This window comes from Curvibacter sp. PAE-UM (assembly GCF_001432305.1).
Lineage (GTDB): Bacteria > Pseudomonadota > Gammaproteobacteria > Burkholderiales > Burkholderiaceae_C > Hylemonella.
Map to the genome: position 1 here is coordinate 308,213 of NZ_KQ483358.1, position 55,988 is coordinate 364,200.

At 64.6% G+C, this 55,988-nt stretch carries 53 protein-coding genes, 1 tRNA gene and 1 pseudogene (1 of these 55 cut by a window edge); 20 read left to right on the plus strand and 35 right to left on the minus strand.

The annotated features are described in order from the left end of the window. Positions 1-6: 6 nt before the first annotated feature. From AO057_RS01490 to AO057_RS01510, 5 genes are all read right to left on the minus strand, one after another. Positions 7-1,344, minus strand: a complete 1,338-nt coding sequence (locus AO057_RS01490; protein WP_057673960.1) for an ABC transporter substrate-binding protein — start codon at positions 1,342-1,344, stop codon at positions 7-9. Positions 1,345-1,408: 64 nt separating this feature from the next. Further along, complete coding sequence (locus AO057_RS01495; RefSeq protein WP_057673961.1) at positions 1,409-2,485, minus strand: branched-chain amino acid ABC transporter permease; 1,077 nt, start codon at positions 2,483-2,485, stop codon at positions 1,409-1,411. Positions 2,486-2,555: 70 nt separating this feature from the next. After that, on the minus strand, positions 2,556-3,485 hold the full coding sequence (locus tag AO057_RS01500) for a branched-chain amino acid ABC transporter permease (RefSeq protein WP_057673962.1): 930 nt from the start codon (positions 3,483-3,485) through the stop codon (positions 2,556-2,558). Positions 3,486-3,580: 95 nt separating this feature from the next. Then, positions 3,581-4,366 (minus strand): ABC transporter ATP-binding protein, encoded by a 786-nt coding sequence (locus tag AO057_RS01505; RefSeq protein WP_057673963.1) that lies wholly within the window; start codon positions 4,364-4,366, stop codon positions 3,581-3,583. Positions 4,367-4,382: 16 nt separating this feature from the next. After that, entirely contained in the window at positions 4,383-6,332 is a 1,950-nt protein-coding gene (locus AO057_RS01510; RefSeq protein WP_057673964.1) for an AMP-dependent synthetase/ligase, read from the minus strand. Positions 6,333-6,482: 150 nt separating this feature from the next. On the opposite strand from AO057_RS01510, the gene AO057_RS01515 reads away from it, so the two are divergent. Continuing rightward, complete coding sequence (locus AO057_RS01515; RefSeq protein ID WP_057673965.1) at positions 6,483-7,193, plus strand: Crp/Fnr family transcriptional regulator; 711 nt, start codon at positions 6,483-6,485, stop codon at positions 7,191-7,193. Here the strand turns inward: AO057_RS01515 and AO057_RS01520 are convergent. From AO057_RS01520 to AO057_RS01530, 3 genes are all read right to left on the minus strand, one after another. Next, on the minus strand, positions 7,176-9,281 hold the full coding sequence (locus AO057_RS01520) for a TonB-dependent receptor family protein (protein ID WP_082605368.1): 2,106 nt from the start codon (positions 9,279-9,281) through the stop codon (positions 7,176-7,178). The two genes, AO057_RS01515 and AO057_RS01520, sit on opposite strands and share 18 nt — an antisense overlap. Beyond that, positions 9,278-9,592 carry a c-type cytochrome gene (locus tag AO057_RS01525; RefSeq protein ID WP_057673967.1) on the minus strand — a complete coding sequence of 105 codons (315 nt, stop codon included), beginning with the start codon at positions 9,590-9,592 and terminating at the stop codon, positions 9,278-9,280. The genes AO057_RS01520 and AO057_RS01525 overlap by 4 nt, the downstream gene beginning before the upstream one ends. A 100-nt stretch (positions 9,593-9,692) precedes the next feature. Continuing rightward, complete coding sequence (locus AO057_RS01530) at positions 9,693-10,967, minus strand: PQQ-dependent sugar dehydrogenase (RefSeq protein WP_156404614.1); 1,275 nt, start codon at positions 10,965-10,967, stop codon at positions 9,693-9,695. Positions 10,968-11,277: 310 nt separating this feature from the next. Here AO057_RS01530 and AO057_RS01535 point away from each other — a divergent pair, with 310 nt between their 5' ends. The 9 genes from AO057_RS01535 (at position 11,278) to AO057_RS01575 (ending at position 20,991) form a co-directional block, all read left to right on the plus strand. After that, positions 11,278-12,585, plus strand: a complete 1,308-nt coding sequence (locus tag AO057_RS01535) for a PQQ-dependent sugar dehydrogenase (protein WP_057673969.1) — start codon at positions 11,278-11,280, stop codon at positions 12,583-12,585. Positions 12,586-12,655: 70 nt separating this feature from the next. Beyond that, complete coding sequence (locus AO057_RS01540) at positions 12,656-13,222, plus strand: c-type cytochrome (protein ID WP_156404446.1); 567 nt, start codon at positions 12,656-12,658, stop codon at positions 13,220-13,222. A gap of 37 nt (positions 13,223-13,259) precedes the next feature. Then, on the plus strand, positions 13,260-14,162 hold the full coding sequence (locus tag AO057_RS01545; protein WP_082605369.1) for a pseudouridine synthase: 903 nt from the start codon (positions 13,260-13,262) through the stop codon (positions 14,160-14,162). Between the two features lie 87 nt (positions 14,163-14,249). Then, the gene (htpG, locus tag AO057_RS01550; protein WP_057673970.1) at positions 14,250-16,181 is read left to right on the plus strand and encodes a molecular chaperone HtpG; all 1,932 of its coding nucleotides are present in this window, start codon (positions 14,250-14,252) and stop codon (positions 16,179-16,181) included. A 220-nt stretch (positions 16,182-16,401) separates the two neighbouring features. After that, on the plus strand, positions 16,402-17,166 hold the full coding sequence (locus tag AO057_RS01555) for an ABC transporter ATP-binding protein (RefSeq protein ID WP_057673971.1): 765 nt from the start codon (positions 16,402-16,404) through the stop codon (positions 17,164-17,166). After that, a complete protein-coding gene (locus AO057_RS01560) occupies positions 17,163-17,867 on the plus strand; it encodes an ABC transporter ATP-binding protein (protein ID WP_057673972.1) in 705 nt (234 codons plus the stop codon). Before AO057_RS01555 ends, AO057_RS01560 begins: the two co-directional genes overlap by 4 nt. Positions 17,868-17,896: 29 nt before the next feature. Beyond that, positions 17,897-19,114: an ABC transporter substrate-binding protein gene (locus AO057_RS01565; RefSeq protein WP_057673973.1), complete on the plus strand. Its 1,218-nt coding sequence runs from the start codon at positions 17,897-17,899 to the stop codon at positions 19,112-19,114. 69 nt (positions 19,115-19,183) lie between these two features. Continuing rightward, positions 19,184-20,071, plus strand: coding sequence for a branched-chain amino acid ABC transporter permease (locus AO057_RS01570; RefSeq protein WP_057677134.1), 888 nt, complete (start codon positions 19,184-19,186; stop codon positions 20,069-20,071). Further along, complete coding sequence (locus AO057_RS01575; RefSeq protein WP_057673974.1) at positions 20,071-20,991, plus strand: branched-chain amino acid ABC transporter permease; 921 nt, start codon at positions 20,071-20,073, stop codon at positions 20,989-20,991. The genes AO057_RS01570 and AO057_RS01575 overlap by 1 nt, the downstream gene beginning before the upstream one ends. 103 nt (positions 20,992-21,094) lie before the next feature. Here the strand turns inward: AO057_RS01575 and AO057_RS01580 are convergent, their stop codons facing one another. Together AO057_RS01580 and AO057_RS17660 are read right to left on the minus strand one after the other, a co-directional pair. Next, positions 21,095-21,502: a tautomerase family protein gene (locus AO057_RS01580; protein WP_057673975.1), complete on the minus strand. Its 408-nt coding sequence runs from the start codon at positions 21,500-21,502 to the stop codon at positions 21,095-21,097. Positions 21,503-21,906: 404 nt separating this feature from the next. Then, on the minus strand, positions 21,907-22,374 hold the full coding sequence (locus AO057_RS17660; protein ID WP_156404447.1) for a hypothetical protein: 468 nt from the start codon (positions 22,372-22,374) through the stop codon (positions 21,907-21,909). Between the two features lie 367 nt (positions 22,375-22,741). On the opposite strand from AO057_RS17660, the gene AO057_RS17350 reads away from it, so the two are divergent. Next, positions 22,742-24,391 carry an ATP-binding protein gene (locus AO057_RS17350; RefSeq protein WP_082605370.1) on the plus strand — a complete coding sequence of 550 codons (1,650 nt, stop codon included), beginning with the start codon at positions 22,742-22,744 and terminating at the stop codon, positions 24,389-24,391. 133 nt (positions 24,392-24,524) lie between these two features. Here the strand turns inward: AO057_RS17350 and AO057_RS01605 are convergent, their stop codons facing one another. The 5 genes from AO057_RS01605 to AO057_RS01625 all read right to left on the minus strand — a co-directional run bounded on the left by AO057_RS01605 (position 24,525) and on the right by AO057_RS01625 (position 29,671). Next, positions 24,525-25,910 (minus strand): alpha/beta fold hydrolase, encoded by a 1,386-nt coding sequence (locus AO057_RS01605; protein ID WP_057673980.1) that lies wholly within the window; start codon positions 25,908-25,910, stop codon positions 24,525-24,527. A 40-nt stretch (positions 25,911-25,950) separates the two neighbouring features. Beyond that, the gene (locus AO057_RS01610) at positions 25,951-26,646 is read right to left on the minus strand and encodes a molybdate ABC transporter substrate-binding protein (protein ID WP_057673981.1); all 696 of its coding nucleotides are present in this window, start codon (positions 26,644-26,646) and stop codon (positions 25,951-25,953) included. 34 nt (positions 26,647-26,680) lie between these two features. Next, the gene (locus AO057_RS01615) at positions 26,681-27,646 is read right to left on the minus strand and encodes a tripartite tricarboxylate transporter substrate binding protein (protein ID WP_057673982.1); all 966 of its coding nucleotides are present in this window, start codon (positions 27,644-27,646) and stop codon (positions 26,681-26,683) included. Between the two features lie 163 nt (positions 27,647-27,809). After that, the gene (locus tag AO057_RS01620) at positions 27,810-28,499 is read right to left on the minus strand and encodes a hypothetical protein (protein ID WP_240480713.1); all 690 of its coding nucleotides are present in this window, start codon (positions 28,497-28,499) and stop codon (positions 27,810-27,812) included. A gap of 143 nt (positions 28,500-28,642) precedes the next feature. Continuing rightward, on the minus strand, positions 28,643-29,671 hold the full coding sequence (locus AO057_RS01625; protein ID WP_057673984.1) for a serine/threonine protein kinase: 1,029 nt from the start codon (positions 29,669-29,671) through the stop codon (positions 28,643-28,645). An 89-nt stretch (positions 29,672-29,760) separates the two neighbouring features. Between AO057_RS01625 and AO057_RS01630 the strand changes: the two genes are divergently transcribed. Then, entirely contained in the window at positions 29,761-31,017 is a 1,257-nt protein-coding gene (locus AO057_RS01630) for an HD-GYP domain-containing protein (RefSeq protein WP_057673985.1), read from the plus strand. Here the strand turns inward: AO057_RS01630 and AO057_RS01635 are convergent. Both AO057_RS01635 and AO057_RS01640 read right to left on the minus strand, forming a co-directional pair. After that, entirely contained in the window at positions 31,007-32,455 is a 1,449-nt protein-coding gene (locus tag AO057_RS01635) for a serine/threonine protein kinase (RefSeq protein WP_057673986.1), read from the minus strand. The genes AO057_RS01630 and AO057_RS01635 overlap by 11 nt on opposite strands. Continuing rightward, the gene (locus tag AO057_RS01640; RefSeq protein ID WP_057673987.1) at positions 32,452-33,204 is read right to left on the minus strand and encodes a metallophosphoesterase family protein; all 753 of its coding nucleotides are present in this window, start codon (positions 33,202-33,204) and stop codon (positions 32,452-32,454) included. The genes AO057_RS01635 and AO057_RS01640 overlap by 4 nt, the downstream gene beginning before the upstream one ends. A gap of 140 nt (positions 33,205-33,344) precedes the next feature. Between AO057_RS01640 and AO057_RS01645 the strand changes: the two genes are divergently transcribed. The 4 genes from AO057_RS01645 to AO057_RS01660 all read left to right on the plus strand — a co-directional run bounded on the left by AO057_RS01645 (position 33,345) and on the right by AO057_RS01660 (position 37,356). Continuing rightward, on the plus strand, positions 33,345-34,934 hold the full coding sequence (locus tag AO057_RS01645) for a GMC family oxidoreductase (protein ID WP_057673988.1): 1,590 nt from the start codon (positions 33,345-33,347) through the stop codon (positions 34,932-34,934). Between the two features lie 140 nt (positions 34,935-35,074). Continuing rightward, entirely contained in the window at positions 35,075-35,284 is a 210-nt protein-coding gene (locus AO057_RS01650; RefSeq protein WP_057673989.1) for a hypothetical protein, read from the plus strand. 39 nt (positions 35,285-35,323) lie between these two features. Then, complete coding sequence (locus AO057_RS01655; protein WP_057673990.1) at positions 35,324-36,301, plus strand: SLAC1 family transporter; 978 nt, start codon at positions 35,324-35,326, stop codon at positions 36,299-36,301. Next, positions 36,298-37,356, plus strand: coding sequence for a DUF6352 family protein (locus AO057_RS01660; RefSeq protein ID WP_057673991.1), 1,059 nt, complete (start codon positions 36,298-36,300; stop codon positions 37,354-37,356). The genes AO057_RS01655 and AO057_RS01660 overlap by 4 nt, the downstream gene beginning before the upstream one ends. 3 nt (positions 37,357-37,359) lie before the next feature. On the opposite strand, the gene icmF is transcribed toward AO057_RS01660, so the two are convergent. The 4 genes from icmF to AO057_RS01680 form a co-directional block, all read right to left on the minus strand. Then, positions 37,360-40,653: a fused isobutyryl-CoA mutase/GTPase IcmF gene (gene icmF / locus AO057_RS01665; RefSeq protein ID WP_057673992.1), complete on the minus strand. Its 3,294-nt coding sequence runs from the start codon at positions 40,651-40,653 to the stop codon at positions 37,360-37,362. Between the two features lie 113 nt (positions 40,654-40,766). Beyond that, positions 40,767-42,662, minus strand: a complete 1,896-nt coding sequence (locus AO057_RS01670) for a TRAP transporter large permease (RefSeq protein ID WP_057673993.1) — start codon at positions 42,660-42,662, stop codon at positions 40,767-40,769. Continuing rightward, entirely contained in the window at positions 42,659-43,279 is a 621-nt protein-coding gene (locus AO057_RS01675; protein ID WP_057673994.1) for a TRAP transporter small permease subunit, read from the minus strand. The genes AO057_RS01670 and AO057_RS01675 overlap by 4 nt, the downstream gene beginning before the upstream one ends. Before the next feature lie 112 nt (positions 43,280-43,391). After that, entirely contained in the window at positions 43,392-44,513 is a 1,122-nt protein-coding gene (locus tag AO057_RS01680; protein WP_057673995.1) for a TRAP transporter substrate-binding protein, read from the minus strand. 217 nt (positions 44,514-44,730) lie between these two features. On the opposite strand from AO057_RS01680, the gene AO057_RS01685 reads away from it, so the two are divergent. The 4 genes and pseudogenes from AO057_RS01685 to AO057_RS01695 all read left to right on the plus strand — a co-directional run bounded on the left by AO057_RS01685 (position 44,731) and on the right by AO057_RS01695 (position 47,580). Beyond that, on the plus strand, positions 44,731-45,516 hold the full coding sequence (locus AO057_RS01685; protein WP_057677135.1) for a fumarylacetoacetate hydrolase family protein: 786 nt from the start codon (positions 44,731-44,733) through the stop codon (positions 45,514-45,516). A gap of 113 nt (positions 45,517-45,629) precedes the next feature. Beyond that, positions 45,630-46,142: pseudogene (locus AO057_RS18165) on the plus strand (MBL fold metallo-hydrolase); the annotation flags it as partial. 204 nt (positions 46,143-46,346) lie between these two features. Continuing rightward, positions 46,347-46,754, plus strand: coding sequence for a rhodanese-like domain-containing protein (locus tag AO057_RS18170; RefSeq protein WP_240480809.1), 408 nt, complete (start codon positions 46,347-46,349; stop codon positions 46,752-46,754). A 49-nt stretch (positions 46,755-46,803) separates the two neighbouring features. After that, complete coding sequence (locus AO057_RS01695) at positions 46,804-47,580, plus strand: type III pantothenate kinase (protein ID WP_057673997.1); 777 nt, start codon at positions 46,804-46,806, stop codon at positions 47,578-47,580. 7 nt (positions 47,581-47,587) lie between these two features. On the opposite strand, the gene AO057_RS01700 is transcribed toward AO057_RS01695, so the two are convergent. From AO057_RS01700 to rpsE, 14 genes are all read right to left on the minus strand, one after another. Next, entirely contained in the window at positions 47,588-48,781 is a 1,194-nt protein-coding gene (locus tag AO057_RS01700) for a M20 aminoacylase family protein (protein ID WP_057673998.1), read from the minus strand. 60 nt (positions 48,782-48,841) lie between these two features. Then, on the minus strand, positions 48,842-49,972 hold the full coding sequence (locus tag AO057_RS01705) for an ABC transporter substrate-binding protein (RefSeq protein WP_057673999.1): 1,131 nt from the start codon (positions 49,970-49,972) through the stop codon (positions 48,842-48,844). A gap of 111 nt (positions 49,973-50,083) precedes the next feature. Beyond that, positions 50,084-50,160: transfer RNA gene (locus tag AO057_RS01710), tRNA-Met, on the minus strand. 18 nt (positions 50,161-50,178) lie between these two features. Next, positions 50,179-50,568: a 50S ribosomal protein L17 gene (rplQ, locus tag AO057_RS01715; RefSeq protein ID WP_057674000.1), complete on the minus strand. Its 390-nt coding sequence runs from the start codon at positions 50,566-50,568 to the stop codon at positions 50,179-50,181. A gap of 128 nt (positions 50,569-50,696) precedes the next feature. Continuing rightward, positions 50,697-51,686 carry a DNA-directed RNA polymerase subunit alpha gene (rpoA, locus tag AO057_RS01720; RefSeq protein WP_057674001.1) on the minus strand — a complete coding sequence of 330 codons (990 nt, stop codon included), beginning with the start codon at positions 51,684-51,686 and terminating at the stop codon, positions 50,697-50,699. Positions 51,687-51,816: 130 nt separating this feature from the next. Then, complete coding sequence (gene rpsD / locus AO057_RS01725) at positions 51,817-52,440, minus strand: 30S ribosomal protein S4 (RefSeq protein ID WP_057674002.1); 624 nt, start codon at positions 52,438-52,440, stop codon at positions 51,817-51,819. A 94-nt stretch (positions 52,441-52,534) separates the two neighbouring features. After that, a complete protein-coding gene (gene rpsK, locus AO057_RS01730; RefSeq protein WP_057674003.1) occupies positions 52,535-52,939 on the minus strand; it encodes a 30S ribosomal protein S11 in 405 nt (134 codons plus the stop codon). A 20-nt stretch (positions 52,940-52,959) separates the two neighbouring features. Further along, the gene (rpsM, locus tag AO057_RS01735; protein WP_057674004.1) at positions 52,960-53,325 is read right to left on the minus strand and encodes a 30S ribosomal protein S13; all 366 of its coding nucleotides are present in this window, start codon (positions 53,323-53,325) and stop codon (positions 52,960-52,962) included. 24 nt (positions 53,326-53,349) lie between these two features. After that, complete coding sequence (rpmJ, locus tag AO057_RS01740) at positions 53,350-53,463, minus strand: 50S ribosomal protein L36 (RefSeq protein ID WP_011481465.1); 114 nt, start codon at positions 53,461-53,463, stop codon at positions 53,350-53,352. A gap of 55 nt (positions 53,464-53,518) precedes the next feature. Beyond that, positions 53,519-53,737 (minus strand): translation initiation factor IF-1, encoded by a 219-nt coding sequence (gene infA / locus AO057_RS01745; protein WP_006297869.1) that lies wholly within the window; start codon positions 53,735-53,737, stop codon positions 53,519-53,521. 5 nt (positions 53,738-53,742) lie between these two features. Next, positions 53,743-55,062, minus strand: a complete 1,320-nt coding sequence (gene secY, locus AO057_RS01750) for a preprotein translocase subunit SecY (RefSeq protein ID WP_057674005.1) — start codon at positions 55,060-55,062, stop codon at positions 53,743-53,745. A gap of 24 nt (positions 55,063-55,086) precedes the next feature. Next, entirely contained in the window at positions 55,087-55,518 is a 432-nt protein-coding gene (rplO, locus tag AO057_RS01755) for a 50S ribosomal protein L15 (RefSeq protein ID WP_057677136.1), read from the minus strand. Positions 55,519-55,528: 10 nt separating this feature from the next. After that, positions 55,529-55,711 (minus strand): 50S ribosomal protein L30, encoded by a 183-nt coding sequence (rpmD, locus tag AO057_RS01760; protein WP_057674006.1) that lies wholly within the window; start codon positions 55,709-55,711, stop codon positions 55,529-55,531. Between the two features lie 15 nt (positions 55,712-55,726). Further along, on the minus strand, positions 55,727-55,988 hold the 3' end of the coding sequence (gene rpsE, locus AO057_RS01765) for a 30S ribosomal protein S5 (protein ID WP_057674007.1). It continues 266 nt past the right edge of the window; the window shows 262 of its 528 coding nt (coding positions 267-528); its start codon lies beyond the right edge, outside the window; its stop codon occupies positions 55,727-55,729.

Genomic DNA, 55,988 nt, shown 5'->3' on the forward strand with positions numbered 1-55,988 from the left:
AGCCGATCAAGACTGGCAGTCAGCGCCGGTGCGGCGCGTCAGCTTCTTCTCGGCCGCGTACTTGTCGGCTGCGTTCTTCACCATGGGCTTGAGGATCTGCTCGTCAGCCTGGTACCAGTCGGAACTCCAGACGAACTTGCTGCCATCCCAGGTGTGCACGCGGGCCCAGGAAGCGCCCATATGGTCCTGGCAGCTGGTGGAGATGGGGCGCATCACACCCTTGAAGCCCAGCGCGTCAAGCTTGGCCTGCGTCAGGTTCAGGTTCTCGTAACCCCAGCGTGCCTGCTCGCCGGTCACAATCTTGCCCTTGCCGTAACGTTCCTGCGCGGCGCGCACACCTTCGACGGCAAACATCGCTGCCTGCAGGCCGCGCATGTACAGCACCTGGCCCACTTCTTCCTTCGGCCCGGTGCCCTGGCCCTTGGCGTGCACCTTCTCCAGCACTTCCTTGGCCACGGCGGCATTCGGCTCGGCGCCGTGCTGCATCATGATGGCGTTGTAGCCCTTGGCGCCCTGGCCCACGTCCTTGACGTCGGGCTCGGCACCGGCCCACCACACGCCGTACATCTTCTCGCGCGGGTAGCCGGTGGCCTGGGCCTCCTTGAGCGCGGTGGAGTTCATCACGCCCCAGCCCCAGTTGAGCACGTAGTCGGGACGGTTCTGGCGGATCTGCAGCCAGGTGGCCTTCTGCTCCACGCCCGGGTGGGTCACGGGCAGGAGGCTGAGCTGGAAGCCGTGCATGGCGGCGCGCTCCTGCAGCAGCGGGATGGGCTCCTTGCCGAAGGGGCTGTCGTGGTAGACCAGCGCGATCTTCTTGCCCTTGAGCTTGTCGTAGCCGCCTTCCTTCTTGGCGATGTGCTGGATCAGCGTGTCAGCCGCCACCCAGTACGTGCCCGACAGCGGGAAGTTCCACTTGAAGACCATGCCGTCGGCCGACTCGCTGCGGCCGTAGCCGGCGGTGATCAGCGGGATCTTGTCGCCCGGGGCCTTCTCGGTCAGCGCGAAGGTGATGCCGGTGGACAGGGGCTGGAACACGGTGGCGCCGCCGTTCTTGCCCTTCAGGCGCTCGTAGCACTCGACGCCGCGGTCGGTGGCGTAGCCGGTCTCGCATTCCTCGAAGGAGACCTTCACGCCGTTGATGCCGCCGCGCGCGTTGACCAGCTTGAGGTAGTCGACGTAGCCGTTGGCAAAGGGCACGCCGTTGGGCGCGTAGGCGCCGGTGCGGTAGACCAGCACCGGGAAAAACTGTTCCTTGGCCTGCGCGAACGCGGCCGTGGAACAAAGCGCACCGGTGACGGCGGCGGCCGTCAGCGAGGCGGCGAGGGCGAGTTGACGAAGCTTCATGGTTTGTCTCCTGTAGGTAGATGGAATGGTTGAAGCACGCGGGGGGAAAATCAGAAAAACGGCGTCAGTGCGGGAAGGGCCACAGGCGCAGCTTCTGCTTGCCTATGCTCCAGAGCTTGGCCAGGCCGTGCGGCTCGACGATCAGGAACCAGACGATCAGGGCGCCGAAGACCATGAATTCGGTATGCGAGATGGCCGCCGTGGAAATCTCCACGCCGACCAGACTGCCCAGCGCCGGCAGCAGCTGGTTGAGCACGATGGGCAGCACCACGATGAAAGCCGCGCCGAAGAAGCTGCCCATGATGGAGCCCAGGCCGCCGATGATGACCATGAACAGCAGCTGGAAGGAACGGTCCACCGAGAAGGCCGCCGGCTCCCAGGCGCCCAGGTGCACAAAGCCCCAGAGCGCGCCGGCCACGCCGATGATGAAGGAGCTCACGGCAAAGGCGCTGAGCTTGGCGTACATGGGGCGGATGCCGATCACGGCCGCGGCCACGTCCATGTCGCGGATGGCCATCCACTCGCGGCCGATGGCGCTGCGCACCAGGTTCTTGGCCAGCAGCGCGAACAGCACCAGCAACGCCAGACAGAACAGGTACTTCTGCAGCGGCGACTCCACTGGCAGGCCGAAGACCTGCAGGTTGGACACCGAGACCGAGCCCGAAGGGTTGCCGTGGGTGAACCAGCTGATGCGCAGGAAAGCCCAGTCGCAGAAGAACTGCGCGGCCAGCGTGGCCACCGCCAGGTACAGGCCCTTGACCCGCAGGCTGGGGATGCCGAAGAAGATGCCCACCAGCGTGGCGAAGAAACCGCCCGACAGCAGCGCCACGAGCAGCGGCATGCCCTCGATGCGCACCCAGGTGTTGTAGGCCGCATAGGCTCCCACCGCCATGAAAGCACCCGAACCCAGCGAGATCTGGCCGCAGTAGCCGACCAGGATGTTCACGCCCACCGCGGCCAGCGCCAGGATGAGGAAGGGGATGAAGATGGCGCGGAACAGGTATTCATCGGCCAGCATGGGCACGCCGATGAAGGCAAAGGCAATCAGCGCCAGGATGGCCCAGCGGTCCTGCGCGATCGCAAAGATCTGCTGGTCCGCCGCGTAGGTGGTCTTGAACTGGCCGTTTTCTCTATAGAACATATTCGCTACCGGTCGGTGATCTTTTAAGGACGACTCGCTGCTGTTGAATTTCCGGAGGGCATCGGTCGCGTTACACGCGATCGATGATCTTCTCCCCGAACAGCCCCTGCGGCCGGAACAGCAGGAACACCAGCGCCAGCATGTAGGCAAACCAGATCTCGATGCCGCCGCCGACAAAGGGGCCGAGATACACCTCGGACAGCTTCTCGCCCACGCCGATGATCAGGCCGCCGATGATGGCGCCGGGCACCGAGGTCAGGCCGCCCAGGATGATCACGGGCAGCGCGCGCAGGGCGACGGTCGCCAGCGAGAACTGCACGCCCAGTTTGGAGCCCCAGATCATCCCGGCCACCAGGGCCACCACACCGGCCACGCACCAGACGATGACCCAGATGCGGTTGAGCGGAATGCCGATGGACTGCGCGGCCTGGTGGTCGTCGGCCACGGCACGCAGCGCGCGCCCGGTGGCCGTCTTCTGGAAAAACACCGACAGGCCGGCCACCAGCACCGCGGCAATCGCCGCGGCGATCAGGTCTTCCTGGTTGATCAGGATGCCGCCGGGGAACACCGATTCGAACGCGAAGATCGGCTCCTTGGGCATGCCGATGTCGATCTTGTAGATGTCGCTGCCGAACAGGGTCTGGCCCAGGCCTTCCATGAAATAGGTGATGCCCAGTGTCGCCATCAGCAGCGTGGCGGCTTCCTGGTTGACCAGGTGGCGCAGCACCAGGCGCTCCACCAGCCAGGCCACCACGAACATGACGGCGCCGGCCAGCACGAAGGCCACCGTGTTGGCCAGCCAGCGGCTTTCAATGCCGGTCCACTGCGGGATCCATTCGGCAAAACGCGCCATGGCCAGGGCCGCGAACAGCACCATGGCGCCCTGCGCGAAGTTGAACACGCCCGAGGCCTTGAAGATCAGCACGAAGCCCAGCGCCACCAGCGAATACAGCATGCCGGCCATCAGGCCGTTCAACAAAGTTTCCAGGAAAAATGCCATGGTGTGTTCCTCAGCCGCCGCAGGGCCGCCCCAAGGCGGCTGAAGCCCCCTCGGGGGGCAGCGAATTACATGAAATGAAGAGCGTGGGGGTCATGTCAGTGCCCCGTGCCCAGGTAGGCCCGGATCACTTCCTCGTTGTTGCGCACGGCGTCGGGGGTGCCGTCGCCGATCTTCTTGCCGTAGTCCAGCACCACCACGCGGTCGCTGATGTCCATCACCACGCCCATGTCGTGCTCGATCAGCACCACGGTCGTGCCGAACTCGTCGTTGATGTCGAGCACGAAACGGCACATGTCCTGCTTCTCTTCCACGTTCATGCCGGCCATGGGCTCGTCCAGCAGCAGCACCTGCGGCTCCATGGCCAGGGCGCGGCCCAGGTCCACGCGCTTTTGCAGGCCGTAGGGCAGCTGGCCCACCGGCGTCTTGCGGTGCGCCTGGATCTCCAGGAAGTCGATGATGTGCTCGACGAACTCGCGGTGGCGGATCTCCTCGCGCTGGGCCGGGCCGATGCGCAGGGCCTGCAGCAGGATGTTGCTGCGGATCTTGAGGTTGCGCCCGGTCATGATGTTGTCCAGCACGCTCATGCCCTTGAACAGGGCCAGGTTCTGGAAGGTGCGCGCCACGCCCATCTCGGCCACCTGGCGGCTGTTCATGTGGTCGAAGGTCTGGCCGCGGAAGGTGATGGTGCCGTGCTGCGGCGTGTACACCCCGTTGATGCAGTTGAGCATGGAGCTCTTGCCCGCGCCGTTGGGGCCGATGATGGCGCGGATCTCGTGCTCGCGCACGTCGAAGGAAATGTCGGTCAGCGCCTTCACGCCGCCGAAGGCCAGCGAGATGTTTTTCACATCCAGGATCACGTCGCCCAGTTTTCTTTGCGTCATTTGGTCTTCACTCTTCTCAGGCGACCTTGGCCGCGCCCGGGTAGCGCTTGGCGTCACGGATGGGCAGCGTGGCCGAGACGGTGCCGCTGCGGCCGTCCTCGAACTTCACCTGCGTTTCGATGAACTGCTCGCTGCGCCCGGCGTACAGCGCCTCGATCAGCACCGCGTATTTGTCGCCGATGAAACCCCGGCGCACCTTGCGCGTGCGGGTCAGCTCGTCGTCGTCGGGGTCCAGCTCCTTGTGCAGCACCAGGAAACGTGCGATCTGCGTGTCGGCCATGCCGGCCTCGGCCGCCAGGTCGACGTTGACCTGCTGCACGCAGTCGGCCAGCATGTCCAGCACCGTCGGCTTGCTGGCCAGGTCCACGTAGCCGCTGTAGGGCAGGCCCTGGCGTTCGGCCCAGTTGCCCACCGCCTCGAAGTCGATGTTGATGAAGGCACAGACCTGACCGCGGCCGTGGCCGAAGCACACGGCCTCCTTGATCTGCGGGAAGAACTTGAGCTTGTTCTCGATGTAGTTGGGCGCAAAGATGGCGCCGCTGGCCATCTTGCCCACGTCCTTGGCCCGGTCGATGATGATCAGATGGCCGTCGGGGTCGATCACACCGGCGTCACCGGTGTGGAAATAACCCTCGGCATCCATCACCTCGGCGGTGGCGTCGGGCCGCTTGTAGTACTCCTTGAGCACCGAGACACCGCGCACCAGCACCTCGCCGCTGTCGGCAATCTTGATCTCGATGCCCGGCGCCGCCTCGCCCACGCTGTTGAGCTTGACGCGGCCGTTCTTCTGGATGCAGACATAGGCGCAGGTCTCGGTCTGGCCGTAGAGCTGCTTGAGGTTGATACCGATGGAGCGGTAGAAACGGAACAGGTCCGGCCCGATGGCCGCGCCCGCCGTGTAGGCCACGCGGATGCGGCTCAGGCCCAGCACATTGCGCAGCGGGCCGTAGACCAGCGCATTGCCCAGCGCGTAGAGCAGGCGGTCCGTGGACGACACCTTGTGCCCGTCCAGGATCTCGGCGCCGCAGCGCCGCGCCACGTCCATGAACTTTTTGTAGAGCCAGCGCTTCGGCGCGGCCGCGTCCTCCATGCGGATGGAGACGGAGGTCAGCATGCTCTCGAACACCCGCGGCGGTGCAAAGTAATAACTCGGCCCGATCTCGCGCAGATCGATGCTCACCGTCTCGGCCGACTCGGGGCAGTTGGTGGTGAACCCCGCCACCAGCCACTGGGCAATGGAGAAGAGGTGGTCACCCACCCAGGCCGGCGGCAGGTAGGAAATGATGTTGTCCTCGGGCACCAGGCCATCCACCAGCACGCCGCCCCGGGCCGCCTCGATGAAGCTCTGGTGCGTCTGGCACACACCCTTGGGCCGGCCCGTCGTGCCCGAGGTGTAGAGGATGACCGACACGTCGGAGGGCTGGCCCGATTCGACCGAGTTCCGGTAGAAGTCCGGGTGCTGCCGTTCGTACTGGCGCCCCAGCTCGAACAGGCGCTCGATGCTGATCAGCCCCTCGTGCTGGTAGTTGCGCAGGCCGCGCGGGTCATCGAAAACGATGTGCTGCAGCAGGCCACCAGCCGCGTCCTTGAGGGTCTCGCGCAACTCCAGCAGCTTGTCGACCTGCTCCTGGTTTTCGGCGAAGGCGAAATGGATTTCCGCGTCTTCCAGCACAAAGGCCATCTCGCTGGCGATGGCGTCCTGGTACATGGGCACGGGCACCCCGCGCAGGCTTTGCGCCGCAATGAAGGCCTGGTACAGGTGCGGCCGGTTGTCACCCACGATGGCCAGGTTCTGCCCGGGCTGGAACCCCAGCGCGGCCAGGCCGCAGCTCATGAGGCGCACGTCCTCGGCGGCGCGCGCCCAGCTCCAGGTCTGCCAGATGCCGTATTCCTTCTCGCGCATGGCAGGGGCCTGGGGCCGCTGCGCCGCATGCTGCATCAGAAGTCTGGGAAAAGTCGTCTGCATCCCGTTTCCTTGTCTACTCGCCTGAGGTCACTCTGGACCCCGCTTGCAGCCATGGTAGGGAGCGATTTGACGTCATGTTGTCATTGCGACGACAATTCAGGGGAATCCCTAGCTGGTACTTTCCCGCCCTGTCTCTCTCTGTCCTTGTCCATGACAACCGAACCTAGCCTGCACCAGCGCCGACGCGCGCCCACCGCGGCCGAACTGGCAGGCATCCCCTGGCTGAGGCAGCTCAGCCCCGAGGAGTACGCCATCGCCGTGGCCGAGCTGCAGATCAGCGAGGCACAACCCGGTGATCTGGTCTGCCGCATCGGTCGCCCGGTGACCTACTGGTTCGGCGTGGTCGACGGCCTGCTCAAGATGAGCGGAGAAAACGCCGAGGGCCAGGCCATGACCTTTGCCGGCCTGCCGCCGGGCGGCTGGTTCGGCGAAGGCACGGTGCTCAAGCGCGAGAGCTACCGCTACAACGTGCAGACCCTGCGCAAGAGCCTGGTGGCCGGCCTGCCCGTGGACAGCTTCCACCGCCTGCTGGACCATTCCATCGGTTTCAACCGTTTCGTCATGAACCAGCTCAACGAACGCCTGGGCCAGTTCATCGCGGCGCGCGAGATCGACCGGATGAACAGCCCCGACCTGCGCGTGGCGCGCAGCCTGGCCGCGCTGTTCAACCCGGTGCTCTACCCCGGCGTGGGCGAGGTGCTGCGCATCACGCAGCAGGAACTGGCCTATCTGGTGGGCCTGTCACGCCAGCGCGTCAACGAGGCGCTGGCCAATCTGCAGGAGCGCGGCCAGATCCGGATCGAGTACGGCGGCCTGCGCGTGCTCGACCTGGAAGGCCTGCGCTCACAGCGGCACGCTTAGGCGCACACCGAGGGTCCAGTTGAACCCGGGGGCCGGCTCGTAGAACTGGCTGGCCGCCTGGTTGACGATGACCGAGCCCACGTAGCGCTGGTCCGTCACGTTGTCCAGCCGCCCATAGGCCGTCAGGCTGCCCTTGCCGGCCACCGGCCAGCCCTGGCTGGCCTTGAGGTTGAGCGTGGTGTAACCCTCGGCCGAAGCGGTGTTGCTGTCGTTGGCGTAGAGCTTGCCGGCGCTCACCACCTCCGCGCCGGCCTGCGTGCCCAGCCCCGGCTTGCGGCCCGCGTTGTCCAGGGCCTGCGCCGACCACAGCAGCTCGGTGAACAGGAAATGCTGCGGGATGCCCGGCAGGCGGTTGCCGGAATTCACGGCCACCCCGTTGGTGACGAAGGTCTCCGAGAACTGCGCCTCGATCGCCGACGCCGACAGCGTGCCCCGCCAGTTCGGGCTCAGCAGGGTGCGCCCGGCCAGTTCCCAGCCCGTGCGCGTCGTGCCCGGCGCATTCTTGTAGGCCGTGCTGCCGCCGCTGCTCACCGCCACCACGATCTCGTCCGTGGTGGTGATCCGGTAGACCGTGAAGTCCACGCGCGAGCGCGCCTCGGGCGCCCACTTCGCACCCAGCTCGTAGTGCTGGCTGCGCGCGGCGTTGATGTTGGGGTTGAAGTTCGGCGCGCCGGTGCCGGTGTAGGCCACCTCCACCAGCGTGGGCGTCTCGAAACCGCGCCCGTAGTTGGCGTAGAGGTTGAGCGTGTCCAGCGTGTGCCAGGTCAGGCCCAGCACCGGGTTGGCCGCGCTGTAGCTCACGTCGCCCGAGCCGTTGCCATTGCCCAGGAAGTAGTCCTCGCTGGCGATGCGCACCGAACTCGCGCGCAGGCCGGCCGTGGCGGACAGGCGATCGGCCGCCAGCACCGTGGCCTGGGCAAAGGCATCGCTGTTCTGCGCGCTGTTGTCCTCGTTGCGCGTCGGCGCGCCTGTTTTCTCGCCGCCACTCACGCCGCCGGACTGGCGGCGTTCCTTGGAATAGTCGTACTCGTAGCCGGCCACCCAGTTCACCGGGCGGCTGCCCCAGCGCGCCTGGGCGTTGTACTGCAAGCCGGCGCCGTAGTAGTCGCGGTTCAGGCCCACCCAGTTGGTGGGCAGGTACTGCAGGTTGTCACGCTTGCCGTAGTACAGGCGCGCCGTCACCGAGCGGCTGGCGTCCAGCGCATGCGTCACGGAAGTGCCGGCCTGGCTCTGGCTGGTGATCTTGCGCAGGCGGGCGCTTTGGGCGCTGGTGCCGGCCTGCGTGGCGTCCTTCGCCAGCTGCGCCGCCGTCAGGCCCACCGGGTCCTGGGCCAGCGGCATGTCGAAGTGGTTGAACACCAGGTTCACGCGGGTGTGCGCGTCCGGCCCGAAGCTCACCTTGCTGTTGAACTGCTTGCGCTCGGTCGTGCTGTGGTCGCGAAAGCCGTTGGTGTCGAAGGTGCTGTAGTCAGCCACCAGGCCCACGCCGCCCACGCGGCCGGCCACCTGCCAGTCGGTACGGCGCATGTCGTAGGAGCCCGTGTAGAACTGCGCGCCGAACTCCGGCACCTCGGGCGCTTCGCGCGTGAAGGCCTGGATCACGCCGCCGGCGGAGTTGCCGTACATCAGCGCCAGCGGGCCGCGCAGCACCTCGATACGCTCGGCCGAGGTCAGGCTCACCGAGGAGCCCTGGCCCTGCCCGTCGGGTGTGGTGGCCGGGATGCCGTCGATCAGCAGGCGGATGCCGCGGATGCCGAAAGCCGAACGCGCACCGAAGCCACGGATGGAGACCTGCAGGTCCTGCGCATAATTCTGCCGGTTCAGGATGGTCAGGCCCGGCACGCGGTTGAGCGACTCCGACAGGTTGACCTGCGGGCCGGCACTCTGGAGGGTCTCGCGGTCGACCGACTCGATGGCCGCCGGCGCGTCGAAGCTGCGCTGCTGCGCGCGCGAGGCCGAGATCACCACGTCGTCCAGTGTCTGGGCCCAGGCTGGCACGGCGCCCAGGCCGGCCACCAGCAGCGCCAGCGTGGTGCGCACGCCGGGGAAGCGGTTCACCCGGCTGTCTTGTTGTTGGTGCAATCTCATTTCTCTTCCACCCGGATCTGCAGCGACGCGTACCACGCCGCCAGGTTGTCGATGTCGGCGTTGCTCAAGGGCTTGGCGATGACCGTCATCACCTCGTTGGCCCGTTTGCCATTGCGGAAATGCTTGAGCTGCTCAGCCAGGTAGACCTCCTGCTGCCCGGCCAGATGCGGCACGCCTGGCTGCATGGACAGGCCCAGCGGGCCATGGCACATGGCACACGCGGCGGCCGCCTTGGCCTTGCCTGCGGCCACATCGGCCTGCGCTGCTGCCGCCAGGGCCAGCAACACTCCTCCCAGAACACACTTGTTCATTCGAAAATTCCTCACTCAAAAAAACGACGGAGATCGTCACGATCTCCGCCGGGTCTCAGCGATGCCGCGCGCTCGACGCGCGCGACATCATGGGCCACACTCAGTGGCTGTGGGTCACGCGGTAGATCGCGCCGACATAGTCATCCGAGATCAGCAGCGAGCCGTCCTTCATCACGGCCACGTCCACCGGCCGGCCCTTGTAGATGCCATTGGCATCCAGCCAGCCTTCGGCGAAGACCTCCGAGGCGCCTGCCGTGCCGTCAGCCTTCACGGGCACGAAGTTGATCAGCGCGCCGGTGGCCTTGGTGCGGTTCCAGGAACCGTGCGAAGCCACGAAGATGCCGCCGCGGTACTTGGCCGGGAACATGCCGCCGTTGTAGAAGGTCATGCCCAGCTGGGCCTGGTGGGCAGGGAACTCGACCTGCGGCTTGGTCCAGCTCGCCGGTGCCTTCATGCCCTTGAGGTCGGGCGCCGCGCCCGTACCGGCGATCTGGGTGTTGTTGCCGTGGATGAAGGGGTAGCCGAAGTGCTCGCCACCCGCCTTGGTGATGCGGTTGAGCTCACCCGGCGGGATCTCGTCACCCATGCCGTCGGTCTGGTTGTCGGTGAACCAGACCGTCTTGTCCTTCGGGTTGATGTCCATGCCCACCGAGTTGCGCACGCCCACGGCGACCACCTCGCGCTTGGAGCCGTCGAAGGGGTCCATCCGGATCATGCCGCCGATGCCCAGCTTCTCGTACAGCGCCACCTTCTCCTTGGGCTGCACGTTGTAGGGCTGGCCCAGGGTGACGTAGAGCTTGCCGTCGTCACTGACGCGGCAGGTGCGTGCCCCGTGGTTGTAGGACTCCTCTTCTTCCGGCACCAGCTTGCCCTGCGGCACCACCTCGATCACCGCCACGTCCGGGCCTTCATAGAAGAACTCGGCGGCCGGGAAGTTGAGCACGCGGTTGTGCTCCGCGACGATCAGGAAACCGTCCTTGGTCCAGCACACGCCGTTGGGCACCTTGAAGTTGAGCGAGGGCGCAAAGGCCTTGACCTCGTCGGCCGTGCCATCGCCATTGCGGTCGGTCACCGCCCAGACCTTGGTCTTGCGCGTGCCCACGAAGAGCATGTTGGTCGAGGGCGCCACCGCCATGTGGCGCGCGTCGGGCACCACGGCAAACAGCTCGATCTTGAAACCCGGCGGCAGCTTGACGCTCTTGAGGTTGGCGCGTATCGCGTCCGCATTGCGCCCTTCCTGGGGCACCAGCGGAATGTTCAGATCGGTGGTGGCAACCTTCATCTGCTTGAGCGTGGACAGGTTGTCCTTGCCCGCCTGGGCACTGGCCCCGCTGGCGAGACCCGCCATCAGCAAGGCGGCGAAAAGTTTCTGCATCTTCATTCCTGCTCCTTGGTTGTTCGGTTTTTTGTTTCCAAAAAGAATTTGGAACAGCCATTAAGCAAACCCTCAGGGCAAATTGCAAGTTGCCATCGGCTACCCATGACCGTATCGAGGGTAAGTCCCCAATCAAGTGTCAATTTTTGAAGCACTCGCATGCCACCGATTCATCACCCGGGTCTTATGTCTGTGCGGCCGGCGAAATCGTATGCATACGTGGAAACCCTAGAACCAGCCGGCGCCGGCGGTACTAGCATCGGCTTCGGTCCCTCTACAACAAACAACATCTTCTACGGAGACATCCTTCATGACCAGAAAACTCACCCTGGCGGGCGCCGTGCTCGTCGGCCTGCTGACCGGCTGCGCCACCTCCGAGCCGCCCAAGCCCCAGGCCGCGCCTGCCCAGCCCGCACCGCAAGTCGCGGCCGCCCAGCCTGCTGCCGCACCCGCCCCGATGGCCGCCGCGACACCAGCACCCCCGCCCCCGCCCGCCTGGCAGCAGGGCCGCCCGGCCAGCATGGCCGACTCCAGGCTGGCCCCGGTAGCCGGCAAGAACACCGTGACACCCGCCTCTGAAATCCCGCTGGACAAGCTCAAGCTGCCGCCGGGCTTCAAGGTCGAGGTCTGGTCCACCGGCACACCCGGCATCCGCGCCATGTCGCGCGGCGCCAGCGGCAAGATCTACGCCGGCACGCGCGGCCTGGGCCGCGTCTACGAGATCAGCGACAACGGCAAGGAGCGCACGAGCCGCGTGGTGGTGGACAAGCTCAACCAGCCGGCCGTGGTCATGCACAAGGGCAATCTCTACGTGATGGCCATCGACAAGGCCCTGCGCTACGACGGCATCGAGAAGAACCCCGGCGTGGCACCGGTCGACATGACCGCCGCCTTCAAGCTGCCGCCGCAACAGCACCACAACTGGAAATACCTGCGCTTCGGCCCGGACGGCAAGCTCTACGTACCCTTCGGCGCACCGTGCAACATCTGCGCCCTGCCCACGCAGGAATACGCCCAGATCCGCCGCTACAACGCGGACGGCTCGGGCATGGAAGTCATCGCCACCGGCGTGCGCAACACCCAGGGCTTCGACTTCCACCCCGTCACCAAGGAACTCTGGTTCACCGACCACGGCCGTGACTGGCTGGGCGACGACGGCCCGGAAGACGAACTCAACCGTCTGGGCAAAAAGGGCCAGTTCTTCGGCTTCCCCTCCTGCCATGCCAACGGCATTGCCGACCCCGACGTCAAGAAGGACGACGCCTGCAAGGGCGTGACCCTGCCGGTGCGCACCATGGGCCCGCACGCCGCCAACATGGGCCTGCACTTCTACACCGGCAAGATGTTCCCGGCCAAGTACAAGAACGTGGCCTTCATCGCACGCAAGGGCTCCTGGAACCGCACCACCAAGATGGGCTACGACGTGGTCACGGTGAACGCCGATGCCCAGGGCCGCAACCCGGTGATGACGCCCTTCATCACCGGCTTTGCCGACCCGGCCGCCAACACCTTCTGGGGCCGTCCGACCTACTTCCTGCAAATGCCCGATGGCGCCCTGCTGCTCTCCGACGAGCAACTGGGTGCGATCTACCGCATCTCGTACAGCGCCAAGAAGTAAGCCCGGCCTGACCCGGCAAGCAGGGCTGCGGCCCTGCTTTTTTTATGTGCATCGATTAACGGTGAACGCCATGCCTCTGATCTACCTCCTGCTCCCCGCCCTGGCCCTGCTGCTGGCGGCGGATGTCCGAGCCCAGCAACCGCCCCGGCTCGAACTCTGCGCGGCCTGCCACGGCCCGCAGGGCAACTCACAGAACCCGCAGTTCCCTTCGCTGGCCGGGCAGCCGAAAGTCTTCATGGAGAACCAGCTGGTGCTGATCCGCGAAGGCTTGCGCGACATCCCGCCCATGAAGGGCGTACTCGACGGCCTCACGGACGCCGACCTCATCGTGCTGGCCAGATACTTTTCGGAGCAGGTGCCGGTGCCGTTGGCCACCCCGGTCGATGCCGAGCGTTTTGAACGCGGCAAGGTGCTGGCGCGCAGCATGCTCTGCGGCACCTGCCACCTGCCCGACTACAAGGGGCGCGAGCAGATGCCGCGCCTGGCCGGCCAGCACGAACTCTTCCTGCGCGCCGTCATGGAGGAGTACCGCGACAAACCCGGCCCCGGCCGCGACACGGTCATGACCAATGCCCTGGGCGGCCTGAACAACCAGCACCTGGACGATCTGGCCCACTTCCTGTCCCACGTCAAATAGGCGCCGGCCCAGGGGGCACCTCTACAATTGGGGCCTGATGAAGGACACCCCCGAAAAGCCCGCCGCCCCCACCCTGCGCCGCGCGCCGCGCCCCGAAGGCGCCGCCGCGCCCAAGCCCGGCGGTGCGGCCGCCACCAGCCGCATCAACAAGCGCATGGCCGAGCTCGGCCTGTGTTCGCGCCGCGAGGCCGACGCCTGGGTCGAGAACGGCTGGGTCAAGGTCAACGGCAAGACCGCCGAGATGGGCCAGCAGGTCACGCCCAGCGACCGCATCGAGGTCGACAAGCAGGCGCAGAACCAGCAGGCCACGCAGGTCACCATCCTGCTCAACAAACCCATCGGTTACGTCAGCGGCCAGGCCGAGGACGGGCACGAACCCGCCGTGGTGCTGGTGCAGCCGCAAAACCGCTGGCGCGACGACAACGCCCGTTTCTTCTTCAACGGCGCGCAATTGCGCGGCCTGGCGCCAGCCGGCCGGCTGGACATCGATTCCACCGGCCTGCTGGTGCTCACGCAGGACGGCCGCGTGGCGCGCCAGCTCATCGGCGAAGACTCGGTGATGGAAAAGGAATACCTTGTGCGGGTGGTCTACCTGGGCACACCGGCCGCAGACGCCGCCCCCACCCAGCTCACCCGCATCGATGACGACGACCCCATCTCCACCAATGTGCAGGCCGTCTTCCCCGCCGCCATGCTGGCCAAGCTGCGCCATGGCCTGAGCCTGGACGGCCAGGCCCTCAAACCCGCCAAGGTGGACTGGGAGAACCCCGAGCAGCTGCGCTTTGTGCTGACCGAAGGCAAGAAGCGCCAGATCCGCCGCATGTGCGAACTCGTCGGTCTGAAAGTGGTGGGCCTCAAGCGCGTGCGTATCGGCCGCGTCATGCTGGGCCAGCTGCCGGTGGGTCAGTGGCGCTATCTGGCGCCGCACGAGAAGTTCTAGGGTCTTGAAACCCCGGGCCCCCGCCCATAATTCCCGTTTTTACCGGCCCGCCCGGCTCCCCCTGTTTTTGTACCGCTGTCTGATCCCATGAGCAAACAAACCCATTCCTTCCAGGCCGAAGTTGCGCAACTGCTGCACCTCGTCACCCACTCGCTGTACTCCAACAAGGAGATCTTCGTCCGCGAACTGGTCTCCAACGCCTCGGACGCCTGCGACAAGCTGCGTTACGAAGCGCTGAACAACAGCGCCCTGTACGAAGACGCGCCCGAGCTGCGTGTGCGCATCGCCTTCGACCCGGCCGCCAAGACCCTGACCATCACGGACAACGGCATCGGCATGAGCGCGCAGGAGGCCATCGACCACCTGGGCACCATCGCCAAGAGCGGCACCAAGGACTTCATGAGCCGCCTGGGCGCCGAGAAGCAGGCCGACGCCAAGGAACAGGGCCAGCTGATCGGCCAGTTCGGCGTGGGCTTCTATTCGGGTTTCATCGTGGCCGACAAGATCACCGTGGAATCGCGCCGTGCCGGCCTGAAACCCGAAGAGGGTGTGCGCTGGATCAGCGGCGGCACCGGCGACTTCGAGGTGGAGGCCATCACCAAGCCTGAGCGCGGCACCAGCGTCACCTTGCACCTGCGCGACGACGCAGGCGACTACCTGCAGGCCTGGAAGGTCAAGGGCATCATCGCCAAGTACTCCGACCACATCGCCCTGCCCATCCAGATGCGCAAGGAAGAGTGGAAGGAAGGCGAGAACGGCCAGCCTGGCGAGATGGTCAGCACCGACGAATGGGAAACCGTCAACAAGGCCAGCGCCCTGTGGAGCCGCCCCAAGAAGGACATCACGCAGGAAGAGTACGAAAGCTTCTACCAGGCCATCAGCCACGACTACGAGGCCCCGCTGGCCTGGAGCCACAACCGCGTGGAAGGCAGCACCGAATACACCCAGCTGCTCTTCGTGCCGGCCAAGGCCCCGTTCGACCTGTGGAACCGCGACAAGAAGGGCGGCCTCAAGCTCTATGTCAAGCGCGTCTTCATCATGGACGAGGCCGAGGCCCTGCTGCCCAATTACCTGCGTTTTGTCAAAGGCGTGGTGGACAGCGCCGACCTGCCGCTCAACGTCAGCCGCGAACTGCTGCAGGAAAGCCGCGACGTGCGCGCCATCCGCGAAGGCAACACCAAGCGTGTGCTGAGCCTGCTGGAGAACCTGGCCCAGCACGACATGCCCGCCGCCGATGCGAGTGACGAAGACAAGGCCGACGCCGGCAAGTACACGAAGTTCTACGCCGAGTTCGGCCGCGTGCTGAAAGAAGGCCTGGGCGAAGACTTCGGCAACCGCGAGCGCCTGGCCAAATTGCTGCGCTTCGCCAGCACCACGAGCGACACGGCCAATGTGTCCCTGGCCGACTACAAGGCGCGCATGAAAGAAGGCCAGGCGGCCATCTACTACATCACCGCCGACACCCTGGCCGCCGCCAGGAACAGCCCGCAGCTCGAAGTCTTCAAGAAAAAGGGCATCGAGGTGCTGCTCATGAGCGAGCGCGTGGACGAGTGGGCCCTGAGCCATCTGCCCGAGTTCGACGGCACGCCGCTGCAAAGCGTGGCCAAGGGCGCGGTCGACCTGGGCACCCTGCAGGACGAAGCCGAGAAGAAGGCCGCCGAAGAAGCCGCCGAGGCCTTCAAGCCCGTGCTGGCCAAACTGAAAGAGGCGCTGAAGGACAAGGCCGAGGACGTGCGCGTCACCACCCGCCTGGTCGATTCACCGGCCTGCCTGGTGGTGAAAGAAGGCGACATGAGCAACCAGCTGGCCCGCCTGCTGAAACAGGCTGGCCAGAAAGCGCCCGACAGCAAGCCGGTGCTGGAAGTGAACCCCGAACACGCGCTGGTGAAAAAGCTCGACGGCTCGGTGCACTTCAATGACCTGGCGCACATCCTCTTCGACCAGGCCCTGCTGGCCGAAGGCGGCCTGCCCGACGATCCGGCCGCCTACGTCAGGCGCGTCAACGCCCTGCTGGTCTGATCCGCGGCGGTGCTGTCTCGTCTTGAGACAGCACCGTAAGTGGTTCTACCAAGTTCCCGCCGGACAGAACGGCGTGACCGGCGCCTGAGCGCCGGGGCGAGGGGAAACACTCATGCCCGCTTGCGCCCGTCCGCACTACCATTCATCTGTGTAATTACGATCGGGGCCTCCGGGTCACGATGCGAACGACAAATGGAGACCGGGCCACGGGCCCAATGGCATGAGTGCAGACATCATTCTCGAAACGCGCGAACTCACCCGGGAGTTCAAGGGCTTCGTCGCAGTGGACCACGTGAACCTCCAGGTCAGGCGTGGCTCCATCCACGCGCTGATCGGCCCCAACGGCGCAGGCAAGACCACCGTCTTCAACCTGCTGACCAAGTTCCTCCCCCCCACCTCGGGCCAGATCCTCTACAAGGGCGAAGACATCACGCACCGCGCCGCCGCCGAAGTGGCGCGCTCGGGCATGGTGCGCTCCTTCCAGATCTCGGCGGTGTTCCCGCACCTCACCGTGCTGGAGAACGTGCGCGTGGCCCTGCAGCGCAAACTGGGCACCAGCTTCCATTTCTGGAAACCCGAGTCCACGCTCTACGCGCTGAACGACCAGGCCATGGCCCTGCTGGAGTCGGTCGACCTCGGCAGCTTTGCCGGCACGAAGACGGTGGAGCTGCCCTACGGCCGCAAGCGCGCGCTGGAGATCGCCACCACCCTGGCGCTGGACCCCGAGCTCATGCTGCTGGACGAGCCTACCCAGGGCATGGGCCACGAGGACGTGGGCCGCGTGGTCGAGCTCATCCGCAAAGTCGCGGCCAACCGGACCGTGCTCATGGTGGAACACAATATGAACGTGGTCGCCAACCTGAGCGACACCATCACCGTGCTGGCCCGCGGTACCGTGCTGGCCGAAGGGCCCTACGAAACGGTCTCCAAAGACCCGCGCGTGCTCGAAGCCTATGTCGGCTCCTCCGAAGAGGAATCCGCATGAGCAAGGTGCTGTTGAAGATCGAGAACCTGCACGCCTGGTACGGCGAATCGCACATCCTGCACGGCGTGAACTTCGAGGTGCGCGAGGGCGAGCTCGTCACCCTGCTGGGCCGCAACGGCGCCGGCCGCACCACCACGCTCAAGGCCATCCTGGGCCTGACCGGCAAGCGCACCGGTGGCATCCAGGTCATGGGCCGCGAGACCGTGCACCTGCCCACCAACCGCATCGCCCGCCTGGGCCTGGGCTACTGCCCCGAAGAGCGCGGCATCTTCTCCACACTCTCCTGCGAAGAAAACCTGCTGCTGCCGCCCAAGGTGGGCGACGGCGGCATGTCGCTGGACGAGATCTACGAGATGTTCCCCAACCTCAAGGAACGCCGGCACAGCCCCGGCACGCGCCTGTCGGGCGGCGAGCAGCAGATGCTGGCCATGGCGCGCATCCTGCGTTCGGGTGCCCAGGTGCTGCTGCTCGACGAGATCACCGAGGGCCTGGCCCCGGTCATCGTGCAGACGCTGGGCCGCGTGATCCGCGCGCTCAAGGCCAAGGGCCTGACCATCATCCTGGTCGAGCAGAACTTCCGCTTCGCCGCGCCGCTGGCCGACCGCCACTACGTGATGGAGCATGGCCAGATCGTGGCCACGGTGAACAAGGACGAGTTGAGCGAGAAGGCAGCCATGCTGCATGAGTTTTTGGGTGTGTGAGTTTTGACAACCATTTCTAGGAGACAAGCATGAAACGCAAACTGATCGCCGCCGCCGTGGCGGCCACCCTGGCCGGCACCTTTGGCCTGGCCCAGGCCCAGAAGCTCTCGGGCGACGCCGTCAAGATCGGCGTGCTGACCGACATGTCCGGCGTCTACGCCGACTACGGCGGCCCCGGCGCCGTGGCTGCGGCCAGGCTGGCCGTGCAGGACTTCGGCGGCAAGATGTTCGGCAAGCCCATCGAAGTGGTGAACGCCGACCACCAGAACAAGCCCGACATCGCCAAGAACGTCACCCAGGCCTGGTTCGACCGCGACGGCGTGGACATGACGGTGGAGAACCTGAACTCCGCCGTGGCCCTGGCCGTGCAGGCCCTGGGCAAGGAAAAGAACAAGATCACCATCGTCAATGGCGCCGCCTCCTCGCGCCTGACCAATGAAGACTGCGCCCCGGCCACCGGCATCCACTACCTGATGGACACCATCGCCCTGAGCAACGTGGTGGGCAAGGCCATCGTGAAGGACGGCGGCAACACCTGGTACTTCCTGACCGCCGACTACGCCTTCGGCCACTCGCTCGAGAAGGACACCAGCAGCACGGTGGTGGCCTCCGGCGGCAAGGTGCTGGGCGCCGTGCGCCACCCGCTGTCCACCGGCGACTTCTCATCCTTCCTGCTGCAGGCCCAGTCCAGCGGCGCCAAGGTGGTGGGCCTGGCCAATGCCGGCGGCGACACCGTCAACAGCATCAAGGCTGCGGCCGAGTTCGGCCTGACCAAGAAGCAGAACCTGGCCGCCCTGCTGATGCTGCTGACCGACGTGCATGCGCTGGGCCTGAACACCGCACAGGGCCTGTACCTGACCGAAGGCTGGTACTGGGACATGAACCCCGAGACGCGCGCCTGGGCCGACAAGTTCAGCAAGGTGATGAACGGCCGCAAGCCCAACTCCAACCACGCTTCCGTCTACTCGGCCACCCTGCACTACCTGAACGCCGTCAAGGCCGCCGGCACGGACGACACCGCCGCCGTCATGGCCAAGATGCGCTCCACGCCCATCAACGACATGTTCGCCAAGGGTGGCAAGCTGCGCGAAGACGGCCGCATGGTGCACGACATGTACCTGTTCCAGGTCAAGAAGCCCGCCGAATCCAAGGGCCCCTGGGACTATTACAACCTCAAGGGCACGGTCAAGGGTGACGACGCCTTCCAGTCCCTGGCCAACAGCCGCTGCGTTGCCATCAAGAAGTGATGCGCAGCTGATGTGACCTGAACGGGCGGGCCGCACGCGCGGGCCCGCCCCTCTCCGATCCGGATGAACATGTCAGAAATTTTTGGTATCCCGATACAGGCCCTGATGGGCCAGCTCATGCTCGGGCTGGTCAACGGCTGCTTTTACGCCATGCTGTCGCTGGGCCTGGCCGTGATCTTCGGCATGCTCAACATCGTGAACTTCGCGCACGGCGCGCTCTACATGGTGGGCGCCTTCTTCGCCTGGATGCTGCTCAACTACGCCGGCGTCAACTACTGGTTCGCCCTGCTGCTGGCCCCCATCGGGGTGGCGGCCATCGGCATCGTCATCGAGAAGACCATGCTGCGCTGGCTGCACCAGCTCGACCACCTCTACGGCCTGCTGCTGACCTTCGGCCTGGCCCTGGTGCTCGAAGGCCTCTTCCGCGAGTTCTATGGCTCCTCGGGCCTGCCCTATGAGCTGCCCGCGCTGTTCCGCGGCGTGTACGACCTGGGCTTCATGATGCTGCCCAAGTACCGCGCCTGGGTGGTGGTGGTGTCCATCGTGGTGTGCCTGTTCACCTGGTACGTCATCGAGAAGACGCGCCTGGGTGCCTACCTGCGCGCCGGCACCGAGAACCCGAACATGGTCAAGGCCTTCGGCATCAACGTGCCGCTGATGGTCACCCTCACCTACGCCTTCGGCGTGGGCCTGGCCGGCCTGGCCGGCGTGATGGCCGCGCCGATTTATCAGGTGAGCCCGCTGATGGGCTCCAACATCATCATCGTGGTGTTCGCGGTGGTGGTGATCGGCGGCATGGGTTCCATCCTGGGCTCCATCCTCACCGGCCTGGCGCTGGGCCTGATCGAAGGCCTGACCAAGGTCTTCTACGCCGAGATTTCGAGCACCGTGGTCTTCATCATCATGGCCATCGTGCTGCTGGTGCGACCCGCAGGCCTCTTCGGCCGGGAAAAATAATGAAGAAGTCTGCCCTCCTCTACAGCGCCCTGCTGCTCGCCCTGCTGGTGGCCCCCTTCGTGGGCTACCCCATGTTCCTCATGAAGCTGCTGTGCTTCGCCCTGTTCGCCTGCGCCTTCAACCTGCTGATCGGCTTCACCGGCCTGCTCTCCTTCGGCCACGCCATGTTCTTCGGTTTCGCGGCCTACGTCTCGGGCCACGCCGCCAAGGTCTGGGGCCTGACGCCCGAGCTGTCCATCCTGGCCGGCACGCTGAGCGCCACCGTCATCGGCGTCGTCACCGGCTGGCTGGCCGTGCGCCGCCAGGGCATCTACTTCGCCATGGTCACGCTGGCCCTGGCGCAGATGATCTACTTCATCTGCGTGCAGGCGCCCTTCACCTACGCGGAGGACGGCATCCAGAGCATCCCGCGCGGCAGCCTCTTCGGCCTGATCGACCTGCACAACGACCGGGTCATGTACTACGTGGTGCTGGCGCTCTTCGTGGGCGGCTTCGCGCTGATCTACCGCATCATCCACTCGCCCTTCGGCCAGGTGCTGAAATCCATCCGCGAGAACGAGCCGCGCGCCTTGTCCCTGGGCTACAACGTGGACCGCTACAAGCTGCTGGCCTTCGTGCTCTCGGCCACGCTGGCCGGCCTGGCCGGCGCCATCAAGGCCATCGCCTTCGGCATCGCCACGCTGACCGACGTGAGCTGGCAAATGTCCGGCGAAGTGGTGCTGATGACCCTGCTGGGCGGCATGGGCACCATCCTGGGCCCCGTCCTCGGCGCCGGCATCATCGTGGCCATGCAGAACTACCTGTCCGGCCTCGGCTCCTGGGTCACCATCATCATGGGCCTGACCTTCGTGGTCTGCGTACTGCTCTTCCGCCGCGGCATCGTGGGCGAGATCGAGCACCGGCTGCTCAAGAAACCCTGAGCCGGCACACGCCCAAAGAAAAACCGCCTGCGGGCGGTTTTTGTTTTTGATAGGGGGGGATGCCGTCAGCGTGGGCGGATGCTTTCCCTCCTGGTTTTCAGCGTCAGCTCTCGGCTTGCTTCGACGACTGGACGTGATCCGCGTAAGCCACGCCATGCCCCAGCGACCAGTCCATACGGGAATTCTCCACGAGGGCGATCATCACGTCATCGGGGCGAAACCCTGCCTCGACGGCGCGCGCAGTCAACTGCTTGTAAAGCTGCCGCTTCTGCTCGTCCGTTCGCCCCTGGAGAAAGGTGATCTCCACGATGCAGGCGTCTAACGACCGTCTGACACCGCCGAAGGTGGGGTCCAGAATCATCTCCTCGGCATCAAAGCGCGCCAGCAACTGGAAGAGGTCATTGGGCGGGACATTGCAGGTGCTGACCAGGGCCTCCTGTGCCGCGTCGGCCAGCGCCTTGACCTTGGCGTGGGGCAGGTGCCGGGGTGCGGAGATTCGGGTCAGTGGCATGGTTGAGTCCTGAAGAAGCGGGCAAATATCAAAGGCTTCTGCACTTGACTGAAGGGCTATTTTGCATCGCTGAACTTCCACCAATATAACGGCGCAACCAGTGGGCCAGCAAAAAGCATACTTATCGCCCAGAGGAGACGTGAAAAGCCTGATTTCCCGATACTCATCAAAGCGTGGCCAACGAAATAGAGGTTCGCCGCGATTGCCGTCACTGCAATCATTCCCCACCACCAGGTCGTCAAGAACTCAATTACAGGCCCTTTGCCAACCACTGGACTATTCCAGGACTCGGGCGCACTCCCACCCACGACAGTGACAATCAGGGGGAGGGAAGCAATTGCGGCCCAGAGAAGCGTTCGTCGCATATCTTGCGCAACTTGGCGACATTGTTAGAGAGCAGTCTTTTATGACCTGAGTGCAGAAAGAAGCTCTTCATGCCCTCGTACTGCGAGCATCAGTATGCGCGTCGCTCCGTCCCTTCCTCGGATCTCGATGCGCACCCTGTTTCGACTCGGCGTTGAAGCGGTCTCTACACGCAGGATATTCGATCGCGGGACGTAGTGTTCCAGATCGTTGAAGCCAGGAGGCATGAGCCATTTGAAGATACCCACCGGCTCAACGAGCAAGGCATCCTTTAGAACCGTTACCACTAGTGCATTCCGCGCACCACCGACACGGGTGAACAGATTTTTGTCCGACGAACCCGATACATATTTCTCCGAGAAACGAACATCCGATCCAGAAAATGGTGGATGGGTTGGTCCTGCGCCATGGCGTCGCCACGCGAAGAAGGCGCCCCAGGCCAACACCCACAAAAAGCAGAACACGAAGAACAGCTCGAAGTGCTGCTCCATCCATTTCAGGTATTCCATCATCTCTTCTGCCCTTTAACTAAATACAGACCGTAAAAGTGCAGGCTATCCTAGCCGGATGTTCATGGTCTGAGCCCCCTTGGAGCGTCCCAGTGCTTGTTTCGTATTGGCTTTCTTGTGCTGCGCGCAGTCTGGTAGGTGTATTCGCAAACTGTAAACCCCCGCATAGGTGATTGAAATTCTAGGAAGGTCGAAACAATAGGCCCATCCCCCAAACGGGGGATAACACCACACTCACACCGCCGCGGGAAAGACAAGCCCCCCAGACCAGCAGCAGCACGACCGCCGCGTCGCGCAGACATTTGAAAAGGATCGAGGTCATCGACGCTCACACCTCTTCTGTGAGTGTCTGTAAGATTATCGAATCATGATCACCACACCAGAGCAACTCGTGTATTGGCTGGCCGAACCAGAGGGTTTGCGGCTGGAGTTCAAGGAAGCCAGGAACAACTACCACTTCGACAAACTGGTGCAGTACTGTGTAGCCTTGGCGAATGAAGGTGGCGGCAAGATCATTCTGGGAGTCAGTGATCGTCGTCCGCGTCAGATCGTGGGCACAAGCGCTTTTGAAGAACCTGGGCGAACCGAAGCAGGACTACATGAACGATTGTCACAGCGCATCCCGATAGAAGAGTTGCGAGTACCCGCAGGACGTGTTTTGATCGTACACGTACCAGCGCGCCTGCCCGGCACAGCCTGGCAGATCGATGGCCGCTATCTCAAACGCGCTGGCGACGAATTGACGGCTTTGGGTGACGTCGAACTCAAAAACATCTTTGCAGAAACTGGCCCCGATTTTTCCGCCGAACTGTGCCCGGGCGCCGGACTGCAAGACTTGGCACCGGCAGCCATTGCGCTGTTTCGTGAGCGGTGGGCCAGGAAGTCGCACGACGAACGCAAGCTACGCTGGAACGACACTGAAACGCTCACGAATGCTGAACTGCTGCTGGGCGGGCAGATCACTTATGCCGCATTGATCCTGTTCGGCACGCGTGCTGCCCTGGGGGGATGGCTGGCACAGGCGGAACTGGTATTTGAATACCGCCCATCCGATGCCTCAGGCCCTGCAGCCGACCGCGAGGAATACCGGGAGGGCTTCTTTAACTGGCAGGACGCACTGTGGAACAAGATCAACCTGCGCAACGAAAAGCAAAGCTACCAAGATGGTCTTTTCCGTCTGGATTTGCTGACGTTTGACGAAGTCGCAATGCGCGAAGCGTTGCTCAACGCAGTGGCACATCGTGATTACCGGCTGGGTGGCTCGGTATTCGTTCGCCAATACCCTCAACGACTGGAAGTGGTGAGCCCCGGGGGCTTGCCGCCTGGTATCACCCCAGCCAACATCCTGGATCAGCAAAACCCGCGCAATCGCCGACTGGCCGAGGCACTTGCCAAATGCGGCCTGATTGAACGGTCGGGTCAAGGTATGAACCTGATGTTCGAAAGCGCCATCCGTCAAGGTAAACAATTGCCCAGTTTTGCAGGCACAGCCGAACACGAAGTACGTTTGACACTGGATGGCATGGTACGAAGCCCGGCCTTTGTACGCTTCCTGGAACGCCTGGGTGAGCAAACCCTGCGTTCATTTTCCACCGAGGATTTTCTGACGCTGGATGCGCTGCATCGCGAACAACCACTGTCGCCGCACATGAAGGAACGCTTGCCTGGTCTGGTAAGCGTAGGGGCAGTGGAAGTCGTAGGACGTGGCCGGGGAGTGCGTTATATCCTGTCTGAAGCGCTTTATGCTGCGTTGGGTGCCAAAGGCACGCACACTCGCAAAAAAGGACTGGACCGCGAAACCAACAAGGCGCTTCTTCTCAAGCACCTGTCCAAACAAAAAGAAGAAGGTGCCCCACTCGCAGAACTACGCCAAGTACTGCCAGCACTACCTGCCAGTGCCGTGCAAGCTCTGATGCATGAACTCCGGGAAGAACGCGCTGTGTTCCTGCACGGCCAACGCCGATGGGCTCGATGGAAACTGATGGAATACAAGGTCTATAAGTTGGAAGACCTTTGAGTAAGCTTTAGAGATAGTCAAAATTAAAAAAAATATCAACAAAAACAACGACTTATAAAACAATTCATTGCGCGAACTTAAGCGCCGCACAATGAATTAGGGCGCCAAACTCAGCCCGCACGTACAGAAACGCTCAGTACGTCAGCTCCAGCACCGTCACCCGCTGCTGCGCCGCCGGCCAGACCCGGCCCACCAGTTTTTCGCCATTGAACTCGGCCGCGATGGCCCGGTCTGCCGCACTGGGCAGCTTGAGTTTGGCGCTGGACACGCCGGCGCCAGCCGGCGGCACACCCGGCAGCGCGGTCTGGCCGTCGAAGCGCATCTGGTCGCGTTGCGCATCGAAGTAACCCCGCGGCCGCGTGAAGATGGCCAGCGCCTGGGCGTCCTGGTCGGCAGCGGCGATACGCTCGGGCCGCAGGTTGACGATGCTGCTGGAGCGCGGGAAGGCACTGCGGTAGATGTGCGTGGTGGCGTAGCCGGGCGCCTGGATCTCGAACTCGTAGGCCGTGCCGGCCTGGGCCGTGAAGGGCCCCCAGCGGCCGTCGGCCCCCACCTTGCGTGTGTAGGCCGCCGCGCCCGTGCGCTGGCCCGTGGCCGCATCGGTGGCGTAGATGGTCAGTTCGGCGCCGGCGATGGGCAGGTTGTTGGCGAAGTTGCCCGTGGCCGGATTGAGCGGGTCCACGCCCTGGCCGGTGATGACACCGCCGAGTTCGATCCGCGACTCGGGCACGATGTCGCGCACCAGGGTGGCGCGGCCGGTGATGAAGCTGTAGGCCGCGGCGAAGGCTGCAGGCGAAAAGGAGGTCTCGCGGTGGTCGATGCGCGGGATCACGATGTTGGTGGCGCCCTTGAGTTCGGGGCCGGCATACGTGACGTTGGTGGGCTTGCCCTTGGCACCGATCCACAGGCCGTCGGGCTGGGCGAACTTGTCGTTGTTGTCGCTGCGGAGGGTGAGCCAGCGCACCGGGCCCGTGACCTCGTCGCCATTGGCGTTCTTGGGTGCGTTCAGGCCCGTGAGGAAAGGCCCCGTTCCCGAGAACTCGTTGCCTTCGCGAAAACCGGGGATGGCCCAGACGCCGTGGTTGGGTGTGCCGCCCAGGATGGCGTGCGAGACCGTGGCGACACCGCCGCCGTTCTGGATGTAGTGACGGATGGCATTGCCCCCGCGTGAATTGCCGAAGAGCACGACCTGCTGCGCACCGGTGGCGCGCAAGACCTTTTCGACTTCGGCCTTCAGAAAAGCCATGTGCTCGGCGGTAGAGCTGCGGCCGGGCTGGGACTTGCTGTCATCGTCCCGCGCCAGCGGGTAGGGTAGTTCGATGGCGTACAGGCGCTCGCGCGGCCAGCCGTTGGATTCGAAGCGCCAGAGTGTGGTCAACCACAGCGCGGCGCTGTCGCCGTTGCCGTGCACGAAGACGATGGGCGGGGCCTCGCTGAGCGAGGGCGACGGCGCCGTGGCGCAGCCACCCAGGAGGGCCAGGCCGGCCAGCAGGCCCAGGAGATGACGACGGATCAACATGTTTACCCTCCCTGGTGCCTGCGCCCAGCGGCGCCAGCGCTTATTCGAAGCCGCCTGCGCGGCGCAGTTCCGCTGCGGCCGGTGCGGCCATGAGGTCGATCATCATGCGTGCGGCCTGCGGCTGCTCGGCCTTGGCTGCGATGGCGGCGGTGTAGACCGTGGCCAGTTCAAACTCTTTGGGTAGCAGGCTGATGAGCTGCACACCCGGTGTGTAGAGGATTTCCGTGACCTGGGTGCAGCCGATCAGGCCCGCGCCGCTGGCCTCTGCCATGGCCTTCATGGCGGCGGCGCCATTGGGGTAGGGGCGCAGCGCGCCAGCCACCTGCTGGTCTATGCCCAGTTGCTTGAGCACGTTCATGAAGTGGATGCCGGCCGTGGCCTTGACCGGGTCGGGGAAGTAGATGCCCTTGGCAGCCAGCAGCGCGGCCTTGAGTGTTTCGGGCGTGTCCACCTTCGGTTGCGGCTCGCCGCTTTTCACGGCGACGCCGGTCTTCACCACCCCCAGCGGCGTGGCGCTGCCGGGCTGGACGTGGCCGTTGCTGGTGAGATCGGCGATCAGCGCCTGCGTGAGGATGACCACGTCGCAGGGCTCGCCCGCGAGCAGCTTGTCGCGCATGAGGCCCACGGCGCCGAAGCTGCCTTCGACGGCGCGGCCGGTTTCGTTGTAGATGGCGCCGCGCAGCTGGTTGACCAGCCCCTGGGCAGCGCCGCCGCTAAGGATGTGCAAAGAACTCATGTCGTGAAGTGTCGCAGTTTTGTCGCCGGCAGGTTCAGTCGACTTTAATGCCGGCGCTCTTGATCACTTTCGACCACTTGTCGATGTCCTCGCGCATGTACTTGTCGAACTCCTGCGGGTTCATCTTCATGGCCACGGCGCCCTGCTTGGTCCAGAGCTGCACCACCTCGGGCTGGCTCACGATCCTGCTCACCGCCTCGTTGAGTTGCTGAACGATGGCCGGCGGCGTGCCCTTGGGCGCCATCAGGCCGAGCCAGATGGTGGCTTCGTAACCGGGCAGGCCAGCCTCGGCCAGGGTGGGCACGTCGGGCAGCACGGCCGAGCGCTGGCGGCCGCTGGTGGCGATGGCGCGCACCTTGCCGGCACGGGCCTGCTCGGCCATGGTGGTGACGGCGTCGAACATCATGTCGACCTGGCCACCGATGATGTCGGTGCGCGCGCCGGAGCTGCCGCGGTAGGGAATGTGCACCAGGTAGATGCCAGCCATGCTCTTGAAGAGTTCACCCGCCATGTGGTACGGCGTGCCGTTGCCCGAGGAGGCGTAGTTGTACTTGCCGGGCTTGTCCTTGGCCAGCTGAAGGATGTCCTTCAGGTTCTTGACCGGCAGCGAGGGGTGCGCGACCAGCACCAGGTCGGAATAGTTGACCGGTGCCACGGGCACGAAGTCGCGCATGAGCACGAAGGGCTTGCTGGGGACGAGGGTCTCGTTCACCGTGTGGGTGTTGGACATCATCAGCAGGGTGTAGCCGTCGGCCGGGGCCTTGGCCACCACGTCGGTGCCGATGATGGAGCCGGCCCCGGGCCGGTTGTCGACCACGAAGGGCTGGCCCAGGGTTTCGCTCAGGCGCTGGCCGATGAAACGCGCATAGTTGTCGGCCGGGCCGCCCGCGGCGAAAGGCACGACGATGCGCACCGACTTGCTGGGGTAGTTCTGGGCCTGGGCCGCGCCGGCTGCCAGCAGCAGCACGGCCAGCAGGCCGCGCAGAATGGGGAATCGCATGATGCAGTCTCCTGATAGGTATGCATGCATGCTAGCCGCAGGGCAACAAGACCGCACCCGGGCTATCCCGAACTTGGCTCGCATTGGTTGGCTGCGAGCAGGGCCACGTCTCAGCCAGCAGGAGCAAGCAAGCCCGCTCCTCCTGCTGGCACTGGGATGGCGCCTAGTTCGCGGCCCACCACTGCTGCGCCTTGGCCCGGTCAAAGGCGGGCAGCAAAGCTTTCTGGATCGCCACCCCGTTCAAGGCAGGGAACTTGGCGCGGAATACAGCTTCATCGGTCGCAAACCGGTCACTGATTTCTACATCGAAAGTTCCACTCGATGCTCCTGCCACCGCTTGATCGATGAGAGGCACCGAAGGACCGGCCTTGAACTCTTCGCCCTGGCGTTCGCGCACCGTGGCAGTGACATGACCCAGGTAATACACGCCGGGTTTGCTGACGTCGAGCGGCGCATGCAGCGGCGTGAAGAACATGGCGACGAAGGGGAAGGACATGGACTGGCTGGTCAGCCCCCGGATCTCATAACGACCGGCCTCCAGCTCCAGGCGCAGCAGGTAGCTGTTGCCCGCATCGGCCGCGACGGCCTTGTTCATGGCCTTGTCGTCCATCGTGAAATTGAGCCGGTCCGCGGCCTCCTTGGCCCCGGCCTTTTCCACGTTCACGACTATCAAATTCGGCTGGTAGGACGGTTTGTAGTTGTTCTTGATGGTCGCGGTCATCAGGTAAATGGGTTTGCTGGTTTCCGTCACCTTCTGGGTATCATCCTCGAATGCCATCTTGGTCCGGGTGGCGCACCCCGTCAGTGTCAAGGCCAGAAAAGCCAGTGTCCAGCCAATTATTCTTTGTTTCATGATCGATCAGCTCCCCATGTTTTTTGCCACCTGCCAAGTGCAGGCCGGCGCATCCTAAAGGGATTCGTGTCTGATCGTCCATCCCCCAAATGGGGGATGTGGTGGCAAAACACAACGCACCACCCAAGCCCGGCAAATTTTTGCTAGACCGACAGCGGCTCTTCCTGCATGGCCTCGATCTGGTCTTCCAGCATCTGCACCTGGCCCTGCCAGTAGTCGCTGCTGCCGAACCAGGGGAAGTTGATGGGGAAGGTGGGGTCGTCCCAGCGGCGCGCCAGCCAGGCGCTGTAGTGGATCAGGCGCAGGGTGCGCAGTGGTTCGATCAGCGCGAGCTCGCGGCGATCAAACTCCCGCATCTGCTCATAGCCGTCGAGCAGGCAACTGAGCTGGTAGGTGCGCTGGGCGCGGTCGCCCGAGAGCAGCATCCACAGGTCCTGCACGGCCGGGCCCATGCGCGCGTCGTCCAGGTCCACGAAATGCGGCCCCGGCCCGGCGGCGGCCGGCACGTCCACCGGCGTCCAGAGCACATTGCCCGAATGACAGTCGCCGTGCAGGCGCAGGCGGCGGATGTCGCTGGGCGCGCCCGTCAGCACCGGCTGCTGCGCGATCAGGGCCAGCGCCTCTTCGCACTTGCGCTGCCAGCTCGACTGCACGTCCAGCGGGATCATCTCGTGCTGCAGCAGCCAGTCCATGGGCTCGCGTCCGAAAGATTGCAGATCGAGCGCGGGGCGACTGGCAAAGGGCCGGGCCGCACCCACGACATGCAGGCGGGCGAGGAAACGGCCGATCCACTCCAGCACCTCTTCATCGTCCAGCTCGGGCGGGCGGCCGCCGCGGCGCGGGCAGACCGAGAACATGAAACCGGCATGCCGGTGCAGCGTGCTGCCATTCAGTGTGAGCGGCGCCACCACCGGCACCTCGGCGGCCACCAGTTCGGCCGCAAAGGCATGTTCTTCGAGGATCTGCGCTTCGCTCCAGCGCGCGGGGCGGTAGAACTTGGCCACCACCGCCTGCCCGTCGTTCAGCTGCACCTGGTAGACCCGGTTCTCATAGGAACTCAGGGCCTGCTGGCGGCCGTCGCAGGACAGGCCCAGGCCCTCCAGCGCGTCCATCACCACGTCGGGCGTGAGCTGCTCGAAGGGATGGCGGGCGGCAGTTTCAGGTTGGGTCATGCCCCGATTGTCGCCTGCGCAATCCGTGTGCGGTGTCGCTGGCGTTTTCCCTAGGCCGGGGCCACAGGGGCGTGGCTACACTGGTTCGCATGTCGCCCCTGCTTCCTTTCCACCGCAAGCTCGCGCTCGGCACCGCTGGCGTGGCGCTGGCCGTGGCCGCGCTGGCCGGCCTGGCGGCGGGCTTCATCGCCCACGACAAGGCCGAGGACACGCTGGTGGCCCAGGCCACCGAAGACACGCAGCGCCTGCTGCGCCACGAGACCTACCGCCCCGAGGGCGTGTTGGCCACGCGCAATGCGCAGGCCGCGGCGCAGGCGCTGGCCGCCAGCCATTTCGACATCGCACAGATCTACACCGCCGGCGGCCTGCTGATGGCCGAGCAGTTCAGCGCCGATGGCCGCGCACTCGATGCCGAGCTGCCGCCGCGCAACGCGCGCAACTACACCCAACCCTGGTTTGAGCGGCGCTGGCTGCCCGGACGCCGCCCGGTGCTGCTCCTGTTCATCCCGCTGCGCAGCGAGGGCCAGGCGCTGGCCGCTTATTTCGAGGGTGCTCGCCTGGTGCCGGACTGGCAGCGCGCGCGCATGCTGGCCGACGCGCGCCGCACGGGCCTGCTGACGGCACTGGCCGTGCTGCTGTGCGGCGCCGCTCTCTACCCGCTGGTGCTGCGCCTGAACCGCGACAGCCAGAGCCGCCAGCGGGAGCTGCTGGAGTCGCACATCGCGATGATGGAGGCGTTGGGCCGCGCCATCGCGCGGCGCGATTCGGACAACGGCATCCACAACTACCGCGTGGCCTGGATCTCGGCCACGCTGGCCGAGGCCGTGGGCCTGCACGGCACACGCATGCAGGAGCTGATCGTCGGCAGCTTCCTGCACGACGTGGGCAAGATCGGCATCCCCGAGCACATCCTGCTCAAACCCGGCCCGCTGAGTCATGAGGAAATGCTCATCATGCACACGCATGTGGCCGCGGGCGAGGACATCGTCAGCGGTTCGGGCTGGCTGGCCGGCGGCCAGGCCGTGGTGGCCGGCCACCACGAGAAGTGGGACGGCAGCGGCTACCCGCGCGGCCTGGCGGGCACCGACATCCCGATGGTGGCGCGCATCTTCGCGATTGCCGACGTGTTCGATGCGCTGTGCTCGCGCCGGCCCTACAAGGAACCGGTGCCCCTTGAAACCGCCATGGCGGCCCTGCGCGCGGAATCCGGCAAGCATTTCGACCCGCACCTGGTGCAGGTCTTCGACCAGCAGGCCGCCACGGTCTACCGCACACTGACCGAGGCCGACGAGGAACAGCTGCAGGCCCTGCTCACGCGCATGGTGCGCAAGCACTTCAGCCTCTGACTTTTTCTTCCATGGGCGTCGCCAGCTGCTCGAAGGGCAGGGTCTGCTTGACGAGGATGACGGTGCAGGGCGCGTCCATGGCCACCTTGATGGGCACGGTGGCGATGAAACGCTGGGTCTTCAGGCCGTGCGTGGCCGCCCCCATGACGATGACGCTCACGCGGTTGCCGCGCGCGTAGTCGATCAGCGCCTGCGCCACGTCACCTGACTCCAGCACGTGGCAGGAGGTCTGGTGCCCGGGCCGCTCCAGCGGCTGGGCCCACAGCCTGAGCTGTGTCAGATAGCGCCGGTGCACACTGGTTTCGCTGTCGCGCTCGCTGACCGAGCTGGTCGCACCGGGAGAGATGACCGTGACGCAGGCCAGGCGCGCGCCGGGGCGCGTGCCCAGCGAACGCGCCGCCGCCTCGCGCAGCGAATAGAGCGTGGCATCGCTCACGTCCTGGTGCGGCACGGCCACCAGAACGATGGGCACCTCGGCAATCTGGCGCTCGGGCAGCGGGCTGGGCTGGTAGTGCAAACCGGCAGCGCGCACCCAGCGCTTGAAGAGGAACCAGGCCCCGGCGCCGTGTCGTCGTTCGCCGCGCGCGCTCATACGCACCTGCTGCGGGTGCTGCAGGTCGAAGGCCAGGTGGGCTGCGGACGGGTAGCGTTGCGCGGCCTCGGGCGCCAGGCAGCGCAGCACCACTTCCTGCAGCCAGGCCGGCAGCTCGGGGCGGTAACGGCGCGGCGGCGGCGGCTCCATCCACAGGCGCTGGCGCAGGCCGCCGGCCGTCACGGGCTCGCCGAAGGGCAGCTCGCGCGTGAGCAGCTGGTAGAGCATCACGCCGATGGCGAAGACGTCGCTGCGCGGGTCGCCGCGCACGCCCACCACCTGTTCGGGGGCCATCCAGGCCGGCGAGCCGACCGCGCGGCGCAGCTCCTCGGCCAGCAGGTCGGGGTAGTGCGCGTGGCAGGACAGGCCGAAGTCCAGCAGCAGCACGCGGCCATCATCGCGCACCAGCACATTGGCCGGCTTGAGGTCCAGGTGCACGGTGTTCTGCTGGTGCAGGCTGTGCACGGCATGGGCCAGGGCCACGCCCAGCGCCACCACTTCCTCGATGGGCGTCGACTCAGGCTGCTCCAGCCAGTGCTCCAGGGTGCGGCCGGGCACGTACTCCATGACCAGATAGGGCAGGCGCTCCAGGTCACCGGCCGCGACAAAACGCGGCACGTGCGGGCCGCTCAGGGCCTGCAGGATCTGGTGCTCGACCTCGAAGCTCACGATGTTTTCCGCGCCGTCGCCCTCGGCCATGCGCGGCACTTTCATGGCCAGGGGGAAGCCGGGATCGGGAGCGCCGTTGGCGTAGTGCACGCGGTAGATGTGGGCCATGCTGCCGTGGTGGATGCACTCCTCCACCACGAAACCATCCAGTTCGCTGCCAGGCTCCAGCAGTTTCATCGTCCCAGCTCCAGGCGGTCGGCAAAGAAGTCGGGCAGGCCGGCGTCGCGGATCGCCTCGGCGGCCGCGTGGTGGTCGTAGGCCACCCGGTGGAAAGTCAGTTGTGCCTGCGTGGTGTCGAACACCGCGTACATGGCCTTGGGACTACCGTCACGCGGCTGTCCGACCGAGCCGATGGTGGCGAGCCAGTGCCGCCGGGCCGACACCGGCACCGCCACGCCGGCCGTGGGCACGAAGGAGATGAGCTTGTCGTCCGCACCACGGTAATAGAGCGACTGGCGGTGCACGTGGCCGCCAAAGACGTAGCGCACTCCCTCGAGCTTGCCGGCAGCTTCCAGGCTGAGGGCGGCCACCTGCGCGTCATAGACATAACGCCAGAGCGCGGGTTCATCGGCGGTGGCGTGCACCAGCAGCACGCGATCGTCCTGCACGGTCATGGGCAGCCCGGCCAGGAAGGCGCGCTGCACGACATCGAGCTGTTCGTGCGTCCACCAGGCCGTGCTCTCGCCCAGGGTGGTGTTGCCCGCGGGTGGATGGGCCGCCATGTCGTCGTGGTTGCCCTTGAGCACCAGGGCCCCTTCGTCGGCCAGATCCATGATGCGACGCACCACGGGCCCCGGGTCGGCGCCATAACCGACCAGGTCACCCAGGAAGGCCAGCCGCTCGGCACCCTGCGCCTGGGCATGTGCCAGGCAGGCCTCCAGGGCCTGGAGGTTGGCATGAAGGTCGGACAACAAGGCCAGTCGCATGCTGGCAGTATGCCTTGCCGTACCGGACTGAACAGGGGGTTTGCACCTGGCTTTTGATGCAAGTCAAGCCGGCATGCGGGTATCACCCGGGGCAGCAACCGGGGGTCTGTCGCTAACATGCCAGCAGCGGGAGACTGTTCATGTACGACTACATCATCATCGGCGGCGGCTCGGCCGGCTGCGTCCTGGCGGCGCGCCTGTCGGAAGACCCGGGCGTGCAGGTGGCACTGCTGGAGGCCGGCCCGCGTGACGACAGCGTGCTGATCCATTGCCCGGCCGGCCTGGCGCTGCTGGCCAAGAGCGGCCAGGCCAACTGGGGCCTGCAGACCGTGCCGCAGGCCGGCCTGAATGGCCGGCGCGGTTACCAGCCGCGCGGCAAGGTGCTGGGCGGCTCCAGTTCGGTCAACGCCATGATCTACACGCGCGGCCACCCGCGCGACTACGACGACTGGGCCGCCCAGGGCAACCCCGGCTGGGCCTGGTCCGACGTGCTGCCTTTTTTCAAGCGGGCCGAACACAACGAACGCGGTGCGGACGATTTCCACGGCAGCGGCGGCCCGCTCAACGTGATGGATCTGCGTTGCCCCAACCGCCACAGCCCGGACTTCGTGCAGGCCGGCATCCAGGCCGGTTATGCGCACAACCCCGACTTCAACGGCGCCGGGCAGGAAGGCGTGGGCCTGTACCAGGTCACGCACAAGAACGGCGAGCGCTACAGCGCCGCCAAGGCCTACCTCACACCCCACCGTACACGCGCCAACCTGCACGTGCTCACCGGCGCGCATGCCACGCGCATCCTGCTGGAAGGAAAGCGTGCCGTGGGCGTGGCGTTCGTGCAGGACGGCCAGCAGCGCGAACTGCGCGCCAGCCGCGAGGTGCTGCTGAGCGCCGGCGCCCTGCTCTCGCCGCAACTGCTGATGCTCTCGGGCATCGGCGCGGCGGACCAGCTGCGCGGGCACGGCATCACGCCCTTGCACGAGCTGCCCGGCGTGGGCTGCAATCTGCAGGACCACGTGGACGTGGTGCTGGTCTACGACGCGCCGCAGCTGACCGACCTGTTCGGCCTGTCCTTCAAGGGCGCGCTCAACATGGTGCGCGGCATCTTCGAGTGGCGCCGCCAGCGCAGCGGCATGCTGACCACCAACTTCGCCGAGGCCGGCGGTTTCATCCGCAGCCAGGCCAGCGAGCCCATCCCCGATCTGCAGCTGCACTTCGTGGTGGGCAAGCTGGTAAACCACGGCCGCACCACGACCACGGGCCACGGTTATTCCTGCCATGTCTGCCTGCTGCGCCCGAAAAGCCGCGGCAGCGTGCGCTTGGGCCAAGCCGACCCGCTGGCCGCGCCGCTGATCGACCCGGCCTTCCTGGCCGAGCGCGACGACATGGACCGGCTGATCCGCGGCTTCAAGCTGATGCGCAGCATCCTGTCGCAACCGGCGCTGGCGCGTTTCGGCGCGCGCGAGCTGCCGGCCTCGGCCGGCGCACAAAGCGACGCGCAGATCGAGGAATTCATCCGCAACCATGCCGACACCATCTACCACCCGGTGGGCAGCTGTCGCATGGGGCCGGGCCCGCTGGACGTGGTGGATGCGCAGCTGCGCGTGCACGGGCTGCAGGGCCTGCGGGTGGTGGATGCTTCGGTCATGCCCGGCCTGGTGGGCGGCAATACCAACGCACCGGTGATCATGATGGCCGAGAAGGCCGCCGCGCTGATCCGCGCGGCCGGCTGAGCGCCGGTGTCAGGCACAGCAGAGGTGCTTGTCAGGTAAATTCCGACACGCGAAACCGGCAGATGCCGATTCAAGTTGGCTGACACGGGGCCTAGAGTGATTGCACCACATCCGCAAATGATGTGATGCAAGGAAAACCTGTGAGAACCAACCCCATTTCGCTCAACCCCTTCAGCCTCATGATGGAGCCGGAGATCGTGCTCCAGGCCATGGAGCATTCCAAGTCCCTGCGTGCACTGCGCCGCCACAAGCTGCGCCCGCTGGACAAACCCCTGATCCCCTACGCCGTCAACCCGGTCGACGACGAACTGGACGAAGAGACCATTCCGGGCGAGCTCAGCAACCACTGAGCCGCTGGCGCGGCCCGCGGTGCTGCTAGCATCGGGCGCATGCATATCCCGTCCTGGCTCCTGCGTTTTCCTGTCGGTCTTTTTGCCATCCCCGTTGGCCTGCTGGCGCTCGGTGGCGCCTGGCGCCGTGCCACGCAATTCGGCTGGGCCTGGGCCCGCGACGTCGGCGACCTGCTGGCCTGGTCCGCCCTGGCCGTCCTGGCTGTCCTGCTGCTGATCTATCTGGCCAAATGCCTGCGGCATCCGCAGACCATCGCCGCCGAGTTCACCCACCCGCTGGCCGGCTCGCTGATGGCGCTGGTGCCACTGTCCATCCTGCTGTGCATCATCTATTTCGGCACACCCGGCCATGCCGGCTGGCTGCTCCTGCTGCTGGCCACGCTGGCGATGCAAGGGGTGATTGCCATCCGCATCGTGGCCATCATCACCAACGCCTCCTTGCCCGCCGGTGCGGTCACCCCGGCACTTTATGTACCCCCGGTCGCCGGCGGTTATGTGGGCGGCATGGCCCTGCAGGTGCTGGGTTACCCGGGCTGGGCCGCCCTGCTCCTGGGCATGGGCCTGGTCAGCTGGGCGCTGCTGGAGATCCGCGTGCTCAACCGCCTGTTCGAAGGCGCCATGCCCGAGGCCCTGCGCCCCACCATCGGCCTGGAACTGGCGCCTGCCACGGTGGGCACGCTGACGGTGGCCACGCTGTGGCCGCAGCTGCCGGGTGAGCTGCTCATCATCGGCCTGGGCATCGCGGCCGGGCCGCTGGTGGCGGTCATGGCACGCTACAAGTGGTGGGGGCACCTGCCCTTCGCCATCGGGTTCTGGTCCTTTTCCTTCCCGGTAGCGGCTTTTGCCGCCGTCCTGATCGAGGTGGTCTACCGTGGCGCCTGGCCGCCGGCCGTCGCCGCCGTCGGCCTGGCCCTGGCCTCGGTGGTCATCGCCTTCCTCGCACTGTCCACGCTGCGCCTGCTGGCCCAAGGCCGGCTGATCCCCACCGCACCGGCACCGACAGCGCCGCGGCCATGAACTTCTGGCCTTCCTGCGGTTACGACCGCCTGCAACGCAATGCGCAGGGCTGGCTGCTCGTCACGCCGGACTACCTACGCCTGTTCCTCGACCGGCCCGAGCTGGCCCTGGTCCCCGAGTCCTGCAAGGCCGAACGCCGGCTGCACCAGGCCCTGCGGGACGATCCGCTGCAGTCGGTCGCGCCGGAAACACTGGCGCGTTTCAAGGACGCCGATGCGCGTGACAACTACCAGTTTTTCCTGGACTTCCGCGACGCCCTGCTGGCTGCCGGCACGCTGGAGGCGTATTACCTGCAGCTCATGCGCAGCGGCCGCATCACCATCCCCCCGCTCTTCATCGACCTGATCGTGCAGGCCATGCTGCGCGGCCTGCTGGCGGACAACGAGGACGCGCAGCAGCTGCGTGCGGCCGAGCTGCTGTTCCGCCCGCAGCGCCTGACCGTGCAGGAGGGCCAGGTGCTGGCCGCCGACCAGGCCGTGGTGGACCTGTACAGCGAGAACGCCGGCCTGGGCGAGATCGGCCGCCTGCTGATGGAAAACAAGTCCCGGCTACGCGAGGCCGAGCTGGCCGTGCTCGATGCATCGAACGCCGCACGTTACTGGGAACGCAGCGAGCGTTACCACTACCTGCTGGACCTCACGCACGAAGTGCAGCAGGAGCTGAGCCACGGCCTGACCCTGCGCATGACACGCGCACGCAGCGGCCTGAAGGCGCTGGCGCGGGTGCTGGAACTCTGGGTGCAGCACCTGCTGGGCGTGGAAGTGACGATCGAGCCGCTGGCGCGCGTGGACGATACGGCCTGGCGCTGGCACATCGGCCTGGACACCGAGGCCACGGCCATCCTCAACGATCTGTACGAAGAGCAGACGGTGGAGCCCGAGCGCATGCAGCGCCTGGTCAGCCTGTTCCGCCTGAGCTTTGCCGACCCGGCCCAGATGCAGGCCGAACTGGCGGGCAAACCGGTCTACCTGGGCCTGGCCATGAACGCGCAGGGCCTGCTGCGCCTGAAGCCGCAGAACCTGCTGCTCAACCTGCCGCTGGCCAAGCAGCAATAGGGTTTACATGTTCCGGCGGTACTGGCCGCCGACCTCGAACAGCGCAGTGGTGATCTGGCCCAGGGAGCAGACACGCACCGCGTCCATCAGCACCGCGAACACATTGCGGTTCTCGATCACGGCCTGCTGCAGGCGTTGCAGCTGGGCCGGCGATTCGTCGGCGTGGCGCGCGTGGAAGTCGGCCAGGCGCTTGAGCTGGCTCTGCTTTTCCTCGTCGGTCGAGCGCGCCAGCTCCAGCTTCTCCATCACGGTGTCGCCGTGCGGGTTGCGGAAGGTGTTGACACCGATGATGGGCAGCTCGCCGGTGTGCTTGAGCATCTCGTAGGTCATGCTCTCGTCCTGGATCTTGCCGCGCTGGTAGCCGGTCTCCATGGCGCCCAGCACACCACCGCGCTCGCTGATGCGCTCGAACTCGGCCAGCACGGCCTCTTCCACCAGCTCGGTCAGCTCCTCGATGATGAAAGCGCCCTGACTGGGGTTCTCGTTTTTCGCCAGCCCCCACTCGCGGTTGATGATGAGCTGGATGGCCATCGCACGGCGCACGGAATCTTCCGTGGGCGTGGTGATGGCCTCGTCGAAGGCGTTGGTGTGCAGCGAGTTGCAGTTGTCGTAGATGGCAATCAGGGCCTGCAGCGTAGTACGGATGTCGTTGAACTGGATCTCCTGCGCGTGCAGGCTGCGGCCGCTGGTCTGAATGTGGTATTTCAACTTCTGCGACCGTTCATTCGCGCCGTACTTCTCCTTCATGGCCACGGCCCAGATGCGGCGCGCCACGCGGCCCATCACGGTGTACTCGGGGTCCATGCCGTTGGAGAAGAAGAAGGACAGGTTGGGCGCGAAGTCGTCGATGTGCATGCCGCGCGCGAGATACGCTTCCACCAGCGTCAGGCCGTTGGACAGGGTGAAGGCCAGCTGGCTGATGGGGTTGGCGCCGGCTTCGGCGATGTGATAACCGCTGATGGACACGCTGTAAAAATTGCGCACACCGTGGTGCACGAAAAACTCGGCGATGTCGCCCATGACCTTGAGCGAGAACTCGGTGGAGAAGATGCAGGTGTTCTGGCCCTGGTCTTCCTTGAGGATGTCGGCCTGCACGGTGCCGCGCACGTTCTCCAGCACCCACTCGCGGATCTTTTCGGCTTCGGTGTCGGTGGGCACGCGGCCGTTGTCGGTCTTGAATTTGGCCAGGTACTGGTCGATGGCCGTGTTCATGAACATGGCCAGGATGGTGGGCGCCGGGCCGTTGATGGTCATGCTCACGGACGTGGCCGGGTCGCAGAGGTCGAAGCCCCCGTAGAGCACCTTCATGTCGTCCAGCGTGGCAATGCTCACGCCCGAGTTGCCGACCTTGCCGTAGATGTCGGGGCGCGGGTCCGGGTCGTTGCCGTAAAGCGTGACCGAGTCGAAGGCCGTGGACAGGCGCTTGGCCGGCATGTTGGCGCTCAGCAGCTTGAAGCGCTTGTTGGTGCGAAAGGGGTCGCCCTCGCCTGCGAACATGCGCGTGGGGTCTTCGTTCTCACGTTTGAAGGCAAAGGTGCCGGCCGTGTAGGGGTAGCTGCCGGGCACGTTATCCAGCATCAGCCACTTGAGGATTTCGCCGTGGTCCTCGTATTGCGGCAGCGCCACCTTGCGGATGGTGGTGCCCGAGAGTGACTTGGTGGTCAGCGCGGTGCGGATCTCCTTGTCGCGAATCTTCACCACGTACTCGTCACCCGCATAGGCCTGTTGCATGGCGGGCCACTGGGCCAGCAGGCGGCTGGCATCGGCATCCATCTGCAGCTGGCGCGACTGCGCCAGATCGATCGCCGCCTCGGCGGCCTTGGCGCGATCCGGTTTGTCCTGCTTGAGCATGGCCGCGGCCGCGTTGAGCTGCTGGATCTCGCGCGCCAGGCGGGCCTGGGACCGCGCACGGCGCTTGTAGCCACGCACCGTGTCGGAAATCTCGGCCAGGTAACGCGTACGGGCACCGGGCACGATGGGGCTCTGGTTGCTGCTGTGGCGCACGCTCACAACCGGCAGGCGGCCGGTTTCGAGCTTCAGGCCCAATGCGCCCAGCCGTACCTTGAGGGCCTGGTAGAGCGCGGTCACACCGTCGTCGTTGAAGCGCGCGGCCATGGTGCCGAAGACCGGCATCTGCTCGGGCGGGATGCTCCAGGCTTCGCGGTTGCGCTGCACCTGCTTGGCCACGTCGCGCAGGGCGTCGGGCGCGCCCTTGCGGTCGAACTTGTTGATGGCCACGAACTCGGCGAAGTCCAGCATGTCGATCTTTTCGAGCTGGCTGGCGGCGCCGAACTCGGGTGTCATCACGTACAGCGGCACATCCACATGCGGCACGATGGCGGCGTCGCCCTGGCCGATGCCCGAGGTCTCGACCACGATGAGGTCGAAGCCGGCGCACTTGCAGGCGGCCACCACATCGGGCAGGGCCGCGCTGATCTCGCTGCCGGCATCGCGTGTGGCGAGTGAGCGCATGAAAACACGTGGTCCCTGCGCCCAAGGGGAAATCGCGTTCATGCGGATGCGGTCACCCAGCAAGGCGCCGCCACTCTTGCGGCGCGAGGGGTCGATGCTGATCACGGCCACACGCAGCGCATCGCCTTGGTCCAGGCGCAGGCGGCGGATCAGCTCATCCGTAAGCGAGCTCTTGCCGGCGCCGCCGGTGCCGGTGATGCCCAGCACGGGAACCTTCCTGGCGGCCGCTTGCTCACGCAAGCGTGCGACCAGCCCCGCATCGGCGCTGCCGTTCTCCAGTGCCGTCATGAGCTGGGCCAGCGCGCGCCAGGCGGCCTCGCCATGGCCCTGAAGGGCGTCGATCTTTTTCGGTGCCAGGGCGCTGATGTCCCGGTCGCAGCGCATGACCATCTCGCCGATCATGCCGGCCAGGCCCATGCGCTGACCATCCTCGGGGCTGTAGATGCGCGTCACGCCGTAAGCCTGCAACTCGCGGATCTCGGTGGGCACGATCACTCCGCCGCCGCCGCCGAAAACCTGGATGTGGGCGCCGCCGCGCGCCTTGAGCAGGTCCATCATGTACTTGAAGTACTCGACGTGACCGCCCTGGTAGGAGCTGATGGCGATGCCCTGCACGTCTTCCTGCAGTGCGGCCGTGACGACCTCGTCCACGCTGCGGTTGTGCCCCAGGTGGATGACCTCGGCGCCCATGCCCTGCAGGATGCGGCGCATGATGTTGATGGCCGCATCGTGCCCGTCGAACAGGCTGGCTGCGGTGACAAAACGCACCTTGTGCGTGGGACGGTAATTCGCGAGGGCCTTGAAGTCGGCGGACAGGTCGGTCATGGTGTACCCACGTTGACGTTTACGTAAACGTCAATCTTACCGTTTCCCGGCTGACCGACCAAGAAAAAGGGGCGCTTGCGCGCCCCTTGATCGATCCACCAGCGTACGGCTGATTACTTGTACAGCACCTGCGGCAGCCACAGGCCGATGGCAGGGAAGTTGTACAGCAGGATGATGGCAAACACCTGGATGCCCATGAAAGGCAACATGCCGGCAAAGATCTGGTTCAGCGTCACGTGCGGCGGGCTCACGCCCTTCAGGTAGAAGGCCGCCATGGCCACCGGCGGGCTCAGGAAGGCGGTCTGCAGGTTCAGGGCCACGAGCAGGCCGAAGAACAGCGGATCGACACCGAAGTTGTCCAGCAGCGGGATGAAGATGGGCATGAAGATCACGATGATCTCGGTCCACTCCAGCGGCCAGCCCAGGATGAAGATGATGACCTGGCTGAGCACCAGGAACTGGGTCTTGGTCAGGTTCATCGACATGACCCAGTTCTCCACCAGCTCCTGGCCGCCCAGCAGGGCGAAAGCCGCGGAGAAGATGGCGGAGCCGACGAAGAGCCAGCACACCATGGCCGAGGTCTTGGCGGTCAGGAACACGCTCTCGGTCACCACACTCAGCGTGAGCTTCTTGTACGCCGCCGCCAGCAGGAAACCGCCCAGCGCGCCGACGGCGGCCGCTTCGGTCGGCGTGGCCAGGCCCATGACGATGGAGCCCAGCACGGCCAGGATCAGCACCAGCAGCGGGAAGAAGCTGGTCAGCAGCATCTTGAAGACTTCAAACCGCGTGAAGCTCAGCAGGCCGTAGTAGACAGCCAGCGCCAGCGCGCCGACGCCAGTACCGATCCAGAAGCCGGCCGGGGCGGGCTGGCTGGTCGGCGCCGCAGCGGCAGCGGCCACCGGCTCGGCGGGTTCGGCCAGCGCAGGCGCGGACTCGGCTTCAGCCTTGTCGATCTCTTCTGCCTCGGTGCCCGGGGGCACGGCCAGGCCGCCTTCGTCCGCATCAGCGGCTTCGTCGGCATTGCCGGCGCCCATGACTTGCAGCGAGCTCACCTCTTCGACCGGCGGCACGGTGGTGACGCTGGCGTAGCTCCACAAGGCCACGAAGACAAACAGGATCAGGGGCATCAGCACCACACCCAGCTGCTTGAGCAGATAGCTGGTGGGCACATCGGCATTGCGCTGGCCCTTGAGGGCCTTGAGCAGGGCCGGCAGCGCCAGCGAGGTGTGCGCAGGGGCCACTTTCTCCAGCAGCGGCGGCAGCGGAATGTAGCGTTCCTTCTCGGTCAGCGGCGGAGCCATGTGCGGCTTGAACTTGGCCACGATGATCACGTACAGGATGTACAGACCGGCCAGCATCAGGCCCGGGAAAAAGGCACCCGCATACAGCTGCACCACGGACACGCCGGCGGTGGCGCCATAGACGATCAGCATGACCGAGGGCGGGATCAGGATGCCCAGGCAGCCACCGGCCGTGATGGCACCGGCCGACATCTTGACGTCGTAACCCGCGCGCAGCATCTGCGGCAGGGCCAGCAGGCCCATGAGCGTGACCACGGCACCGACGATGCCGGTGGCCGTGGCGAACACGGCGCAGGTCACCAGCGTGGCGACGGCCAGGGCGCCGGGCAGGCGCGCCAGGGCCAGGTGCAGGCTGCGGAACAGCTTTTCGATCAGGTTGGCACGTTCGACCAGGTAGCCCATGAACACGAACAGCGGGATCGAGATCAGCACGTCGTTGCTCATGACCTTGTAGGCCGCGGACACCATCAGGTCCAGTGTCTTGGTCGTGTTTTCCTCATAGGCGACCCAGGTGAAGATCATGCCCATGCCCATCAGCGTGAACGCCGTGGGAAAGCCCAGCATGATGGCCACGACCACGAGCGAGAGCATCAGCAGGCCGATGTGGCCGTTGGTGATCTTGTCGACGCTGACCAGCATGGTCAGGGCGGCCAGGATGATCAGCCCCATGAGGGTGAAGCCGAACCAGAGTTCTTTGCGGATCTTCATTTGTGGGCGCCTTCCTTCACGACGTACTTGTCCAGCGCCTGGATGTCTTCGTCTTTCACGTGAACCATTTCCTTTAGCTTTTCGACGTCGACTTCCTCGACGTCTTCTTCGCGCGAGGGCCATTCGCCGTCACGGATGCACTGAATGCAACGGATGATCTCGACGATACCCTGGAGCAGCAGCAAACCACCCGAGAGCGGGATGATGAACTTGAAGGGGTAGACCGGCAGCGCTTCAGCCGAGAAGGTCTGCTCGCGGATCACCAGCGATTCGTTGAAGTAGGTCCAGCCAGCCCATGTCAGCGCGGTGATGCCGGGCAGGAAGAAGATGAAATAGAGGATCAGATCGAGCGTGGCCTGTGTGCGCGGGCGGAAGAAACCATAGAGCACGTCACCGCGCACATGGCCGTTCTTGGACAGCGTGTAGGCGCCAGCCGTCATGAAGAGCGTGCCGTACATCATGATCTGGAAGTCCAGCATCCAGGCGTGGGGTTGGTTCAGCGCATAACGCGAGAACACCTCCCAACTGATCGTGAGGGTAAGGATAAGGGCGGTCCAGGCAAAGATCTTGCCTATCCAGGTGGACAGGCGATCGACCGCGAGCAGGAAATTCTGCATAGTGTTCCCAGCAGGTCAGGTTGTAGTCAGAGTGTCAGAATGAACTGAGGGCGCCATGGTCTGCACCACAGCGCCCTCGGAGGGCGAGCGCGGATTTTATCCGCTCAGGCCATCAGGCCTTCTTGGCGGTCTTCTTGCCGAAGTAATGGTTGGAAGCCATCTTGAAATCGACGGTGTAGTCGCTCTGCCACTGGGTGGCGCGCTCTGCGTAGGCACGCTGCGAATCCAGCACCTTCTGGAACAGCGCGTTCTCGCCGCCCTTCTTGGCCATGATCTTGTCCCAGGAGGCCAGCTGCGCCTGCAGCACGGCGTTCGGGGTCTTGTAGAACTTGATACCGGCCTTCTTGAGCTCGATGTAGTCCTTGGAATTGCGCTCGATCGCCTTCCAGCTCATGTCGGCGCTGGCGGCCTGCACGGCGTAGTCGATGATGGACTTGAGTTCGGCCGGCAGGGCGTTGAGCTTGCTCTTGTTGAACAGGATTTCGAACTGTTCGCCGGACTGGTGGAAGCTCTGCAGCATGCAGTTCTTCACCACGTCGGGGAAGCCCAGCAGACGGTCGGAGGATGCGTTGTTGAACTCGGCGCCGTCGATCAGGCCGCGGTCCAGGGCCGGCACGATTTCGCCGCCGGGCAGCGGGTTCACTGCAGCACCCATGTCGGTGTACATGTCAACGGCCAGGCCCACGGTACGGAACTTGGTGCCCTTGACGTCGGCCACCTTGGTGATCGGCTTCTTGAACCAGCCGAAGGGCTGGGTGGGCATGGGGCCGTACAGGTAGGAGACGACGTCCATGTTGATGGACTTGTAGATCTCTTCCAGCAGGGCCTTGCCGCCGCCGTAGTTGTGCCAGGCCAGCAGCATGTTGGGGTCCATGCCGAAGGACGGACCGGAACCCCAGAGGGCCAGGGCCGAGTTCTTGCCGTAGTGGTAGGCCACCACGCCATGGCCGCCGTCCAGCGTGCCCTTGTTCACGGCTTCGAGCAGCTGGAAGGCCGGCACGACGGAGCCGGCAGGCAGCACTTCGATCTTGAGCTTGCCGCTGGCCATGTCATTGACCTTCTTGGCGAAGTCGCTGGCGTACTCGTGAAAGATGTCCTTGGACGGCCAGGTGCTCTGGAAGCGCAGGGAGGTGGTGGTCTGTGCAGTGGCAACCATCGGGGCGGCCATGGCGCCAGCGGCGACGGCAACGCCCTTGAGCAGGCTGCGGCGATTGGGGGTTTTGTTATCGGTCAAAGTGATCTCCTAGTGGGGGGACAGAACAATCAGTTTACTTACTGTCCGGCCGGATTCTGCGCCTGTGCGCTGTGGAATACACCTAGGGGTTTTCACCAATATTGCACACACTTCCAGGGAAACTGTTTTCACTAATCGATACCCATTCCCCTGCAGACACTGGTACAAATCTGTTGTGCTCACCCACATCAAAACCATTTCCAACGAGGAGACTTTCATGGATCGACGTCATTTTTTCCAGAACACGGCCCTGGTCACCACCGGTGCACTGGCGGGTTGCGCCCTGCCGGGCGTGGCACAGAACAAGGCCAAGACCCCCTTCGAGGTCAGCGACACCTACATCCCCATCGTCGGCAGCGACGAGATGTTCCCGGTGCGCCGCATCTATTGCATAGGCCGCAACTACCGGGCCCATGCGATTGAAATGGGCTCCAACCCGGACCGCGAACCGCCCTTTTTCTTCCAGAAGCCGACCGACGCCATCCAGCACGTGGCTGCCGGCACCGTGGCCGACCACCCCTACCCTTCGCTGACCAAGAACTACCACTACGAAGCGGAACTGGTGGCTTGCCTGGGCAAGGGCGGACGCAACATCCCGGTGGAAAAGGCGCTCGATCTGGTCTACGGTTACACCCTGGGCCTGGACATGACACGACGCGATCTGCAGCGCGCCATGGGTGACCAGAAAAAGCCCTGGGAAATCGGCAAGAGCTTCGACAAGTCGGCGCCCATCGGCGCCGTGCACAAGCTCGGCAAGGTCGAGCACTTCACCAAGGGCAACATCTGGCTCAAGGTCAATGGCCAGACCAAGCAGAACGCCAACCTCAACCAGATGATCTGGTCGGTGGCCGAGCAGATCAGCCAGCTCTCCCAGGCCAATGAGCTTTTCCCCGGCGACATCATCTACTCGGGCACACCGGAGAACGTGGGCCCGGTGGTGCGTGGCGACGTGATCGAGATGCACATCGACGGCCTGCCCAACCTGAGCGTCAAGATCGTCTGATCCCGCTCTGCCGCAAGGCAGCGAGGGCCGCGTCATCCCGGTGACGCGGCCCTCGCTTTTTTTGCGTATCCTTGGGGACTGTTACTGCATCCGGCCCGGATGCCCTACGCACCATGAACCCGATCCAGCTCTTCGATCCCGCCTCCAGTACCTACACCTACCTGCTGTTCGACACCGATAGCCGTGAGGCGCTCATCATCGATCCGGTCGACGAGCAGCTCGGGCGCGACCTGGGCGTGCTGCGCGAATACGGCCTCCAGCTCATGCTGGTGGTGGAGACCCACGCCCATGCCGACCATGTCACCAGCGCCAGCCTGCTGGTGGAACACACCGGCGCCCGGACCGCCGCGCCCGAGGCCTGCGGCATCCGCACGGCGGCCATCCAGTTGCAGGACGGCGCCGAGCTTCGCTTCGGCCGCCAGCACATTCGCGCCCTGCACACCCCCGGACACACCGCCGGCAGCATGAGCTATGTCTGGGAGTCCGAAGGACAGCACCACGTCTTCACCGGCGACACCCTGCTCATCAACGGCTGCGGTCGCACTGATTTCCAATCCGGCAGTGCCGATGCGCTCTACAACAGCCTGACCCAGGTGCTGTTCGCGCTGCCGGACGACACCGTGGTCTGGCCTGGCCACGACTACCAGGGTCGCAGCCACTCAACCATCGGCGCCGAGAAGGCGGGCAATGCGCGGGTGGCCGGCAAATCGCTGGCCGAGTTCAAGGCCATCATGGACAACCTGAACCTGCCCCGGCCCAGGCGTATCGATGAAGCCGTGCCGGCCAACCTGCAATCCGGCCTGCGTCACGATGCCGATGGCGCTGCGCTCATGGCCGTTCGCCCGGCCGAGGGCTACGCGGGCAATATCACACCGCAGTTGGCCTGGTCATGGGTGCAGGCCGGTGAGGCCGTCTTGGTCGACGTGCGCAGCGACGCGGAACGCGAGTGGGTGGGGTTCGTGCCCGGGAGTGTCGCGCTGGCCTGGAAACAATGGCCCGGCATGGTCGCGAACCCTGATTTCGACGCGGGCCTGCGTGCCGCCGTGGCCACCGGCCAGAAAACCGTTTTGCTGTGCCGCAGCGGGGTGCGGTCGATTGCCGCTGCGCGTCGCGCCACGGAACTCGGCCTGGAGGCCTACAACATCCTTGAAGGTTTCGAGGGCGACCCGGACGAGTTGGCGCATCGCGGCCGCAAGGGGGGCTGGCGTTACCACGGCCTGCCCTGGCGCCAGGGCTGATCCAAGAGCTTCCTTTATGATCTGAGCCGTCGCCAACGGATCACAAACCATGTCTTTTCTCGCCATCGACGTTGGCAACACCCGTCTCAAGTGGGCCCTGTACGACGCGCCACAGCCCGGCGCACAGGTCCTGGCCCAGGGGGCAGAATTCCTGGATCACATCGACCGCCTGGCCGAATCGGCCTGGGCCGGACTGCCGTCGCCCAGCTGCATGCTGGGCTGCGTGGTCGCCAGTGACGCGGTCAAGCACCGCGTCGAGGCGCAGATGGAGCACTGGGACGTCTCGCCACACTGGGTCATCTCCAGCGGGCAGGAAGCCGGCCTGAGCAATGGCTACGACCATCCGGCACGGCTCGGCCCGGACCGCTGGGTGGCCATGATCGGCGCCTGGCACGGCATGCTGGCCATGGGGCCGCCCCGCCCCATCGTGGTGGCCATGGTCGGCACGGCGGTCACGGTGGAAGCCATCGATCCGGATGGCAAGTTCCTGGGCGGCTACATCCTGCCGGGCCACGGCATCATGCTGCGCGCGCTCGAATCCGGCACCGCCGGCCTGCACGTCCCCACAGGCGAAGTGCGCCCCTTTCCCACCAACACCAGCGATGCGCTGACCAGCGGCGGCACCTACGCGATTGCAGGCGCCATGGAGCGCATGGTCGATCATGTGCGCGAGCACTGTGGTGCCGAGCCATGGTGCGTCATGGCCGGTGGTGCCGGCTGGAAGATGGCACCCAGCCTGTCCACACCCTTCGAGCTGGTCGACACGCTGATTTTTGACGGTCTGCTACAGATCGCCGCCCACCGCGGTTTCTGCCTGCCACGCTGAAGCTGCGTCAGCGCTGCGGCGCCAGCCAGGCCTCGGCCAGCCGCACCCAGTAGCTCGCCCCCAGCGGGATGAGTTCGTCATTGAAGTCGTAGCTCGGGTTGTGCAGGGTGCAGGGGCCACCCCCATGCCCCATCTCGCGGTGCACGCCGTCACCATTGCCGATAAAGGCATAGGCACCCGGCTTGGCCAACAGCATGTAGGCGAAGTCTTCGGCGCCCATGGTGGGTTCCTGCTTGAGCACATGGTCCTCGCCAACGATGTCAGCCATGACCTTGCGCGCGAAGGCCACTGCCTGCTCGGCATTGATGGTGGGCGGGTAGTTGCGTTCGAACTCGAAATCGCAGCGCGCGCCAAAGGCGGTACAGGTGTGCTCGGCCACCTCGCGCATGCGCGCCTCGATCTGGTCCAGCACTTCCAGTGTGAACGTGCGCACCGTGCCCTGCAGTTCGCAGCTGTCAGCGATCACGTTGCTGGCGTGCCCCGCATGGATCATGGTGACCGAGATCACACCAGCGTCGATGGGTTTGATGTTGCGGCTGATGATGGTCTGGAAGGCCTGCACCATCTGGCAGGCCACCAGCACCGGATCCACCGCGTTGTGCGGCATGGCCGCATGCCCACCCTTGCCGCGGATGGTGATCTTGAACTCGTTGCTCGACGCCATGACCGGCCCCGGGCTCAGCGCAAAGGTGCCGGCCTTCATGCCGGGCCAGTTGTGCATGCCGAACACGGCGTCCATCGGAAACTTTTCGAAGAGGCCGTCCTTGATCATCTCGTTGGCCCCAGCGCCGCCTTCTTCGGCCGGCTGGAAGATCAGGTAGACCGTGCCATCGAAATTGCGCTGCTGCGCCAGATGCTGGGCTGCGGCCAGCAGCATGGCTGTATGGCCGTCGTGCCCGCAAGCGTGCATCTTGCCGTCATGCCGGCTGGTGTGGGAAAAAGTGTTGCTCTCCTGCAGGGGCAGGGCGTCCATGTCGGCGCGCAGGCCGATGGCACGCGGGGAATGGCCCTGCCGGATGACGCCCACCACGCCGGTGCCGGCCAGGCCGCGGTGCACGGGGATACCCCATTCCGTCAGCTTGGCTGCGACCAGTTCGGCGGTGCGTTTCTCCTCGAAAGAGAGCTCCGGGTGGGCGTGAATGTCGCGCCGGATGGCTGCCATGCCGGCGGCCTGGGCGACGATGGAGTCGATGACCTTCATGGGAGAGAGTCTATGCGGACGGCTACCCCCTTGTCATCCGGGGTAATTCCCCGGTCTGCTTCAGGTACGTACCCGTCCGTCGCCGGTCAGCATGGACAGCTCGACAAAGCTCGACGCAACGTGCTGGCTGGCCGAGAAGTTGAGCTGGAAGCCGCCCAGGCTCTGGCTGCCGATGGCTTCGATGCCCTGGATCAGGCCTTCGCGGCTGTTCATGCGTGTCCCGGCGCGCTTGAGCCCTTCGGTCACGACCTTGGCGGCCAGGTAGCCTTCCATGCTGGAGAAGTTGGCCTGCGCATTACCGCCGGCCTTCTTCACCGCTTCGGAAAACTCGCGGGCGATCGGGCGCGCCAGGGAGTAAGGCGAGGGCATGACCTGCGACACCACCACGCCGGCACCGTCCTTGCCCAGCTCGTCGGCCAGGGCCTGCGTGCCGACAAAGGACACGTTGAAGAAGGTGCCGCCGAAACCGGCTTTGCGGGCTGCACGGATATAGGCTGCACAGGACTTGTAGGCACTGATCTGCACCACGGCGTCCGGCCCGGCTGCGTTGATCGTGCGCACGGCAGCTGCCACGTCTACCGAATTGCGCTCTACCGTGGCCGTGGCCACGGGCTTGAGACTCAGCTTTTCCAGCGCGAGTGTCACGCCATCCAGGCCCGCCTTGCCGTAGGCGTCGTTCTGGTAGAAAACAGCAATCTTCTTCAGGCCCAGGTTGGTGAGCTGCCTGACGATCAGCGCCGTCTCGTCGTTGTACGAAGCACGCAGGTGAAAGACCTGCTTGTTGAAGGGTTCGCGCAGACCCATGGCACCCGTGAAGGGCGCAATGAAGGGCACCTGCGCCTTGCTCAGCAGCGGCAGCGCTGCCAGGCTGGTCGGCGTGCCGATGTAGCCGAAGAGCGCAAACACGTCCTCGGAGATCAGCTTCTGTGTATTGGCGGCACAACGATCAGGCTCGTAGCCGTCGTCCAGGGTCTTGATCTCGATGGTCTTGCCGGCGACGCCGCCCTGGGCATTGACTTGGTCGAACCAGATCCTGGCGCCCTGATGGAACTGGATACCCAGTTCCGCTGCGGGCCCCGTGAAGGCAGCCGACTGGCCAAGGATGATCTTGTTATTACCCTGGGCCTTCAGCAGAGTGGGGACAGCCAGCAGCGAAGCTGCGGCCAGGCCGAATTGGCGGCGAGTGGTCATATGTAGTTCCAAGAAGGGGGAGCGGGCTTTTGGCCTGGCTCCTACATTCACGACACTGCTTGTTACAGTGCCCAGAAGCAGAAAAGCCCTCAGAAGAGGGCTTTTCCTTGTTGGTTGCGCGAGGAGGATTTGAACCTCCGACCTTTGGGTTATGAGCCCAACGAGCTACCAGGCTGCTCCATCGCGCGGTAATCTAGCATTATAGCTTATTCTGCCTTGGCTGTCTCAGAAGATTCAGCAGGACGGTCCACCAGTTCAACCAGGGCCATGGGGGCATTGTCACCCACGCGGAAACCCATCTTCAGGATGCGGGTGTAGCCGCCCGGACGCGTCTTGAAACGCGGGCCGAGGTCGTTGAACAGCTTGGTGACGCTGTCGCGGTCACGCAGGCGGTCAAACGCCAGGCGGCGGTTGGCCAGCGTGGCTTCCTTGGCCAGGGTGATCATGGGCTCGACCACGCGACGCAGTTCCTTGGCCTTGGGGACCGTGGTCTTGATGACTTCGTGCTCGATGAGCGAATTCATCATGTTGCGCAGCATGGCGAGGCGGTGCTCGCTGGTGCGGTTGAGTTTACGGAGACCGTGTCCGTGACGCATGGTGCTTTCCTTTCTTTATATAAACAGGCAGCCGTATCAGGTACTGCCCGGTGCACACGACCCGGGGTTCCGGGTCTTCTAAAAAATCAACGGGCGAGGCTGCTTCAGCAGCCTCGTTATCACCTTGTTTACCGCTTTTCGAGCGCGGCCGGCGGCCAGTTCTCGAGCTTCATGCCCAGGGTCAGACCGCGGGAAGCGAGCACTTCCTTGATCTCGTTGAGCGACTTGCGACCCAGGTTCGGGGTCTTGAGCAGTTCGTTCTCGGAGCGCTGGATCAGGTCGCCGATGTAATAGATGTTCTCGGCCTTCAGGCAGTTGGCCGAACGCACGGTCAGTTCGAGTTCGTCGACCGGACGCAGCAGGATCGGATCGAACTGGCTGCCGCTACGCGGTGCCGGTGCGTCAAAGGCGGCGAGCTCGCTGCCCTCGAGCTGGGCAAACACGGCCAGCTGTTCCACCAGGATCTTGGCCGAAGCGCGCACGGCGTCTTCAGCAGTGATGGCGCCGTTGGTCTCGATCTCGACGACCAGCTTGTCCAGGTCGGTACGCTGCTCGACGCGGGCGCTCTCGACGGTATAGCTCACGCGCTTGACCGGGGAGAACGAAGCGTCCAGAACGATGCGGCCGATCGACTTGGTCGGCTCGTCGCCGTAACGGCGCATGGTACCCGGCACATAACCGCGGCCCTTCTCGACCTTGATCTGCATGTCGAGCTTGCCACCGGCCGACAGCGTGGCGATCACGTGGTCGGGGTTGATGATCTCGACATCGTGCGGGGTCTGGATGTCAGCAGCGGTGACGACGCCTTCGCCGTCCTTGCGCAGGCTCAGCGTGACTTCGTCACGGTTGTGCAGCTTGAACACCACACCCTTGAGGTTCAGCAGAATGTTGACCACATCCTCCTGCACGCCGTCGATCGACGAGTACTCGTGCAGCACGCCGGCGATGGTCACCTCCGTGGCAGCATAACCCGGCATCGACGACAGCAGGACGCGGCGCAGCGCGTTGCCCAGGGTATGGCCATAGCCACGCTCAAACGGCTCCAGCGCCACTTTGGCGCGGTTCGGGCCGAGTTGTTCGACGTTGATTGCTTTGGGTTTCAGCAGACTGGTTTGCATGCAGACTTCCTGTCAATACCCCCGGCTCGTTACACCGGTAAGGCTGGTGAAGCGCCTGGCCGGGATGCCTCCCGACCAGGGACGAAAAACTCCAAGGCCGAGGTTGCACAGCAACCTCGTTTCACCTTGTTTACCTCGAGTACAACTCGACGATCAGCGATTCGTTGATATCGGACCCGAATTCGTCGCGATCGGGCACTTTCTTGAAGGCGCCTTCGGCCTTGTCCAGATTCACCTCAACCCAGGCCGGCATGCCGACCTGTTGTGCCAATTGCAGCGCTTCCACCACGCGGTTCTGCTTCTTCGACTTTTCGCGCACGGCAATCACGTCGCCGGCCTTGACCGAGTACGACGGGATGTTCACGGAATTGCCGTTCACGGTGATCGCCTTGTGCGAGACCATCTGACGTGCTTCGGCGCGGGTCGAACCGAAACCCATGCGGTACACGACGTTGTCCAGACGGCACTCCAGCAGGAACAGCAGGTTGGCACCGGTGTTGCCCTTGCGGCGATCGGCTTCCTCGAAGTAACGGCGGAACTGGCGCTCCAGCACGCCGTACATGCGCTTGACCTTCTGCTTTTCACGCAGCTGCAGACCGAAGTCGGAGGTGCGGGCACCCGAGGTGCGGCCGTGCTGGCCGGGCTTGGAGTCGAACTTGGCCTTGTCGCTGATCGAGCGGCGGGCGCTCTTGAGGAACAGGTCGGTGCCTTCGCGGCGGGAGAGTTTGGCCTTGGGGCCGAGATTGCGTGCCACTTGAACTTCCTTCTATGTCAACTTCCGCAGTTGCCTGCGGGAGCCACCAGCGCAATGCCGGTGGCGGTGGGCTTGTTAAAAAAGTGCGTACCGCTTAGATGCGGCGACGCTTCTGCGGACGGCAGCCGTTGTGCGGCACCGGCGTCACATCGGAGATCAGGTTGATGCGAATGCCCAGTGCGGCCAAAGCACGCACCGAAGATTCACGACCAGGACCGGGACCCTTGATCTCGACATCGAGGTTCTTGATACCCTGCTCCATGGCAGCGCGGCCAGCCACTTCGGACGCCACCTGGGCGGCGAACGGTGTGGATTTTCGCGAACCCTTGAAGCCCTGGCCACCAGACGAGGCCCAGGACAGGGCGTTGCCCTGGCGATCGGTGATCGTGATGATGGTGTTGTTGAAGGAGGCGTGCACGTGGGCGACGCCGTCAGCCACGTTCTTGCGAACCTTCTTGCGCACACGCTGCGCGGCATTATTGGCGGGAGCTTTAGCCATGGTGATCTTTCAATGCCAGTTTATTTCTTCAGTGCTGCGGCACCCTTGCGCGGACCCTTGCGGGTACGGGCATTGGTACGCGTACGCTGACCGCGCATGGGCAGGCCACGGCGATGACGGAAGCCGCGGTAGCAGCCGATGTCCATCAAACGCTTGATGTTCATCGTAGTCTCGCGACGCAGGTCACCCTCGATGGTGATACCGGCGATCTGGTCGCGGATTTTTTCCAGATCAGAGTCGGTCAGATCCTTGATCTTCTTGGAATATGCAATGCCGCAGGCATCGCAAATCTTGCGAGCGCTCGTGCGACCGATGCCGAAGATGGCGGTCAAGCCAATTTCTGCATGCTTATGCGGCGGAATGTTGATGCCAGCGATACGTGCCATTTTCGTCCTCTATAACTCTTGCAATCAGCCTTGACGCTGCTTGTGGCGGGGATCCGTGCAGATCACGCGCACCACACCCTTGCGGCGGATGATTTTGCAGTTGCGGCAAATTTTTTTGACCGAAGCCGAAACTCTCATTTCACTCTCCTAAAACTTCTAACGCCTGATCCCAGACTATCCGGAACCTGCAAATTCATTTGGCCCTGAATACGATCCGTGCTCGCGTCAAGTCGTAAGGCGTCAACTCGACAGTCACTTTGTCACCCGGCAGGATACGGATGTAATGCATCCGCATCTTGCCGGAAATATGTCCCAGGACGATGTGGCCGTTTTCCAGCTTCACGCGGAAGGTCGCGTTCGGCAGGTTCTCCACCACCTCGCCCTGCATCTGAATCACATCGTCTTTCGCCATCTCTTTCAGACACCTGGCGTCGCCTTGAAATTGGCTTTCTTCAGCAGCGATTCATATTGCTGCGACATCATGTAGTTCTGCACCTGAGCCATGAAATCCATGGTCACCACCACGATGATCAGCAGCGAGGTGCCGCCGAAATAGAACGGCACGTTGTACTTCAGAATCAGAAACTCGGGCAGCAGACAGACGAAAGTGATGTAGATCGCACCGGCCATCGTCAGACGCAACAGGATGCGGTCGATGTACTTGGCGGTCTGGTCACCCGGACGGATGCCCGGGATGAAGGCACCACCCTTTTTCAGGTTGTCGGCCGTCTCACGGCTGTTGAACACCAACGCCGTGTAGAAGAAACAGAAGAACACGATGGCGGAGGCGTACAGCATCACATAGATGGGCTGCCCCGGAGTCAGGCTGCTGGCGATGTCCTTGAGCCACAGCATCGAATCGCCGCTGCTGAACCAGCTCACCACGGTGGCCGGCAGCAGGATGATCGACGAAGCGAAGATGGGCGGAATCACACCGGCCATGTTCAGCTTGAGCGGCAGGTGCGAGGACTGGCCGCCATAGACCTTGTTGCCGACCTGGCGCCGCGCATAGTTCACCAGGATCTTGCGCTGGCCACGCTCGACGAACACCACGAAGTAGGTCACCAGGACCACCAGCGTCACGATGATCAAGGCGGCGATGATGCTCATGGCGCCGGTACGCACCAGCTCCAGCAAGCCACCGATCGCGCCCGGCAGACCTGCGGCGATACCGCCGAAGATCAGGATCGAGATGCCATTGCCCAAGCCACGCTCGGTGATCTGCTCACCCAGCCACATCAGGAACATGGTACCGGCCGTCAGGGTAACGACGGCCGTCATGCGGAAGCCGAAACCGGGGGCCATCACCAGGCCGGGCGAGCTCTCCAGCGCCACGGCAATGCCGAGCGACTGGAAAATCGCCAGACCCAGCGTTGCATAGCGCGTGTACTGGGTGATCTTGCGACGGCCGGCTTCGCCTTCCTTCTTGATCTGCTCGAAGGCGGGCAGCACGTAGGTCAGCAGCTGCATGATGATCGATGCCGAGATGTACGGCATGATGCCCAGCGCAAACACCGTGAAGCGCGACAGCGCGCCACCCGAGAACATGTTGAACAGGTTCAGGATGCCGCCCTGCTGGCCGTCGAACAAGGCCTTGAGCTGGTCCGGATTGATGCCCGGCACCGGAATGTGCGCGCCAATGCGGTACACCACCAGTGCGAGCAGCAAAAATACCAGCCGGCGACGCAGGTCGCCGTACTTGCCGGTTTTTGCAATCTGAGCCGCGTTCGTTGCCACTTGGTTCTACTCTCGATCCAGTTTTCAGGCCACGCTGCCGCCGGCTGCCTCGATGGCAGCCTTGGCGCCAGCGGTGGCACCGATGCCATTGAGCTTGACAGCCTTCTTGATCTCGCCGGACTTGATGACCTTGATCACCTTGGCCAGCTCGCCGACCAGACCGGCCTGCTTGAGCGTCAGAATATCGACAGTGTCAGCGCCCAGCTGCTCCAGCGCACTGAGAGTGATCTCGGCGTTGTACTTGAGCAGATGCGACTTGAAGCCGCGCTTGGGCAGACGGCGATGCATGGGCATCTGGCCGCCTTCGAAACCGACCTTGTGGTAGCCGCCCGAACGGGATTTCTGACCCTTGTGGCCGCGACCTGCGGTCTTGCCCAGGCCGGAGCCGATGCCGCGACCGACGCGACGCTTGGCGTGCTTGGCGCCCGCTGCGGGCTTGATGCTATTGAGTTCCATCATCAGCCTCTCAGAGAACCTTGACCAGATAGCTGATCTTGTTGATCATGCCGCGCACAGCAGGCGAATCCTGCAGTTCGCTGACGCTGTTCAGCTTGCGCAGGCCCAGGCCACGTACGGTGGCACGGTGCGATTCCTTGCAGCCGATCGGGCTGCGAACCAGCTGCACTTTGACGGTTTGTTGCGTAGTCATGTCTGAAACTCCCGATTAAGCGAAGAGTTCTTCAACGGTCTTGCCGCGCTTGGCTGCCACACCCGCAGGGGTGCTGCAGTTGCTCAGCGCGTCCAGCGTGGCACGAACCATGTTGTAGGGATTGGTCGAACCGTGGCTCTTGGCCACGATGTCGGTGATGCCCATCACTTCGAAAATGGCGCGCATCGGGCCGCCGGCGATGATGCCGGTACCCTTGGGTGCCGGCGCCATCATGACGTTGGCGGCACCGTGACGGCCCATCACTTGGTGGTGCAAG

Bases quoted from the DNA above. Each gene is read 5' to 3' on its own strand.
- AO057_RS01490 (WP_057673960.1), bottom strand. From the start codon at position 1,344: ATGAAGCTTCGTCAACTCGCCCTCGCCGCCTCGCTGACGGCCGCCGCC.
- AO057_RS01495 (WP_057673961.1), bottom strand. From the start codon at position 2,485: ATGTTCTATAGAGAAAACGGCCAGTTCAAGACCACCTACGCGGCGGAC.
- AO057_RS01500 (WP_057673962.1), bottom strand. From the start codon at position 3,485: ATGGCATTTTTCCTGGAAACTTTGTTGAACGGCCTGATGGCCGGCATG.
- AO057_RS01505 (WP_057673963.1), bottom strand. From the start codon at position 4,366: ATGACGCAAAGAAAACTGGGCGACGTGATCCTGGATGTGAAAAACATC.
- AO057_RS01510 (WP_057673964.1), bottom strand. From the start codon at position 6,332: ATGCAGACGACTTTTCCCAGACTTCTGATGCAGCATGCGGCGCAGCGG.
- AO057_RS01515 (WP_057673965.1), top strand. From the start codon at position 6,483: ATGACAACCGAACCTAGCCTGCACCAGCGCCGACGCGCGCCCACCGCG.
- AO057_RS01520 (WP_082605368.1), bottom strand. From the start codon at position 9,281: ATGAGATTGCACCAACAACAAGACAGCCGGGTGAACCGCTTCCCCGGC.
- AO057_RS01525 (WP_057673967.1), bottom strand. From the start codon at position 9,592: ATGAACAAGTGTGTTCTGGGAGGAGTGTTGCTGGCCCTGGCGGCAGCA.
- AO057_RS01530 (WP_156404614.1), bottom strand. From the start codon at position 10,967: ATGCAGAAACTTTTCGCCGCCTTGCTGATGGCGGGTCTCGCCAGCGGG.
- AO057_RS01535 (WP_057673969.1), top strand. From the start codon at position 11,278: ATGACCAGAAAACTCACCCTGGCGGGCGCCGTGCTCGTCGGCCTGCTG.
- AO057_RS01540 (WP_156404446.1), top strand. From the start codon at position 12,656: ATGCCTCTGATCTACCTCCTGCTCCCCGCCCTGGCCCTGCTGCTGGCG.
- AO057_RS01545 (WP_082605369.1), top strand. From the start codon at position 13,260: ATGAAGGACACCCCCGAAAAGCCCGCCGCCCCCACCCTGCGCCGCGCG.
- htpG (WP_057673970.1), top strand. From the start codon at position 14,250: ATGAGCAAACAAACCCATTCCTTCCAGGCCGAAGTTGCGCAACTGCTG.
- AO057_RS01555 (WP_057673971.1), top strand. From the start codon at position 16,402: ATGAGTGCAGACATCATTCTCGAAACGCGCGAACTCACCCGGGAGTTC.
- AO057_RS01560 (WP_057673972.1), top strand. From the start codon at position 17,163: ATGAGCAAGGTGCTGTTGAAGATCGAGAACCTGCACGCCTGGTACGGC.
- AO057_RS01565 (WP_057673973.1), top strand. From the start codon at position 17,897: ATGAAACGCAAACTGATCGCCGCCGCCGTGGCGGCCACCCTGGCCGGC.
- AO057_RS01570 (WP_057677134.1), top strand. From the start codon at position 19,184: ATGTCAGAAATTTTTGGTATCCCGATACAGGCCCTGATGGGCCAGCTC.
- AO057_RS01575 (WP_057673974.1), top strand. From the start codon at position 20,071: ATGAAGAAGTCTGCCCTCCTCTACAGCGCCCTGCTGCTCGCCCTGCTG.
- AO057_RS01580 (WP_057673975.1), bottom strand. From the start codon at position 21,502: ATGCCACTGACCCGAATCTCCGCACCCCGGCACCTGCCCCACGCCAAG.
- AO057_RS17660 (WP_156404447.1), bottom strand. From the start codon at position 22,374: ATGGAATACCTGAAATGGATGGAGCAGCACTTCGAGCTGTTCTTCGTG.
- AO057_RS17350 (WP_082605370.1), top strand. From the start codon at position 22,742: ATGATCACCACACCAGAGCAACTCGTGTATTGGCTGGCCGAACCAGAG.
- AO057_RS01605 (WP_057673980.1), bottom strand. From the start codon at position 25,910: ATGTTGATCCGTCGTCATCTCCTGGGCCTGCTGGCCGGCCTGGCCCTC.
- AO057_RS01610 (WP_057673981.1), bottom strand. From the start codon at position 26,646: ATGAGTTCTTTGCACATCCTTAGCGGCGGCGCTGCCCAGGGGCTGGTC.
- AO057_RS01615 (WP_057673982.1), bottom strand. From the start codon at position 27,646: ATGCGATTCCCCATTCTGCGCGGCCTGCTGGCCGTGCTGCTGCTGGCA.
- AO057_RS01620 (WP_240480713.1), bottom strand. From the start codon at position 28,499: ATGAAACAAAGAATAATTGGCTGGACACTGGCTTTTCTGGCCTTGACA.
- AO057_RS01625 (WP_057673984.1), bottom strand. From the start codon at position 29,671: ATGACCCAACCTGAAACTGCCGCCCGCCATCCCTTCGAGCAGCTCACG.
- AO057_RS01630 (WP_057673985.1), top strand. From the start codon at position 29,761: ATGTCGCCCCTGCTTCCTTTCCACCGCAAGCTCGCGCTCGGCACCGCT.
- AO057_RS01635 (WP_057673986.1), bottom strand. From the start codon at position 32,455: ATGAAACTGCTGGAGCCTGGCAGCGAACTGGATGGTTTCGTGGTGGAG.
- AO057_RS01640 (WP_057673987.1), bottom strand. From the start codon at position 33,204: ATGCGACTGGCCTTGTTGTCCGACCTTCATGCCAACCTCCAGGCCCTG.
- AO057_RS01645 (WP_057673988.1), top strand. From the start codon at position 33,345: ATGTACGACTACATCATCATCGGCGGCGGCTCGGCCGGCTGCGTCCTG.
- AO057_RS01655 (WP_057673990.1), top strand. From the start codon at position 35,324: ATGCATATCCCGTCCTGGCTCCTGCGTTTTCCTGTCGGTCTTTTTGCC.
- AO057_RS01660 (WP_057673991.1), top strand. From the start codon at position 36,298: ATGAACTTCTGGCCTTCCTGCGGTTACGACCGCCTGCAACGCAATGCG.
- icmF (WP_057673992.1), bottom strand. From the start codon at position 40,653: ATGACCGACCTGTCCGCCGACTTCAAGGCCCTCGCGAATTACCGTCCC.
- AO057_RS01670 (WP_057673993.1), bottom strand. From the start codon at position 42,662: ATGAAGATCCGCAAAGAACTCTGGTTCGGCTTCACCCTCATGGGGCTG.
- AO057_RS01675 (WP_057673994.1), bottom strand. From the start codon at position 43,279: ATGCAGAATTTCCTGCTCGCGGTCGATCGCCTGTCCACCTGGATAGGC.
- AO057_RS01685 (WP_057677135.1), top strand. From the start codon at position 44,731: ATGGATCGACGTCATTTTTTCCAGAACACGGCCCTGGTCACCACCGGT.
- AO057_RS18170 (WP_240480809.1), top strand. From the start codon at position 46,347: ATGGCCGTTCGCCCGGCCGAGGGCTACGCGGGCAATATCACACCGCAG.
- AO057_RS01695 (WP_057673997.1), top strand. From the start codon at position 46,804: ATGTCTTTTCTCGCCATCGACGTTGGCAACACCCGTCTCAAGTGGGCC.
- AO057_RS01700 (WP_057673998.1), bottom strand. From the start codon at position 48,781: ATGAAGGTCATCGACTCCATCGTCGCCCAGGCCGCCGGCATGGCAGCC.
- AO057_RS01705 (WP_057673999.1), bottom strand. From the start codon at position 49,972: ATGACCACTCGCCGCCAATTCGGCCTGGCCGCAGCTTCGCTGCTGGCT.
- rplQ (WP_057674000.1), bottom strand. From the start codon at position 50,568: ATGCGTCACGGACACGGTCTCCGTAAACTCAACCGCACCAGCGAGCAC.
- rpoA (WP_057674001.1), bottom strand. From the start codon at position 51,686: ATGCAAACCAGTCTGCTGAAACCCAAAGCAATCAACGTCGAACAACTC.
- rpsK (WP_057674003.1), bottom strand. From the start codon at position 52,939: ATGGCTAAAGCTCCCGCCAATAATGCCGCGCAGCGTGTGCGCAAGAAG.
- rpsM (WP_057674004.1), bottom strand. From the start codon at position 53,325: ATGGCACGTATCGCTGGCATCAACATTCCGCCGCATAAGCATGCAGAA.
- rpmJ (WP_011481465.1), bottom strand. From the start codon at position 53,463: ATGAGAGTTTCGGCTTCGGTCAAAAAAATTTGCCGCAACTGCAAAATC.
- infA (WP_006297869.1), bottom strand. From the start codon at position 53,737: ATGGCGAAAGACGATGTGATTCAGATGCAGGGCGAGGTGGTGGAGAAC.
- rplO (WP_057677136.1), bottom strand. From the start codon at position 55,518: ATGGAACTCAATAGCATCAAGCCCGCAGCGGGCGCCAAGCACGCCAAG.
- rpmD (WP_057674006.1), bottom strand. From the start codon at position 55,711: ATGACTACGCAACAAACCGTCAAAGTGCAGCTGGTTCGCAGCCCGATC.